32 protein-coding genes and 4 pseudogenes (1 of these 36 only partly in view) are annotated in these 57,671 nt (G+C 67.2%); 19 read left to right on the top strand and 17 right to left on the bottom strand.

Annotation, left to right across the window (positions count from 1 at the left end; translation table 11 throughout):
* Positions 1–778: 778 nt before the first annotated feature.
* From OHS70_RS00410 to OHS70_RS00375, 8 genes and pseudogenes are all read right to left on the bottom strand, one after another.
* Positions 779–1,162 carry a fic family toxin-antitoxin system, toxin component gene (locus tag OHS70_RS00410; protein WP_328392408.1) on the bottom strand — a complete coding sequence of 128 codons (384 nt, stop codon included), beginning with the start codon at positions 1,160–1,162 and terminating at the stop codon, positions 779–781.
* 517 nt (positions 1,163–1,679) lie between these two features.
* Positions 1,680–3,233 (bottom strand): FAD-binding oxidoreductase, encoded by a 1,554-nt coding sequence (locus tag OHS70_RS00405; RefSeq protein ID WP_328392406.1) that lies wholly within the window; start codon positions 3,231–3,233, stop codon positions 1,680–1,682.
* Positions 3,234–3,921: 688 nt separating this feature from the next.
* Positions 3,922–4,515, bottom strand: a complete 594-nt coding sequence (locus OHS70_RS00400; RefSeq protein WP_328392404.1) for an IS3 family transposase — start codon at positions 4,513–4,515, stop codon at positions 3,922–3,924.
* Entirely contained in the window at positions 4,512–4,817 is a 306-nt protein-coding gene (locus OHS70_RS00395; protein ID WP_328392402.1) for a transposase, read from the bottom strand. Before OHS70_RS00395 ends, OHS70_RS00400 begins: the two co-directional genes overlap by 4 nt.
* A 64-nt stretch (positions 4,818–4,881) precedes the next feature.
* Positions 4,882–5,193, bottom strand: coding sequence for a hypothetical protein (locus OHS70_RS00390; RefSeq protein ID WP_328392400.1), 312 nt, complete (start codon positions 5,191–5,193; stop codon positions 4,882–4,884).
* 186 nt (positions 5,194–5,379) lie between these two features.
* Positions 5,380–6,252, bottom strand: a complete 873-nt coding sequence (locus OHS70_RS00385; RefSeq protein ID WP_328392398.1) for a haloalkane dehalogenase — start codon at positions 6,250–6,252, stop codon at positions 5,380–5,382.
* A 51-nt stretch (positions 6,253–6,303) separates the two neighbouring features.
* Complete coding sequence (locus tag OHS70_RS00380) at positions 6,304–6,708, bottom strand: pyridoxamine 5'-phosphate oxidase family protein (RefSeq protein ID WP_328405335.1); 405 nt, start codon at positions 6,706–6,708, stop codon at positions 6,304–6,306.
* A gap of 426 nt (positions 6,709–7,134) precedes the next feature.
* Positions 7,135–7,194, bottom strand: a pseudogene (locus tag OHS70_RS00375) (hypothetical protein); the annotation flags it as partial.
* 283 nt (positions 7,195–7,477) lie between these two features.
* Here OHS70_RS00375 and OHS70_RS00370 point away from each other — a divergent pair.
* Entirely contained in the window at positions 7,478–8,122 is a 645-nt protein-coding gene (locus OHS70_RS00370; RefSeq protein ID WP_328392396.1) for a TetR/AcrR family transcriptional regulator, read from the top strand.
* A 38-nt stretch (positions 8,123–8,160) separates the two neighbouring features.
* On the opposite strand, the pseudogene OHS70_RS00365 reads toward OHS70_RS00370, so the two are convergent.
* Both OHS70_RS00365 and OHS70_RS00360 read right to left on the bottom strand, forming a co-directional pair.
* Positions 8,161–8,325, bottom strand: a pseudogene (locus tag OHS70_RS00365) (ATP-binding protein); the annotation flags it as partial.
* A 220-nt stretch (positions 8,326–8,545) separates the two neighbouring features.
* On the bottom strand, positions 8,546–9,760 hold the full coding sequence (locus OHS70_RS00360; RefSeq protein WP_328392394.1) for an IS110 family transposase: 1,215 nt from the start codon (positions 9,758–9,760) through the stop codon (positions 8,546–8,548).
* Between the two features lie 687 nt (positions 9,761–10,447).
* Here OHS70_RS00360 and OHS70_RS00355 point away from each other — a divergent pair.
* Together OHS70_RS00355 and OHS70_RS00350 are read left to right on the top strand one after the other, a co-directional pair.
* Positions 10,448–12,493 (top strand): LamG domain-containing protein, encoded by a 2,046-nt coding sequence (locus OHS70_RS00355; protein ID WP_328392392.1) that lies wholly within the window; start codon positions 10,448–10,450, stop codon positions 12,491–12,493.
* 754 nt (positions 12,494–13,247) lie between these two features.
* On the top strand, positions 13,248–19,727 hold the full coding sequence (locus tag OHS70_RS00350) for a polymorphic toxin-type HINT domain-containing protein (RefSeq protein ID WP_328392390.1): 6,480 nt from the start codon (positions 13,248–13,250) through the stop codon (positions 19,725–19,727).
* Positions 19,728–20,615: 888 nt separating this feature from the next.
* On the opposite strand, the gene OHS70_RS00345 is transcribed toward OHS70_RS00350, so the two are convergent.
* Entirely contained in the window at positions 20,616–22,199 is a 1,584-nt protein-coding gene (locus OHS70_RS00345; protein WP_328392388.1) for a serine/threonine-protein kinase, read from the bottom strand.
* Between the two features lie 269 nt (positions 22,200–22,468).
* On the opposite strand from OHS70_RS00345, the gene OHS70_RS00340 reads away from it, so the two are divergent.
* Positions 22,469–23,239, top strand: coding sequence for a hypothetical protein (locus tag OHS70_RS00340; RefSeq protein WP_328392386.1), 771 nt, complete (start codon positions 22,469–22,471; stop codon positions 23,237–23,239).
* Here the strand turns inward: OHS70_RS00340 and OHS70_RS00335 are convergent.
* Complete coding sequence (locus OHS70_RS00335) at positions 23,236–23,475, bottom strand: DUF6207 family protein (protein WP_328392384.1); 240 nt, start codon at positions 23,473–23,475, stop codon at positions 23,236–23,238. The two genes, OHS70_RS00340 and OHS70_RS00335, sit on opposite strands and share 4 nt — an antisense overlap.
* A gap of 556 nt (positions 23,476–24,031) precedes the next feature.
* Here OHS70_RS00335 and OHS70_RS00330 point away from each other — a divergent pair.
* Together OHS70_RS00330 and OHS70_RS00325 are read left to right on the top strand one after the other, a co-directional pair.
* A complete protein-coding gene (locus OHS70_RS00330; RefSeq protein ID WP_328392382.1) occupies positions 24,032–24,505 on the top strand; it encodes a lamin tail domain-containing protein in 474 nt (157 codons plus the stop codon).
* A gap of 266 nt (positions 24,506–24,771) precedes the next feature.
* Positions 24,772–25,263, top strand: coding sequence for a lamin tail domain-containing protein (locus tag OHS70_RS00325; RefSeq protein WP_328392380.1), 492 nt, complete (start codon positions 24,772–24,774; stop codon positions 25,261–25,263).
* Positions 25,264–25,746: 483 nt separating this feature from the next.
* On the opposite strand, the gene OHS70_RS00320 is transcribed toward OHS70_RS00325, so the two are convergent.
* Entirely contained in the window at positions 25,747–29,208 is a 3,462-nt protein-coding gene (locus OHS70_RS00320) for a DNRLRE domain-containing protein (protein WP_328392378.1), read from the bottom strand.
* A 574-nt stretch (positions 29,209–29,782) separates the two neighbouring features.
* On the opposite strand from OHS70_RS00320, the gene OHS70_RS00315 reads away from it, so the two are divergent.
* The 5 genes and pseudogenes from OHS70_RS00315 to OHS70_RS00295 all read left to right on the top strand — a co-directional run bounded on the left by OHS70_RS00315 (position 29,783) and on the right by OHS70_RS00295 (position 39,292).
* Entirely contained in the window at positions 29,783–36,952 is a 7,170-nt protein-coding gene (locus OHS70_RS00315) for a polymorphic toxin-type HINT domain-containing protein (protein ID WP_328392376.1), read from the top strand.
* Positions 36,949–37,302, top strand: a complete 354-nt coding sequence (locus tag OHS70_RS00310; protein WP_328392374.1) for a hypothetical protein — start codon at positions 36,949–36,951, stop codon at positions 37,300–37,302. The genes OHS70_RS00315 and OHS70_RS00310 overlap by 4 nt, the downstream gene beginning before the upstream one ends.
* 300 nt (positions 37,303–37,602) lie before the next feature.
* Positions 37,603–38,359: pseudogene (locus OHS70_RS00305) on the top strand (transposase family protein).
* 34 nt (positions 38,360–38,393) lie between these two features.
* The gene (locus OHS70_RS00300) at positions 38,394–38,717 is read left to right on the top strand and encodes an SUKH-4 family immunity protein (RefSeq protein WP_328405333.1); all 324 of its coding nucleotides are present in this window, start codon (positions 38,394–38,396) and stop codon (positions 38,715–38,717) included.
* Positions 38,718–38,776: 59 nt separating this feature from the next.
* Positions 38,777–39,292, top strand: a complete 516-nt coding sequence (locus tag OHS70_RS00295; RefSeq protein WP_328392369.1) for a DUF1877 family protein — start codon at positions 38,777–38,779, stop codon at positions 39,290–39,292.
* Between the two features lie 657 nt (positions 39,293–39,949).
* Here the strand turns inward: OHS70_RS00295 and OHS70_RS00290 are convergent.
* The gene (locus OHS70_RS00290) at positions 39,950–40,285 is read right to left on the bottom strand and encodes a hypothetical protein (RefSeq protein ID WP_328392367.1); all 336 of its coding nucleotides are present in this window, start codon (positions 40,283–40,285) and stop codon (positions 39,950–39,952) included.
* An 87-nt stretch (positions 40,286–40,372) separates the two neighbouring features.
* Positions 40,373–40,594: a DUF4304 domain-containing protein gene (locus tag OHS70_RS00285; protein WP_328392365.1), complete on the bottom strand. Its 222-nt coding sequence runs from the start codon at positions 40,592–40,594 to the stop codon at positions 40,373–40,375.
* A gap of 333 nt (positions 40,595–40,927) precedes the next feature.
* Here OHS70_RS00285 and OHS70_RS00280 point away from each other — a divergent pair, with 333 nt between their 5' ends.
* From OHS70_RS00280 to OHS70_RS00255, 6 genes and pseudogenes are all read left to right on the top strand, one after another.
* Positions 40,928–41,290: a hypothetical protein gene (locus tag OHS70_RS00280; protein ID WP_328392363.1), complete on the top strand. Its 363-nt coding sequence runs from the start codon at positions 40,928–40,930 to the stop codon at positions 41,288–41,290.
* A gap of 648 nt (positions 41,291–41,938) precedes the next feature.
* Positions 41,939–46,348 carry an NB-ARC domain-containing protein gene (locus OHS70_RS00275; protein WP_328392361.1) on the top strand — a complete coding sequence of 1,470 codons (4,410 nt, stop codon included), beginning with the start codon at positions 41,939–41,941 and terminating at the stop codon, positions 46,346–46,348.
* Positions 46,349–46,355: 7 nt separating this feature from the next.
* The gene (locus OHS70_RS00270) at positions 46,356–47,825 is read left to right on the top strand and encodes a lipase family alpha/beta hydrolase (RefSeq protein WP_328392359.1); all 1,470 of its coding nucleotides are present in this window, start codon (positions 46,356–46,358) and stop codon (positions 47,823–47,825) included.
* Positions 47,826–48,208: 383 nt separating this feature from the next.
* Complete coding sequence (locus tag OHS70_RS00265) at positions 48,209–50,308, top strand: sensor histidine kinase (protein ID WP_328392357.1); 2,100 nt, start codon at positions 48,209–48,211, stop codon at positions 50,306–50,308.
* Positions 50,305–51,015, top strand: a complete 711-nt coding sequence (locus OHS70_RS00260) for a response regulator transcription factor (protein ID WP_328392355.1) — start codon at positions 50,305–50,307, stop codon at positions 51,013–51,015. Before OHS70_RS00265 ends, OHS70_RS00260 begins: the two co-directional genes overlap by 4 nt.
* Positions 51,016–51,560: 545 nt before the next feature.
* Positions 51,561–52,294, top strand: a pseudogene (locus tag OHS70_RS00255) (IS5 family transposase); the annotation flags it as partial.
* A gap of 1,099 nt (positions 52,295–53,393) precedes the next feature.
* Here OHS70_RS00255 and OHS70_RS00250 read toward each other — a convergent pair.
* Both OHS70_RS00250 and OHS70_RS00245 read right to left on the bottom strand, forming a co-directional pair.
* Complete coding sequence (locus OHS70_RS00250) at positions 53,394–55,037, bottom strand: serine/threonine-protein kinase (protein ID WP_328392345.1); 1,644 nt, start codon at positions 55,035–55,037, stop codon at positions 53,394–53,396.
* A 253-nt stretch (positions 55,038–55,290) separates the two neighbouring features.
* Positions 55,291–55,467 carry a hypothetical protein gene (locus OHS70_RS00245; RefSeq protein ID WP_328392343.1) on the bottom strand — a complete coding sequence of 59 codons (177 nt, stop codon included), beginning with the start codon at positions 55,465–55,467 and terminating at the stop codon, positions 55,291–55,293.
* A 224-nt stretch (positions 55,468–55,691) separates the two neighbouring features.
* Here OHS70_RS00245 and OHS70_RS00240 point away from each other — a divergent pair, with 224 nt between their 5' ends.
* Together OHS70_RS00240 and OHS70_RS00235 are read left to right on the top strand one after the other, a co-directional pair.
* Positions 55,692–56,579, top strand: coding sequence for a hypothetical protein (locus OHS70_RS00240; RefSeq protein ID WP_328392341.1), 888 nt, complete (start codon positions 55,692–55,694; stop codon positions 56,577–56,579).
* Positions 56,576–57,671, top strand: the 5' portion of a protein-coding gene (locus OHS70_RS00235; protein WP_328392339.1) for an SsgA family sporulation/cell division regulator. It continues 728 nt past the right edge of the window; the window shows 1,096 of its 1,824 coding nt (coding positions 1–1,096); its start codon is at positions 56,576–56,578; the stop codon falls past the right edge of the window. The genes OHS70_RS00240 and OHS70_RS00235 overlap by 4 nt, the downstream gene beginning before the upstream one ends.

Raw genomic sequence — 57,671 nt, 5'->3', positions numbered from 1 at the left:
GGATGACGACCGGGAAGCGGATCTGCGTCTGCTGCGACAAGCCCATCAAGGCCCTCGCTGTCATCGTCCCGCAGGCGTTCTCTCTCGGGGGCCCGGCCGGACAGCTACCGCCACGACGACGAAGACCCCAACTGCACCGTCCAGCAATCGCGAACAGGGCGCGCGTCGGGAGGGCTCGAGGTACAGGACCGCCCATTAGGGGCTGCCGATGCGGGACGGTTCTGCCACTGGCACGGGGGCCGGTCCGGGACCGCGGTCCCGGTGAGGCTTGTTGAGCGGAGCAGTGGTCCGCCCGTGTTCTTGTATGCGTGCACGCCCTGTCGCGGGCAGCGTGGCCTGGTACCGCTGCTGCGGGTGTCGTGACTTGCCCGGTGCCGGCGGTCCGCCCGGCCGGCCTTGCCCTGTGTTGGCGGCCGAAGCCGGACGCCCCCGCGCGTTGCTGCACCCTGCCGTCCGGACACGCCGGCGACCATCACCACGAGTACTCGGGCGCCGCCTGGCCCCAGCAGCCGCCCGAAGTCCGCGCCTGAGCGGGTGCGGTGAGGCGCGGTGCCCGACGGCGAGCAGGGACAGGGCGCCCGCTGCGCAGGGGCCCCGAGACGACTGTCTTGGGGCCTCTGTGTGTGTCAACGCTGGTCAGGCGCTGAGAGGCGGCTCCGCGACCTTGGGGCCCCGGCAGTCGGTTTTCCCTGCTCGCCGGCGGGGTGGCAGGGGGACTCGCTCGCTGGGCTGCCCGCGTGCTGTCGACGAGCGGGACGTCCCTGCTGCTGGGGCCGGGTCAGGTGGTGGTCCAGTTGCGGAGCTGTCGGGCGATGCGGGGGACGCCGAGTGTCCCGGCGGCGGCGACACGGACGAGTGCGACGGCTGCTTTGGGCAGGTACTCGAGCCGGTGGCCGCCCAGGGCGAGGTAGGCCTCGGTGGCGTGCGAGGCGAAGGCCTCGTTGGAGTGCTCGAGGCAGGGGAGTTTGGCCAGGGTCTGCAGCAGGGCGGTGGCCTTGAGGTGGAGGGTGGCGTAGACGCCGCGTTCCATGGCGCTCGCGTTGACCCGGGCGACGGCCGCGTACGGCGGTCCGAGGCCGTCGACCTGCGGGTCGCCGGGAAGGAGCTCGGCGGCGTGCAGCAGAAAGGTGACGTCGAGCGGATGCGGTTCCGGCCGGGTCACGCGGCCCGGCCCCGCTCGTGCTGCTCCACCTCGGCCAGTGCCTGCTGTTCGGCGGCCCGCTGCGCCGCGGACCCGAGCGGCGCGCCGTCCGTCATGCGTCACACGGAAGGACAGCAGCCGGCATGTCGGGCCGAATAGTGGTGGTCGGCGGCGTCGACACCCGCACCGTTACCAGGCCGAAGCTGGTGGCGCCGCGCAAGATCGCCCCGCGCGGGGCGTGACAGTGACCGTTTCCCGCCGGGGGGTCTCCTGAGTGGTCCGGACATGCCTGGAACATCTGCCCGACCTGAAGTCGGGGCCGGACGGATCGATCCCCTCAGGAGTGCCCACCGATCGTGCCTGATGTGGGCCCGGGAGGTCCGGACGACGGGGTGGGTCAGCAGGCTTCATCAGGCCCTACGCCACCCGTGTCGTGGGAGTTACCACCCGGCCGTCCCGACTCCGCAAAAAGGAGCCGGAGTCGGAGCTGCGGCCGCATCCCAGGCAGAGCCGACAAGTGCCTTCGGGCTGAGGCAGGTCACGGGCGTTCGTGTCGGCGTGTCGCGGGCGGGATGCTCTGCTCGTACTGGAAGACGTTGTGGGGGTCGTACTCCGCCTTGATCTTGCGCAGCCGGTCGAAGTTGGATTTCCAGTAGGCGGTTTCCCAATCCTGCTGTCCGATGTTCGGCACGTTGACGTAGGCGCCGTTCACGTAGGGTCGCAGTGCCTGGCTGAACTCGGCGATCCAGGCCTGGGACTTCGGGGTGAGCGGGGCGTCGCAGTTCGATTGTCCACGAGTCCCCCAGCCGGCGCCGGGCTCTGAATAGAAAAGCGCGTTGCGATGCGGGAACGCTGCGCCGCCGCGGGGCTCGCTCTTCCTGACCGCCCCGCCGAAGGCCTGAACGAAGAAGTTGCTGTCATCCGTGGGGGCGTCCTTGATGAATGAGTCGACCAGGCTGATCGCTTCCTTCGGGAACGGCTCGGTGCTGAACTGCGAGAAGAACTTCCAGTTCGCGGGTTCGAGCTCGGTCGGAATCTGGAATCCCGCGTATACGTCGCCCCAGTTGCCTACCTGCACCGAGACATCGGGGCTGTCGATCGACAGGAGCGGCTCGAGCTGCTCCTTCACTTCTTCCTCCGACCCTTCCGCGAGAACCCCGAACAGCAGGATCACGTTTCTGTGGATCTCGAGCTGGGTTCCGAGGCGGGTGTCGGCGAACGGCGCCGTACGCTGATATGTCTCGAAGATCTCAGGCAGGTCATCGAGGCCTGTCCATGTCGCTTGCAGATAAGCGACATGGTTCAGTGGCGTCGCCTTGTAGGTGAGTGAGGTGACGATGCCGAAGTTGCCGTTTCCCGCCCCGCGGAGCGCCCAGAGCAGGTCCGAGTCGTTCTTCCGGTCCACCTTGATCGCCTTGGCGCAGTCGACACCCGACGGGACGACGATCTCAGCCCCCACCAGGCTGTCGCAGGCCATGCCGAGGTAGCGGGTGAGGAAGCCGAAGCCGCCGCCGAGCGTCGCACCGGACAGGCCTACGCTGCCCTCCGTTCCGGTGGTGACCGCGAGGTCCTGTTTCGCGAGCGTGGTCACCGCTTCCAACTGGTTGAGCCCGGCGCCGACTGTCGCGATACGGGAGTCGGTGTCGATGTGGACCGACTTCAGCTCGCTGACGTCGATCACGATGCCGTTGTCCACGTTCGACCAGCCCTCAAGGTGGTGGCCGCCGCTCCGGACCCGCAGCGCGACGTCGTTCTGCCGCGCCCACGTGAGGGCGTTGACGACGTCCTGGGTCTCCTGGGCGTAGACGATGACCAGTGGATAGTGAACGAAGAGCTCGTCCCAGCCCAGGCTCGCGTTTGCGTAACCGGGATCGTTGGGGCGCACGATGCGGCCGGTCAGCTTCGCCGGCTTACATTTCGGGCCCTTGGGCCCGTTGGTCGCGGCGCTCGCACCCGGGGCAGCTGCGGCCGCAATGCCCGGGATGACGACCGCGCCGGCGCCGGCGGCGGCCGTCGCCTTGAGCAGGCCTCGACGAGAAAAGTCTTGCATGGTCCGTATCCTCTCGACCGGGCTACGCCCGTATTCGACCAAGGCGAATCCTGTCCGCCGGTCGGCGCGTCAAATTCTTGTGGGTGATCCCTGGGAACCGCAGAGTAACCGGGGCGACCGTGGCGGTACTGCCCGACACGCTAATTGAGGACGGTGACGAGATGCTGAGGGACGATATGTGTGGGCGGGTTTGAATTGGCCCAGCCGGGTGGATCCGGCGGGGCGTGATAGTCGTATTGCCGACGGGCGGTCATTCTGTCGTGACTTCGGCGACCGCGGTGCGTGCGCCGGCACAGGCCGTTGGTGTTCTCGTGGCTGCCGCGCTGCGGGGCGAGCGCGGGACGCAAACGTACACGTCGATCGCGGTTCTGTCCGCGAAGTCCACGCGCGGCCATTCCCGTGCCCGACCCCAGGGGATTCTTCTGCACAAAGGGCTCAGGAAGTTTTCCATCTCCTTGGCTTGAATCCACCGACGTGACGCCCGTGGACGATATTTCCCGAAGCAAGAGAGTGCCTTTCATCCTGTGATGATGGGAGTTTTTCAGGCTTCCGGAACGAAAATTTGCAGAGACTTCCGAGATGCAGCCCGCGCGAACCCGCCCGCAATTCGGGCCTCCAAGCCCTCGAACGCCTCCTGCCGGCGGGCAAGTTCTACGCTGTGACCCGAAGCCACCGCTGATCTTGGATTGTCGACACAACCGGGGGTGATCGACGGTGGCTGTCTCCGTCTTTACGCCATCCAGCAGTACAGGCGGTGGTCCCGCCCGCCGATGCGGCGAGCCGGCCCGGCCAATTCGCTCAAGCACCCAAGCCGCGGCCAACACCCGTACAGCGTGGCACCCTCATGCGGACCGACCCGGCCCCGGTTACCCGGACCGACCGTCACCACCGGCTCAAGGGCGAGCCGGCCCACGGCGCCCACCAGTTTCCGGCCCGGGGCGTCGGCCGTGAAGTCGCGGCCGATCAGGTCCGCGGCGGGCACCGCCCTGTTCGCCGGACGGGTCAGCGACCGGCGCTTGCGCCGGGTGACCCCGGCGATGTCGCGCTCACGCATGATCCGCTCCACCCGCTTGCGGTTGACCCGCCGGTCCAGCCTGCGCAACTCGGCATGGATACGCGGCACCCCGTAGGTGCACCGGGAGGCGATGTGCAACACGGTGATCTCGTGGGCCAGGGCGTCGTCGGCGGCCCGGCGGGCGGCGCGGGCCTGCCCGCCGGCCAGCCAGGCGTAGAAGGAGGACCGGGCCACCTTCAGCAGCCGACACAGCAGAGCAACATTGTGGGTGGTCTTCTCCGCCTCGATGAACGCGTAAACCGCGCTCATCGATCGCTCTCCTTCGCGAAGAAGACCGCCGCTTTTCGCAGCACCTCGATCGTCTCGGCCTGCTCACGGTTCTGCCGACGCAGCCGACGCAGCTCTTCCCGCTCCGCGCTCGTCAGCTCGCCCGACGCCCCCTGCCCGCGGTCGATCGTGTCCTGCCTGACCCAGTTCCGCAGCCCCTCGGCACTGACCCCGATCTCCCGGGCCACCTCGGTGACGGTCTTCCCGGAGGACCGGACCAGCGCGACCGCGTCGCGCTTGAACTCCTCCGTATACCGCCTGCTGCGGTTGCTCTTGCTTCCCACCCGGCACTACTTCCTCTGGAACCTCACGTCCCGGTCTCCAGGTGTCCAACATCAAGGGGAAGCTTCAGTACTCGTCCCCCGATCCGTTGCGCATTGAGGCCAGCTCAACGCCGGCAGCCCAACCGGCGTTGAAGGAGTAGTACCGGCCTTCCCAGTCCGGGCTCAGGATCGCATCGAGCATCGCAAGTGAGCGGCTCAGGTTCCGCAGGTCGGCGATGGTGGGAAGCTGGCGGGCTACGTCATAGACAGTCACGGGCTCATCCAACCGGATGCCTCTGACACTGAGACTCTGCTGCACCAGCGTCAAGGTCACCATCACCAACAGCGGCGACAAGACGATCGACATCAACCCGGTGTACTTCACCATCACCGACACGGATGGCAGCAAGCCCACCGCCGAACTCGCCGAGATCCAGGGCCGGGTGAGGATCTGCCCTGAAGCTCCAGCCTCAGCAGTCTCGACACGGCGGACCCCCCTCCCGCCAGCCGGTATTCCCACCTACACCCGACTTACGCAGGACCGCTTGGTTGCTCTCATTGGCATCGCCGTGATCGAGGGCACCTACTGGCGCGCTAGCCCGTGGCGGTCGGCCCAGGCGTTGATCGCCACGGCCAACTCCTCAGGGCGGTCCTCCGGTGAATGGTGGCCGGCAACGCCGTGGTGGGACACCTCCAGGCCCGCCATGTTCTCCTCGCACCAGGCCGCAGCCCCATGATCGGTCATCGCGCCAGGGCCAGGCTCAAACGCGACAAGTAGCTTGGGGACTTCGGGGCTGGCTGCCAGCCAGGCGTCATAGCGCTCGACGCGGGTCACGACGTCGGCAGGCTCGCCGTCCAGCGGCATCATGCGCGTCCACGCCAGTACCGGGCGGCGACTGTGCGGGGTCGGGAAGGGGCGGCGGTAGATCTCCAGGTCAGCGGGGTTGAGCGGGGTGGCGAGCGTGTCCGGAAGACCTTCGATGAACAATGACTTCTCCAGGATCATCGCCTCACCGACCCCAGGGGTGCGCAGGAGCGAGAACAACTCCCGCCCCGCCGCTGGGAACTCGTCGCCGACCAGCGGCTTGACGATCGTCTCGGTGAAGGCGATGCCGCGCGCGGTGCCCGGGAGGCGGGCGGCGCGGTCGAAGGCGAGCGCGCCGCCCCAGTCGTGGCCCACGAGGACGGCATCGGTGAGGCCGAGGGCGTCGAACCAGGCGTCGAGGTAGCGGGCGTGATCGTCGAAGGAGTAGGCCAGTTCCGGCTTGCCGGAGTCGCCCATGCCGATGAGGTCGGGGGCCAGCAGGCGGCGGCCGGGCGCGGCCACACCCGGCAGGACGTTCCGCCACAGATGGGACGAGGTGGGGTTGCCGTGGAGAAAAACGAACGGCAGCCCGTCGGGGTCGCCGGACTCGCGGTAGTAGAACGTGGAATCGAGGACCGGGAGGGTGGGCATGCTGGAGTCCCTTTGCGTTCAGTACGAGGATCACGGGGAATTACGGGGGAATCAGAGATTGAGGCTCAGGACGCGGTCGACGGCTATCTCGACGACGACCAGGTCCGGCGGAGCGGGCGGGGGCGCCCGGTAGCGGACCGTGTACCGGTGGACCGCCTCGGCCAGATGCGCGGGGTCGTCGGTGGCGACGGCCCGGCCTTCGAGGGTGACCCAGCGGAAGCCGTCGGCCTGACAGAGCGCGACACGGGCCGCCGCGCCGCCTGACGCCACGTTACGGGCCTTGCGGGCCCTCGCCCTGGTGGTCACCCGAGCCAAGCCGGTGACCGCGTCGAAGGTGAAGCGGACGGGGGTGACGTGCGGAGTGCCATCGGGTCGGAGAGTGGTCAAGATGCCTGTGTGAGGGTGGGCGAGGAACGCCCTTGTGGTGGCAGGGAGTTCGAGAGGTTCCCGGCTCACTCCCTCTTCACGCCCTCGTGCCAGACCAGCTTGGCGATGTTCGGCTTCACGGGCCGTGGTGATGACGCCCATGGACGTACGGACGTGGCGCCGCTCGTCCAGTTCACGCAGCATGCTCGCGGCGAGGTCGGCACGAGCGGTGAAGACGCCATCAGCACTGGTCTCGGCGGTGTGGTAATTCGTGACGGCGGCGTGCTCGAAGTGGCCCAAGGGGGCCGCACGAGGGTCCAGTCGAGGTCCGTCTCCCGGATCACGGCCTCCATGCGGCGCATGTCCTCGTGAAGGGTGCGGCCGAGACGCCGGTTCACCAGCGGGTCGAGTACGTGGTTGAAGAAGTGCGCACCCAGTAGGGCGCCAGCTGGGAGCGGCGATGCTGGAACTGACAGCGAGCAGCCGCTTGACGCCATGGCAGGCCATGGCCGTGGTGATGGCCGTTGCGCTCGCCGAGTACGTAGTGATGGTTTCCTTGCTGAAGCGCGCGCCCAGTGCGGACAGAACGGCGTCCGTGCCGCCGATCGCGGTGTCGACGGCCGCCGGTCGGTGCCGTCAGCGACTGCCACAGCGAGGCCGGGCCGCGCGGCCAGGGAGCCGGGGCGGCGGGTCACGGCGACGATCTCATGGCCGGCGGAGAGAGCCTGGTTGGTGAGGTGGCTGCCGGTCGGTCCGTTGGCGCCGAAGACTGCGATACGCATGGTGCCGGGGCGTCCCTTCGTTGTGGTTGCTGGAACGCCCTTGACTGTGCTGATCACGAAGCACAGGCTCAACGCTGATGAATAACGCCGCCCCTGCTCCTGCCCGCACCCGAGGACGCCCCCGCGGCAACCCGCTGACCCGCCAGTCGATCGTCGCGGCGGCCCGTGCTCTGTTCCTGGAACACGGCTACCGACGTACCACCCTGCGTGCCGTGGCCGGAGCCGCCGGAGTCGACCCGGCGCTGATCACGTACTACTTCGGCTCGAAGAAAGGCCTGTTCGCGGATGTGATGCAGTTCCAGTGCGCCAACGCATTGACAGTGGACGCCGTCCTCGGTGGCGACCTGGCCACCCTCCCCGACCGCCTGATCGACGCGGTGACCGGCCTGTGGGAGGACACCGACTTCCTCCAGCTCACCACCCAGGGCGACGAGGCCGCCGACGTGATCCGCGAATACCTGGAACGCGAACTGCTGGCCCGGCTTGTTGAATTTCTCGGCGGCCGGGACGCGACCGCCCGCGCCACGGCCGTGGTAACAATTCTCGGCGGCCTCATCTACACCCGCTACCTCAACCCCCTCCCCACCCCATCCGCCCTCACCCCGTCCCAGGCCCGCCGCGTCCTCACCCCGGCGCTGCACGCGGCACTGGCCTCGAGTCCGCGCACCGCGGCAACCATCAGAACAGGCCGTCTGGGCTCGCCCCCGCGTGGGGCTGCGTAACCACCGGCTCCACCAGCTTCCTGATCTTCGTTGCCTGCTTCGAGGTCCCCGGTTCCCCGGCGGGCAGGGAGCGCCTTGGCCTCGCCCGGGAGCGCGATCTTCACGCGGGGAGCCTGCGGGCGCTCGCCTGCGGCCAGGGCGATGACGTCGACCTCGTGCTTCGTCCGGGCAGCCTGATCAGCGACCTCGGTGGTGCCGATCGGGAAGCGGATTTGCGTCCGTTGCGACAATCCCCGTCAAGGCCGTCGCTGTCGTCCTCCCGCAGGCGTGCTCCCTCTCGGGGGCCCGGCCGGACAGCTACCGCCACGACGACGAAGACCCCAACTGCACCGTCCAACACTCGCGAACAGGGCGCCCGTCGGGGGGGTGCCTCTATGTCCTTCGTCAAGGCCACACCGTCGCTTTTGAGGGCATTGATCGCGTTCATGCTGCGAGGGTGACGGCGGGGGTTCGGGGTTCGTAGAAGGTGCCGTCGCGGAGCATGGCGAACAGGACGCTGATGCGTTGGCGGGCGAGGCGGAGGAGGGCTTGGGTGTGGGTCTTGCCGCGGGCGCGTTGCTTGTCGTAGTAGGCGCGGGAGGCGGGATCGGCGTTCATGCAGGCGAAGGCGGAGAGGAACATCGCCCGTTTGAGCTGCCGGTTTCCTCCTCGCGGCGCGTGTTCGCCGTGGATCGAGGTTCCCGACGACTTCGTGGTGGGGGCGAGGCCAGCGTAGGAGGCGAGGTGGGCGGCGGTGGGGAAGCTGGTGCCGTCGCCGACGGTGACCAGCAGGACAGCGGCGGTCCTGACGCCGATACCGGGTATCGAGGTCAGGACCGGGGAAAGAGGGTGAGCCTCCAGCAGGGCGTTGATCTGGACTTCCAGGGCCCGGCGTTGTTCGTGGACGGCCGCGAGCGAGCGGGCCAGGGACGGGATCACGACGTCGAGGGTGCCGGTCCCGGGCACGACGACGGTCTGCTCGTCCAGGGCGTCGAAGACGTCGTCGATCAGCCGCTGGGCCATGCGGGGGGCCTTGGGGCGGATGACTTCGACGAGTCTGCGGCGTCCGGCTTTCCGCAGCGCGGCCGGGGAGCCGTAGCGTTCCAGCAGCCAGGTGACGGCCTGGTGGTCGAGGCGGGGGCCGAGGACGCGTTCCAGCGACGGGTGGAACTGGGTGAGCAGGCCGCGTATCCGGTTGCTGGTGCGGGTGGCTTCGGCCGCGAGGTCCTGGTCGAAGCCGGTCAGCACGGTCAGCTCGGCGGTGATCTCGTCGGTGAGTTCCAGCGAGCGCAGGGTGTGCGGCATGGTGCGGGCGGCGTCCGCGATCACCGCGGCGTCCTTCGCGTCGGTCTTGGCCTCGCCCGGATACAGGTCGGCGATCCGGCGCATGGCGAGTCCGGGCAGGTAGGCGACCTTGCAGCCTGCATCGCGGGCGACGGTGAGCGGGAGGGCGCCGATGGAGGCGGGCTGGTCCACGATCACCAAGACGGTGCCGAACTTCGCGGCCAGCTTGTCGAACACGGCCCGCAGCTTCGGCTCGCTGTTGGGCAGCTGCTTGTCGAAGACCTTCTTCCCGGCCGGGGTCAGCCCGTGCCCGTGATGAGCACTTTTGCCGACGTCCAGGCCGAGGAACACGCCCACGTCTTCGGTGTCGAACATCGCGCCCTTCCAGGAGAGTCGAACGTGCCGGCCTCGGCGGTGGTGTCGTACGCGCGCATCCACGTTATGCAGACCTGCCGCCCGCGAGCTGTCCGGCGTTGCGCCGGACCGGGTGGTGGCCGGACCTCTCATCAGCGTCTCCGACGGCACCTCCCGGGCCCGGTGACACCACCCCCCAGGTCATCCGTTCGACAGGGGGACACAGTCATGCCGGGCCCGGAGGCCAGCGGCCCTCTTGCAGGACCGCGGAAAACATAACGGGGGCTCGAGGTAAGCCCCTCGGGGGCCGGCGATGAGGGACGGTTCTGCCACTGGCACGGGGGCCCTTCTGCAACGGCGGTCCGTGTGAGGTTTGTTGAGCGGAGCGCTGGTCCGCCGGTGTTCTTGTACGCGTGCACGTCCTGCCGCGGGCAGGGTGGCCTGGTACCGCTGGGGCGGGCGGTGTCGTCACCGGCGCGGTGCCGGGGGTCCGACCGGCCGGTCTTGCCCTGTGTTGGCGGCCGGGGCCGGACGCCCCGGCCCGTTGCTGCACCCTGCTGCCCGGACACGTCGGCGACGTCCAGGCGGTGGAGTTCGGGGCACGGAGCGGCCGGTGGCGGCGACGACCGCGGCCATTGCGGCGGTACGCAGGGAGGTTGCGGCGTTGGCGCCCACGGTGCGCTTCACCGCGAGGGTGCGCAGCAGCTTGTGGGCCTCCTCGGGCTCGGGCTGGTCGCCGTGTCCGGCGGGCGGGAGCGCCAGGCGCAGGGGAAGACCGGCTCTTGGGCGCAGCCCGTTGTATCGGCGCGGCCCTGGAGCAGCGCCTTCACCGATCTCGAGCGTCCCACCACCGGCTACGTCGGAGACAATGTCAGGGTCACAGCGTCCACACCGACTCTGAGCGACAATGCGCTGTACCGCTACCGAGCCTGGACCCGCTCCTTCTACGGCTCCGACTGGCTGGCCGGGCCGTCGAACGCATCAACGACCGGCTGGTGCTACTTCAAGGTCGATTCCAAGGCGCCGAAGCCTCCGACCATAACGTTCAACGGCCCCTACACCCCCTGCACGACCAACGACTGTGCTCCGCACGGCAAGCCCGGTGTGGCCGGAGAGTTCACTTTCGGCCCGGGCGTACGCACTGATGTGAACACCGCCTACAGGTACAAGCTGTCCACCGACAGCGCATGGTCGGACTGGAAGCCGGGCGCGACGGTGAAGATCTCCGTCGTGCCGCCGACCTCGGGAACGCTGAAACTGCACGCCGAGGCCAAGGACACCTACGGCCCCGGCGGGGAGAGCGTGGTTGAGTTCAACGTCAAGGAGGGCGACGGCCCGGTCGGTCACTGGAACTTCGCCGAGACAACCGGCGATGCCGTGGACTCCTCGACCACCGACGACGCACTGCGTGACAACGCCGTCCTCACCGGCGGCGCCACCCGCACCGACGCCGGGCGCCGGGGCGAGACCGCATCGGGGACCGACCGCGGTCTGCAGCTGAACGGTGCCTCGGCCTACGCGGCGACGTCCGGCCAGGTGATCGACACCCGGGCCTCCTACACGGTGGCTGCCTGGGTCCGCCTGGATGAGGCCACGCGCAACCACACGGTGATCGCGCAGAGCGGCACGAACCGCAGCCCGTTCATGCTGGGTTACGAGCACTCCCTGAAGAAGTGGACGTTCCGCGCCGTCGACACAGACGCGCCCGCTGGCGGCACGTGGTCCTACCAGCGCGCCACGTCCAAGAACGATGCTGTGACCGATGTGTGGACCCATCTGACCGGCGTCTTCGACTCGAGCGCCAAGACACTCAGCCTGTACGTCAACGGTGTCCTGCAGGGCACCACCGCGTACACCACGCCATGGGCAGCGACCGGGCCGCTGCAGATCGGTCGCGTGCAGTGGTCGGGCACGTACACCGACTACTTCCCCGGTGTCATCGACGAGGTCACCGTCTGGCAGGAGGGACGGATCGGCGAGCAGATCGCCGAGCACGCCGCCTTGCGTGACACGGAAGGCAAGGCGTATGCGGAACTCGTTGCTGCCTTCCAGCCCGGCGGCGCGCAGGGCGCCTCGCTCAGCGACACCGTCTCCGGCTACGGAAGGACGCTCGCGCTTTCCTCCGGCGCATCGCTGAACGGGGAGGAACTCGTGCTGGATGGAACGAGCGGTGCAGGTACCACGGCGGGCCCTGTGGTTGACGACTCCGGTTCCTTCACCGTCACCACCGAGGCGCTGGTCGACTCGGCGAAGCTGGCCTCCAAGCCGGTCGGTCACAAGGCCCAGATTCTGGGGCAGCGGACCGCATCCGGCTCCTCGTGGAGTCTGTGGTTCGAGAAGACTGGCGCCGTCGATGAGCCGGTCTTCGACGAGAACGGCGATCCGGTGCTGGACGAGAACGGCAACATGCAGACCAAGTCGGTTGCCGTCGGAAGGTGGCACTTCGGCCGGCTGACCGCAGACGGCAGCGGTGCGTCCGTGGAAAGCGAAGAAAACGCCCTGCCCGACTCGGAGACGCGTCTCACCGGCGTCTACGACGCCCAGAAGCAGAGCATCAGCCTGTACCTGTCCGCCACGCAGCAGCACGACGATCTCGCCTACACCGCAGCCGTCGGCAGCAGCGACTTCGCCGTCGGCAAGGGCTGGCTGGACGGCGCCTGGGGCAGCTACCTGCCCGGCCGGATCAGCGACATCCGCCTGTGGTCGGGCGCGCTGAGCGACAGCGACCAGGTCGCTTCCGTCGTCGGAACCTGACCTTCCCGCATCACCACGCGCGGTCGTGGGTCGCTCCCCTGGAGAGCGATCCCGGCCGCCCGTCCCCGTACCAGCATGCCGCCAGTCCTGGACGGCCGTAGCCGAGAGAAGACGTGTCCGTGCCCCTCCCCTTCCGTGTTCTGTGGAAGCGTCCGTCGGCCGATGGCGGGCGACCGTCGCCACGCGCAGTCGTACGAGGCCGCATCCCCCTCATCGGTGCGCTCGTAGTTGCCCTGTCCGTGCCCGCAGGCGGGCTGACACCGGTAGCGACCGCGGCCGAGGCGCTCGGCCGTCCTGATGTGCCCAAGCCCCTGGTCTGCAAGGTCAGGGCCATCACCGAACCGGGTGCCAAGGCAGCCCGCGAGCGTGTCGCAATGGGCAAGGCGAAAAACGCCCAGCAGGCAAAGAAGGCACGCGAGGAGCGCTCCGTCGCCTGGCCCAAGCCCTCCAAGCGCACCCACGACCTGGCAGCCAAGCCCGCCGGCGCGGGCCCGGTCCGCATTGCTGCCGCCAAGGCGGGCCTGGGCAAGAAGCAGACCGGGACCAGCAAGAGCACAGCACCTCTCGCCGATGGCACGGCTGCGGTGCACCTCCTGGACCAGAAGGCCACCCGCAAGGCGGGGATCACCGGCCTGCTGTTCACCGCCACGGCCGACACGCCCGGCAGGGCGCAGGTCACCGTCGACTACCGCTCCTTCGCTTCTGCGATAGGCGGCAACTGGTCCGGCCGTCTGGGCCTGGTGAGCCTGCCTGCGTGCGCGCTGACCACGCCGCAGCACGCCAAGTGCCGCAAGCGCCGCTGCGCTCCCACAACGACATCTCTGCACAGACCGTCACCGCCCAGGCCGTCCTGCCTGCCGCGGACCAGGCGGAAGCGAAGTCCACGTCTGCGGCCGCGAAGCGCATCGCTGCCCGGGCTGCCGCGCCCACCGTGCTGGCACTGACCGCCACCGCGACCGCCTCGGCGACCGGCGACCACCAAGCCACCCCGCTGGCAGCCTCCTCCACATGGGAGGCCGGAGGCTCCTCCGGTGCGTTCACCTGGTCGTATCCGATCACCCTGCCGCCGGCGGCGGCCGGCCCGGGACCCTCACTGGCCCTGTCTTACGACTCCGGCAGCGTCGACGGACGGACCGCGAACACCAACAACCAAGGCTCCCAAGTCGGTACGGGCTTCGACCTCACCTCGTCCTACATCGAGCGCAAGTACGGCGGTTGTGACGACGACGGTCAGGCCGACAAGTTCGATCAGTGCTGGAAGTACGAAAACGCCTCACTCGTCCTCAACGGCAACGCCAGCGAGCTCGTCAAGGACGACACCAGCGGCATCTGGAGACTCAAGAACGACGACGCCTCCAAAGTGACCCACCACACCGGCGCCGCCAACGGCGACGACGGGGACGACATCGTCAACGGGAAGGGCGATGGCAAGGGCGAGTACTGGAAGGTCGTCACCGGCGACGGCACCACGTACACCTTCGGCCTGAACAAGCTGCCCGGCGCCGCGACCGAGCGCACCAACTCCGTCTGGTCGGTACCGGTCTTCGGTGACGACTCCGGCGAACCCGGCCACTCGGCCGGCACAGCCTTCTCCGACCGTGCCAAGACCCAAGCCTGGCGCTGGAACCTGGACCTCGTCGAAGACGTGCACGGCAATGCCGCCACCTACTGGTACAAGAGCGAGACCAACCACTACGCCAAGAACGGCGACAAGACCGCACTGGCCTCCTATACGCGCGGCGGTTATCTGGACCAGATCAAGTACGGGCAGCGCTCCGACACCCTGTTCACCGGTACTCCCTCGAACAAGGTCGATTTCTCCTACGCCGAGCGCTGCACCGCCGCGGACTGCTCCTCGCTGACCGAAGACACCGCTGACAACTGGCCCGACGTCCCCTTCGACTCCCTGTGCTCGGCGAGTGAGACCGACTGTAAGCCCACCGGGCCCACCTTCTTCACCCGCAAGCGACTGACCGGGATCGATACCAGCACCTGGTCGACCGCAGCCGAGCCCGATGCCTACAAGGCAGTGGACAGCTTCACCCTGACGCAGGATTTCCAGGACGGCGGTGACATCGGCAACAGCTCCGACCAGCACCTGGTCCTGAAGTCTCTGAAGCGCACGGGCAAGAACGGCACCGCCATCGCCCTGCCGCCAATCGAGTTCACCTACGACATGCGGCCAAACCGCGTGGACGCGACGGACGACATCGCGCCGCTGTCCCAGCCGCGCATCAGCGAGATCGTCTCCGAAGCCGGCGCGATCACCTCGGTTACGCTGTCCGACCCCGAATGCGTGCGCGGAAGCAAAATGCCGGCCGCGGAGGACGACAACACGCTCTCGTGCTATCCCGTCTACTGGCCCATCAACGGCGGCGACCCTGCGCTGGACTGGTTCCACAAGTACAACGTCACGGCCGTCTCCATCTCCGACCCAGCCGGCCAGAACGAGGCCGTGGAAACCTCCTACACCTACGAGGGCCCGGCCTGGCGCTACAACGACGACCCGCTCACCCCTGAGGACCAGCGCACGTGGTCAAGCTGGCGCGGCTACCGCAAGGTGACCACCCGCGGCGGCGACACCGATCACACCCAGTCCAAGACGGTGAAGCTGTTCATGCAGGGCATGAACGGCGACAAGCGCCTGAACGGCTCCACCCGCACCGCCGTCGTCGAGGGCATCGACGTGGCCGGCCTGGATGTCAGCGACGCCACCGACCACGACCAGTACGCCGGCCAACTGCGCGAGGAAATCACCTACAACGGCGCCCAGCCAATCGCGGTCACGGTCAACAACCTCTGGAGCAAGGAAACCGCGAGCCAGCAGAAGTCCTACGCCCACATCAAGGCGCACTACGTCCGCACGGCCCGCACCTACGGCAACACCTACCTGACCGCCTCTGCCACATGGCGGCGCACCTCCACCAGCTACACCTACGACGACGTCTACGGCATGACCACGCGGGTCGACGCCGCAGGCGACATGGCCAAGTCCGGCGACGAGACCTGCACACGCACCTGGTACGCACGCAACACCGCCAAGGGCCTCACCGCCCTCGTGTCCCGCACCCGGGTCGTGGCCGGCTCCTGCCTCGACGCCGCAGGCGAGGTCAAGACCGACGACAAGCTCAGCCTGCCCGCGAACTCCGACAAACGCGGCGACGTCCTGTCCGACACCGCCGTGGTCTACGACGATCCTCAGGCAGCCGGCTGGTCGGCCACTCAAACACCCGACCGGGGACTCGTCACCTGGACCGGGCGGGCTGCCGCCTACCCGGCTGCGATCGGCACCAGCGACCGTACCCCGGCCCTCAGCGGCGGCTGGCAGATGCTCACCCGCACCACCTATGACACGGCCACCAGCAAAATGGGCCGGCCGCTCACCGTCACCAACGCCGACGGCAAGACCGCCAGCACCGCCTACTTCCCGGCCGCCTCCGGACCCCTGACCTCGGTCGTCGTCACGGCACCCAAGCTCACCTCCAACAGCCAGCAGCACAAGACCTACACCTACATGGACCCGGCCCGAGGCTCGGTCACCAGCAGCCTCGATCCGAATCTGAAGAAGACCGAGAACACCTACGACTCCCTTGGCCGCATCACCGCCACCTGGCTGCCCGACCGCAGCAAGGGCGCAGGCGACACCGCGTCCGTCACCTACGGCTACCACTTCGCCCGCGGCAGCCAGCCCTGGACATCCGTAGCCACCCTCAAGGCCGACGGCACCACCTACCAGACCAGCTACGTCATCGCCGACGCCCTCCTGCGCCCCCTGCAGACCCAGACCCCCTCTCCGCTGGGCGGCCGTGTCCTGACCGACACCCGCTACAACTCGCGCGGCCTCGCCTACGAGACGTACGCCGATATCTACGACAACACCAGCAGCCCCAACGGCACCTACACCCGCGCCTCCTACGCGCACACCCCAGCGCTGGCCCAGACCGCCTACGACGGCGCCGGACGTCCCACCACCAGCAGCCTGACCGTTCTCGGCGAGCCGAAGTGGGAGACCACCACCAGCTACACCGGCGACTCCGTCGCCACCACCGCTGGCCAGGGCGGCACCGCCAGCCGCACGATCACCGACGCCCTCGGCCGCACCACCGAAACCCGCACCTACGCGGGCACCTCCCCGGCAGACACCGAGTACGGCGCAGCTGCCGGCACGGGCACCGCCTACACCAGCGTCAACCACACTCACACGCGCGACGGCCTGCCGACCCAGATCACCGGGCCCGACAACAGCAAGTGGACCTACTCCTACGACCTGTTCGGGCGCCAGACCAGCACCACAGACCCGGACGCGGGCACCACCGACACCACCTACACCGTCCTGGATCAGATCGCGAGCACCGACGACGCGCGTACCACCACCGGCGCGCTGCTGTACGGATACGACGAGCTTGGCCGCAAGACCGGCCTGTGGCAGACATCGAAAACGGACGCCAACAAGCTGGCCGCCTGGACCTACGACTCCCTTCTCAAGGGCCTGCCCGACGCCTCCACCCGCTACGAAGGCGGCACAAACGGCAAGGCCTACACGAAAAAGGTCATGGCGTACGACACACTCGGCCGCCCCACCAGCACCCAGCTCACCCTGCCCAGCGACGACCCCCTCGTCACCTCCGGCGCAGTGGCCGCCACCAGCGCATTCGAAACGGCCTACCGAGTCGACGGCACGGTGAAAAGCACCAAGGAGCCCGCCGTCGCCGGTCTCCCCGGGGAGATCATCACCCCCGACTACAACCCCTCCGGCCTGCCCACCGGGCTTTCCGGCACCTCTGGCTACCTTCTCGGCGTCAGCTACTCCGCCCTCGGCCAGGTCCAGCAGATGACCTTGGGCACCTCCACCGCCGAAGGGGTCAAGAAGGCATACCTCAGCAACACCTTCGAAACGGGCACCGGGCGCCTCCTGCGCTCCTACACCACCGATCAGACCCACCCCTGGATGCCGCAGGACCTCAACTACACCTACGACGAGGCCGGAAACGTCACCTCGATCTTCGACCCCGCCACACTCGGCGGCACGTCCAAGGCAGACCACCAGTGCTTCACCTACGACGGCCTACGCCGCCTGGCCGAAGCCTGGACCCCCAGGACCGCCGACTGCGCCACCACGGCACGCACGACCGCCAACCTCGACGGCCCTGCCCCCTACTGGACCAGCTACACCTACAACACCGCTGGCCAGCGGACCAGCGAAACCCAGCACACCAGCACCGGCAACACCACAACCACCTCCTGCTACAGCAGCGCCCGCCCGCACGCCCTGACCGCCACCACGACGGCCGCCAGCTGCACCGGAGTAGCGCCGCAGTACGAGTACGACGCCGTCGGCAGTATGGAACGGCGCCTGGAGAAGCCCGGCAGCACCACGAGCCAGAGCCTCGACTGGAACAGCGAAGGCAAGCTCAGCAAGCTCACCGAGAACACCACCAACACCGACTACCTCTACGACGCCGACGGCGAACTCCTCATCCGCCGCACCGCCGGCGGCGAGACAGTGCTCCACCTCGGCACCACCGAGGTCCACACCCAGGGCAGCAAGACGTGGGCCAACCGCTATTACACGGTCGCCGGCACCACCATCGCCCTGCGCAGCAACGAAACAGGCACCACAAAGGTCACCTGGCTGGCAGCTGACCACCACGGCACATCCAGCCTGGCCATCGACGCCAGCACCCAGACCATCTCCAAGCGCTACAGCACCCCCTTCGGCGTAGCTCGCGGCACACCCAACGGCACCTGGCCCGACGACAAAGCCTTCCTCGGCAAGACCGAAGACAAGGCAACAGGCCTCACTCATGTCGGCGCACGCCAATACGACCCGGGCATCGGCCAGTTCATCAGCGTCGACCCCATCCTCAACACCGCAGAAGCCCAATCCCTCAACGGATACAGCTACGCCGGAAACAACCCCACAACGCTCTCCGACCCCACAGGACTGGACTTCGGCTGCGGGGGCGGCGGATCTTGCGAATACACAGATACCGGGAGCAACAAAAAGCCCCACGACGAAAGCAAGCCGGATGCGCCTCTCGGCTCCAACGGCGGTCTCGGTAAACCCGGTTCCCAGCCGAAGCCGGTCGCACCGAGCACGAAACTGGGCGAAGACATCATCTTCGGTGACCGCCCCGATATGGGCTCGCTTCCCGAGGACATCGTCATCGACTGGTCCGAGCAGCTCTACGAGGGGGACAGCTACGGGAACTACCTGACCAGTTTGGGGACCGGGCAGTGGCAGCTCTGCCTCGGCGGCGGCAACGGCTGCTACGACTGGGACGGGCCACTGCCCGGAAGGGACCCACTCGAGCCCTGGCAGGCAATCTCCCTCATGATCCTCCAATCCCTCCTCGAGCCCGGCAGCGGCGGCAAAAATGCTCCCAGAGTCATCAACGTTGCATTGAAGGGAAGGGCCGGATCGGTAGTTGCAAGGGCAACTGCCAACTGTATGCGATGCTTCCTCGCCGGCACGGATGTCCTCATGGCCGACGGCAGCACCAAGAACATCGAAGACGTGGAACTCGGCGACGAGGTACTAGCCACCGATCCTGTGACAGGAGAGACCGGAGCCAGGCGAGTAACTGACCTCATCGTCACCGAGCACGACAAGCACTTCAACGAACTCACAGTCTCAACCCACAAGGGACAAAAGAAGCTCACGGCAACACATGAGCATCCCTTCTGGTCGCCTTCCGAAAAACGCTGGGTCGAAGCACGTGACCTTCGCCCCGGCATGACACTGCTCTCGGTCGACGGCAGCCCTGTCGGCATCCTGGACAACCGCCCCTACACCCAGTACGCCCGCACCTACAACCTAACTGTCGACGACCTGCACACGTACTATGTGCTCGCAGGCGAGACGCCGGTTCTCGTTCACAACACCTGCTTCAACATGATTTCGCTCGGCCGCGGATCAATGTTGTCCCCCGCAGGTCTCGTCTACAACGCTGGTTCCAAGCACGGCCACCGCCTCAGGCACGTGCTGAACCATGGAACGCGGGGAACTACCGACCCCTCCAAGCCGCTCCATACCCAGTTCAACAGCTACGGTCGTGAACTGCTGCGGACCGTGGATGAGGCTTGGATGCTCAGGGGAAAGCCGCATAATGTCAGTGGCACTGACGAGTACATCATTCCCATGGGGCGACCGATCGGCACACAAGGACAGGAGAGTGTAAAGATTATCGTCGAAGAGGGTTCAAGCAGGATCCTCACTGCCCATCCGGTATAGCTGGGTGGTTCTACCAGAGGCGCTCGATTCCTGTACTGGCCGACGGCAAGTGTGACTCACCTAAAGGAGGTTAATTGGTGGATGTATGCACTCGATGCAATGTGGGTAGCGTCGCAGCATTCCGGCTGATCAAAGACGGGCGTCGTCTGTGGGTCTGCGACGAATGTGATGCCGTATGGTTCGGCGACGCCCCACCGGAAGGCCCCCCGGACGGCGCGCTCTATCAGTATGTCGAGCGTTACGGAGGTCCGGGAACTCCCACAGATTGGGAGCAGATAGAGTCAGTCGCGGAGTGATTTCGAGCGACGCTGATTGTCGGCCACGGGAGCGGACGGTGATTCCGTTCCCGTGGGTGCGATCTCCGTGGAAGCGGTCTACTGCGCACAGCAGGTGACCGCGCGAGGGCGAGCCGCACGGCCCGGACCCTGCCTGGGACACGGATGAACGTGTCATCAGGGTCAGCTCCGCGCGCGCCGTGGTGCTCCCGCCCCGGTCTCCACGACGTGCGTACTCTGTTCGAGCACCGCGAACACGGTCTCATCGTCATCGGGGGCCATCTGCCGTATCGGGCTGGTCGGCGTGAAAAGGCCGCGTAGTACTTGAGCGTGGTCGCGCCTCCGCCACCATGGCTGGCCCAAGGCTGCCCGCAGGCGGGGCTTTCACGATCCTGTACCACGATGACACCGACCGCCGATACCCGGGTCGGCGACCTTCAAGCAACGCCGGGTTCGAGGCGGTGACCTTCCAGCCGTCCGCCGATGGCCATCATGTCGTGCTCACGCTCGACGGAGTGCAGCTAACTCGCGGCCTGGCAGCAGTCCAAGGCCACCGAGTCGGGGTTGCCCGCCCGGAAGGAGCCGGCTCTTCTGCGGTGCACGCTGGGGCGCATCACTGCCTTTGGACGTCGGCTGCGACGATGACGCCATTGCGGACGGTGTACGTCCCGGCGAAGAACTGATGCGTTCCGTCCGTCTGCAGCGCGTCGAGCCGCATGGTCACGGTGTCGCCGGAGACGGACTCGATGGTGACCGTATCGGAGACGGTCTCGGCGAGGCCCTCGACGAAGGAATCGTAGGTCCCGCCCAGGTTTTTCCCCCCGAGGTCCCATGCGCGCGCGTAGTCCTTGGCGTTGATGGCGGCGAAGTAGTCCTCGACGACCTGCTGGGCAGGGGCGGTGGCGGGGGTGGTCGGTGGGTTTGATGTCGGTTCGGGGCTGGTTTGCACCGGTGCCGGAGTCTCGGTCGTCCTCGTCGTCTCGCTGGGACTGTGTTGTGTAGCTGTCCGGGTGACGGTGCTGTGCGAGGTGACGACGCTCTGCGCGGTGACGGGCGCGCGCTGCGGAGATTCCTGGGAGTCGTTGGTCATCACTACGGCGGCACTGCCGCCACCCACCAGTGCCACCGCGAGTGCGGCCCCGACGATCAGCAGTGACTTGTGTCGCCTCCGCCTACCGTCGCCCCCGCCGCCCGGACGCTCGTCGTATGCCGCTGGGCCGGGCTCGGCTCGGTCGTCCGACCCGTGTGACGGCACCGGCGTGGGCGGTGTCGTCCGGGTCGGTTCCCGGGCGGAACGCTCCTTGTCGGTGCGTTCCGTCGCCGGCACCACCTGCGTGGGCGGATGTTCCGCTGCCCCGGACGCCGGTGCGCTCACCGGCACCCCGGCCGCCACATCGCTCAGCATCCGCTGGGCATGCTCAGCACTGGGCCGCTCGTTTGGATCCTTGCGAAGCAGCGCTTCGATGACAGGAGCGAGCGGGCCCGCGTGTCGAGGTTCCGGAAGCTCCTCGGCGACTACGGCCTGCAAGGTACTCATCGTCGTGGTGCGGCGGAACGGGGACTGCCCCTCCACCGCGGCGTACAGCGTCACGCCGAGCGACCACAGATCGGATTCCGGGCCCGGCCGACGGCCCATGGCACGCTCCGGGGCAAGATAGTCCGGCGACCCGACGACGTCGCCGGTGCGGGTCAGGCCGCTGGAGCCCCCCATGACGGCGATGCCGAAATCGGTGAGCACCACCCGGCCGCCGCGTTCAAGCAGCACGTTGGCGGGCTTGACGTCCCGGTGTAGAACCCCCAGCTGATGCGCACGGTCCAGCGCCGACAGCAACTGCCCTCCGAGTCGGGCCGCGTCTCGCGGCAGTAGTGTCCCCTCTGTGGCAATGACGTCGGCGAGCGACTGTCCGTCGATCAGCTCCATCACGATCCACGGTCGACCGTCCTCTTCCAGCACATCGAATACGGTGACGACCCCTGGGTGCTTGACCCTCGCCGCGGCCCGTGCCTCCTGCTCCATGCGGGTATGCAGCACCGCCAGCTCTTCGTGCGGCAGGCCGCTGACCGTCAGCTCTTTCACCGCCACCTCACGGCTGAGCACCTGATCCTGCGCCCGCCACACGGTGCCCATCCCGCCGCGGCCGAGCTGCTCGACGAGGAGATACCGGCCAGCCAGCAGCCGCTCTTCATCGCCACTCATGGTGCTCCCGAGCCATGATCAGGCACGCACGGGCTCCGTGCAGAAGGTGTGCGCATCTTTGTGGTTCCTCACTCCCGCCGTCACGCGGCCGAAGATCCCACCTCTTCCATACTGTGCCGATTGCTCGGCGCTGTCGCGCCGAGCTGGCCCGCGAAGTCGTCATATACGGCGCGAGCCGGGCCGCTGCCTGCGGCCCGGCTCGCACTCTGTGGTCGGCCGTGATGGTGCTGACTCGGCCCGAGGCGGCTTGTTTGAAGGTGGCGGTGTGCTTGCCTGCGGAGGCGGCGGAGGATGTGGAGGCGGCGCTGGCTTCTGCCCTTGCTCCGTTCGACATGGACTCCGACAATCCCGTGGACCGGGGCATGTGGGACACGTGGACGATCCGGGGCGGCAGTGACGGCAAGGGGTTCGCTGTCGCTGCGGGCCACTGGGACGATCCTCGGCTCGTGCATGACGTGACCCGCCGGGACTGCACGCCCATGCCGAGTGTGCCGGGGGTCTGCGCGGGCGGTCCGCGGGGGCTGCTCGACTTCAGCCGGCCCGTGGCGGCGGCCGAGCGGGCACTTGGGGCGTCGTGGGACCTGTGGCAGCAGTTGTCGGCCGTGCATCCCCCGGCGGTGTCCCTGGCGGACTTCGTGCACCGCTGGCGCACAGATCCGCAGGCGTTCCCCGACGACCAGTGGGGGGATGCGATGTTCGCCGCCTACCGTGAACAGCCCGTGATCAAGGCGTACTTGGATCATCCGTTCAGCCTCGGACAGGGCTTGCTGCTGCTCCCGGACCCGCGCGAACACCCGGTGATCGCGTTCGAGGGGAACCGGGCGGACTATGTCCGCCATGCAGTCGATGGGGGGTGGTGGCACCGGGATGTGCTCACTCTGGACGGCTGGTGGATCGAGCCCGGAGGGTGGGCGGTCCACGGTGCCTGTGACCCGGATGACTGCCCTCACACCGCCCCGGCCATCGGGCCGGATACAGAGCTGTACCTGGCCTCGCTCCAGGAGGACACCCTGCTGATACGCCTCCACTGCCACTGTTAGCCAAACCACGGCTCATCCGGAACGTCGGGCAGGCTGCCGGGACGCCGTACGTCCGCGTACACGCGCACGCTCACGCCCGGCTTGCCGGGGCGGCGGCGGACGGGGCTGGTGCCGGAGGTGGCCCAGCACTGCTCGAGGTCGTGCATGACGGTTTGCGCGGTCGCTTCGTCGGCTGCGGTGATGTCGAGGACGACGAGGCCGGGCTCGGCGACATGCGCCGGGTCAGCAGATTCCATGCCCGGCATGACGCCGTGGCCCGGGCACGGGTTCGGCGCGAGGCCCGCGGTTCGCCCGGACGGGCGACACCTGAAGCCTCTTCGGAGGGCGGGGCGTTGACGGTGGCGGCCGGGGCCAGACGGACCGGTGAGGGCTCCTGCCGCGTTCCCCCGTCGCGGCGGAGCCCCCTGTTGTGCCCGCCCTCGTGTGCGAACTCGGCTTGGGTGTGCGAAGAAACGTGCAGAACAGCCGTTACCAAGATCGTGTCCGCTGTCCGGATGACGCGCCGCGTCGCGTGACCGGTCGTGCGCCGGAGCATGTAAGCGGTTGCTGTTGATCATTCAACGGGTGGGTGTAGCGGGCAGTGAATGTCAGGGCCACGCTGGCCGCACATGCGTGCCTCATGCAGGTGATGGTTACGGAAATGTCCATATACGGTAACCGACTCCGGTCAGCCTGCCGCAGGCTCCACCGAAGCTCCACAGTTTGGGTCCTCGGCCTGCACCGGGCCGGAAACCCGCATCGCCACCTCCAGCTGTATCGGCTGGTGAGGCACTGTTCTTGAGGGGACATCACATGTCTGCTTCTTCGACCGCCCGCCGTTTCGCGGCGACCGTCCTCGCTGCCGGCGCCGTCGTCTCCGCCGTCGCCCTGCCGGCCTCCGCCCACGACGGCGACCGCCACCGCCAGCACCCGCGGGTCGAGATTAGCCGCGTACAGGCCGACAGCCCCGGACGCGACAACGGCTCCAACCACTCCCTGAACGCCGAGTGGGTCGAGATCACCAACAAGAGCCGCCGCCCGGTCGACCTGGACGGCTGGACCCTGCGCAACCGCGACGGCAACCGCTACCGCTTCGACGACTACCGTCTCGCCGGACGCGCAACCGTCCGCATCCACACCGGCTTCGGACGCGACACCCGCACCGACCGCTACCAGGACCTCCGCCACTACGTCTGGGACAACCGCTCCGACAAGGCGACCCTGCGCGACGACCACCGCCGCACCGTCGACACCGAGGCGTGGGGCCGCCAGTACCACCGCCGCTAGCCGAACCGGCCGGTGACCGGGCCGTCTGCACCTGGACCGCAGGCACCCCCGTTCTCGCCGACGGGCCCTGAACTGTGTGCCGGGCAGCCTGACCTGCCCGGCACAACACCAGTGCCGGCGCCCCGGCCCCCGGCAACCGGTCCCGATCCGGCTCCACTACACCGTGACGGCAGTCGCCTGGGCCAAAAGGTTGAAACCACAACAGCGGCTCGTCTGGTCTGTAGGCTTCTGCCGTTCATCAGCACTATTGAGGGGGGACCTCACCCTTGCGTACCCATGCCGTCATCACCGCCGCCGTCGTGGCCGGAACGTTCGCCGCACTGACCGCCAGCCCCGCCCAGGCCGCCGAATACTCCTCCGCGCTCAAAATCCGCGGCATCCAGTACGACGCACCCGGCAGGGACTCCAACAGCTGCTCCACCGGCAACACCCGCGACGAGTACCTGACCATCAAGAACTACTCGTCCTCGGCGACCGTCAACCTCCGCGGATACGTCGTCAAGGACGCCGCCGGCAACCGCTTCACCTTCACCGCCAACCACTACCTGCAGCCCGGCGACTACGTGAAGCTCCGCGGCGGCAACGGCACCGACTCCGACAGCGGCAACGTCGTCTACCGCGACAACTGCAACTTCATGTGGAACAACGACCGCGACACCATCTACCTCTACAAGCCCACCGGCAGCCGCGCGGACGTCCACTCCTACACCAAGAGCGCAAACGACCGCGACGGCAACGGCTACATCACCTTCCACTGAACGGAACAACCAGCTCTGGCCTCGTCACCCAGCGGACGGCGAGGCCAGAGGACTGATTCTCCTGGTGGCGTTTCCGCTTCCACACCCGCGGACGGGACACGGCCTACCGCCGAGGACCGGACCGCCCAATTGGATAGGTCGCGGCTGGGCGGCACCTCATCGAGATCTGGCCGTGCCCAAAGCCCCTGAGGTCCACCACAAACTCACCGACCAGACTGGCATCCGGTTCCGGGCAAGCGAGCAATGATCCGGCCTCGCCTGTTTTAGCCGTGAGCCGTACCCGCAACCATCGTGGCGATGGAGGTTGTCCTGGATCGGCGACCGCCCCACCTCATCTGTGACCGCCCGCTGGAACCCCGTGGGCCGGGCCGAGCGTCATCAGGCGTTGGGCGCTCCGTTCGTCTGCACGGCTCGGGGGAGGACACGGCTGAGGGGTCAAGGCAGTTGGCTGCCTTGACCCCTCAGCCGTGTCCGCACTGGGCGTCAGCCGATGGCGATGCGGGTTTTCCAGTAGCTGGCGGGGGCGATGATTTCTGTGCCGGATCCTGTGAGTGTGGTCTTGCTGCCAGCGTAGAAGCGTACGGAGCCGTCGGACTTCACGGCCCAGATGTCCGGGATGGCGTCTCCGTTGACGTCCGGGGTGCCGATCAGGTGCGGGACGCTCGAACTGAGCCAGCCGGACGCGCCGTATTCGGTGTCCACTCCGCCCGCGGAGTTGGCCGCGGTTGCGAGCGAGTTGAGGTCGACTCCGCCGCCGGTTGCGGCGCTGCCCTTGCGGAGTAGCAGTCTGCCGGAGGCGTCGGTCCGGTAGATGAGGTCGGTGACGCCGTCGCCGGAGACGTCCTGGACGGTGACGATGTCGCGTGAGGCCCAGGGTGAGGCGGACAGCAGGATCGCCTGGTCGACGGTTGCGCCGTTGTATCCGATGAACGCCCACAGGGCGTCGCCGACGGTGGCGAAGAAGTCGGTTCTTCCGTCGCCGGTGATGTCGCCGGCGGCGACGATCTGGGTCAGGTCGGCGGGCTTGGGTGCGCCGTCGGGCAGGAGGATCTCGCGGCGTTTGTCGATGTTGACCGCGCCGTAGCCGTCGCCCGGGTAGACCCAGAGTTTGCCGCCGACACGCACGACGAGGTCTTGGAGCCCGTCACCGCCGTAGATGTCGCCGTTATGGGTGATGAGCGCGCCGTTGAAGTGCCCGGAGGGTGCCGCGACGAACGGCGGCAGGTCGTCTCCCTGAGGGTCCTTGTCGGGGTTGCTGCGGTAGGCGCCTGACATCGAGTAGTCGAGGTCGCCGCTTCCCTTGGCGAGGTCGTTGGTGGCCTGCGAGGGGTAGAGGGCGAGGTTGCCGCCCTCGGTGACCGCCATCAGGTCGGCGAGTTTGTCGCCGGTGAAGTCACCCGGGGTATCTGCCTGTTCCTTGGGGGAGACGTAGAAGAAGTACTTCGCCGGCTGGGAGGCGTTGCCTGCACCGTCGACGGTGCGGACGTACAACACGTTGGGTCCGGCGGTCGGGGGTTTGGCATTGGTGATGGCCGCGCTGACGCTGGTGGCGGTTCCGGCGGTCCGGGACAGGGAGAACGGGTAGCTGGCGGAGTTGAAGCCGTACTCGTAGCGCACCACGTCGCTGTTGAGTGCGCGCACGGTGAACGAGCCGGGCGTGCCGAACTTGATGGTGCTCCAGGTGGCGTCCTCGGCGAGGCTGCCGAAGCCGTTCTCCTCGCCGTCGGCGTTGGGGAAGTCTGTGGAGCTGACCTTGGGGGGCTTGGGCGCGGTGGTGTCGAGGATGAAGCGGCAGGGTGTCTTGGCCGGGGTATAGGAGGAGGTGGCGCCGGCGTCGTCGACGGCTCTCACCCGCCACGAGTAGGTCGTGCCGTTGGTGAGGTTGCTGGTCGAGAAGTCGTCGGTGGTGCGCAAGGCGGTGTCGGTGTCGCCGCCGACCGAGACCTTGCCGGTGGAGCCGAGCAGGTCACCGGAGGTGGGCAGCTTCTTCATCGGCCAGAGGTCGAAGTCGAGATAGTCGAGGTTCTTGTCCTTGTCGGATGCCTTGGCGGTGAACGTCAGATTGCCGGAGCCCATGCGGACATACGGTTCGGTGGTGGTGCACTTGGCGTCCGGGCCGAGGTCGAGCGAGTTGGGGGCGCTTGGCCTGCGGTTGTAGACCAGCTCCAGGACAGGCGGGTCGTCGCCGGTGGCCTGGAACTTCTTCCAGGCGTACTGGGAGTCTTCGTCCCGGGCGCGCAGTCCGAGCGTGATGCTGTCCTTGCCCAGGTCGGCCCGCTTCTGCGCGGCCTTCTTCACATCGAAAGCCTCGTACGCATCGGGGCATGAAGACTTATAGCCGTGCGCGAAGCTCTTGGTCGAGAGCTTGTTGCCGTCGTGCAGCTTAGGCGCGTTCTTCCAGTTGGTGTGGGAGTCGATCGCCCCGGTGAGGTGCACGCTCATCGACCGGGCACTGCAGGACCAGGCGTACCGCTCCAGCAGGCTCAGCTTCGCGCTCTTGATCTGCGCGCCTTTGAGGTCCTTGTCGAAGGCGATGTTGAAGTACGAGCGGGACGTGCCCCAGGTGTCCGATTCGAAGCCGACCCGGGCCTCGTGGGTGCCGCCCTTGTTGAACCCCTTGCCGTTGTAGAAGGTGGCGTTGGGGTGACGGCTGTAGGCAGTGGTCCAGTCCTGGACATGCTTTTTGACCGAGGGATCGATGAACACAGGATACGTGGTCGCCGGATCGTTGAGGAAGTCCTCGTCGGGAGTGAGCGTCCACTTCGCCGTGGACAGGTCGGCGTCGACGAGGTCGCCCCGGGAGTCGGGCGAGGGCCCGTCGAGCAGGGGCAAGGTGAGTGTGGCGGCCGAACCGGACTGCGAGGGGGCGGGCGTCGGCTCCGGGGGAGCGGACGGCAGCGGGGACTCCGACAGCGCAGGCGCCGGACCGTCAGAGGCTGACGGCAGGACCTCGGCGTACGGGTCCTCCTGCTCATCCGCTTCCACCGGCACGTCCTCGGTCGGGCTGGGACTCGCCTCAGGGGTGGAGCTGGCAGAGTCCGAGGGGCCGGGAGTCTCGGACGCGGTCGGCTGAGCAGTTGCGCCGACCTGGCCGTCGGTGACCGCCGGGGCGCCGCTGCTGTCCCACATCAACGGGGTCGGCGACATGGCGACTTCGTCGCCATACGCGTTTTCGGCGGTGACGATGCCGGAGAGCGGATCGAGCCGGAAGGTGAGAGTCGCGGAGGTGAGGCCGTACGAGAGCTGCTTGGCCCGCGGATCGGCCGCTGCCTGACGGTTCTTCAGCACGAGCAGCTGGGCGAACCCGTCGTCATCGGCGGTCAGGACCAGGTCGGCACCCGGAAAAATCTCCGGATACAGGGCGCGGGAGCCGTCGATGACCGGCGCCGGTACCGGACCGGGCCAGGTGAGCTGAATGTCGTGATCATCCACGTGCAGGGTGACCAGCGGAGTCGGCGTCTCGTCCGCCATGACCGCCCCGCGCACCAAAGAGACGCGGCGGGCCTGGCTGCGTGAGGCACGCTCGCCGCCGACCCCCTTCGAGCCGGCCGAAAACACCATCCGAGTGTTGGTGGCCTTGGGCTCCCAGCCCTTCTCGGTCCGGTGCAGGCTCGGGTCGATGGCCTTCCACTCACCGCCCACCTTGGCCCGTATCGGCGAGGCATACAGCTGCTTGGCCATCAGCCCGTCGGGCCTGGCCCACGTCGTGGAACGGAGGGTGCGCAGCGTGGTGACCTCGACGGGCTTTCCCGACTTCGCAGCCCGTGCGATCGCCTCGCCCTCATCGACCTGCCTCGTGTGCCGGCCGCGGCCCGCGGCGTCGTCGCCGGCGGTGGAGCCGTCATCCATGTGAAGGCCGACGTAGCCGAGGCCGGTCGCGGCGACAGCCGCCGCGATGACCGCCGCGGCAACACGACGGCTGGGCCGGCGCCAGTTGCGCGTCATTGGGCGAGTTCCTCCCCCTGGGACCGGCGCGCTGCGATGTGCGGCCGTTGGATGCGAAGCCGGCCATGGCGCATCAGATCTCCCCGATCCGAAAAGGGCATGGCAAGGCGAGCTGATGATGACCTATGACCGGTCCTTCGTCACCCTGCGCCTGGCCAGGGCGTGCCCCGGTGGGCGAACAGTGTGAGCGAGAGGCCCTGCTGAGTGCTGCGCTTGTCGATCCCGGGCCCCAGGCAGCCGACCTGGGATTAAATCAGAACATATGCTGCTGAACGGCACCCCACAGACCGGCAATTTGAATGCAGTCACCTGACTTATGGCCAATGTGACCCGATGTCGAAAAAATGATCTTGAGTGGTGAAAACCCGATCCATGACATCCGAGGTGTAACGCGCTGTTACGGGGCGTGTCGGTGATCACATACACCCTGCGGCTCTGGTGCAACTTCACAGATCGCCCACAGAATCTCCGACATCTGATACGTCGCAACGCGTGGTCCGTTCCTGGTCCCGCCTCAAGTGGTCCGGGGGACCTCGCCTTGTTCGACCGACTTTCTCGCGCCCACCTTTTCCGCATGCGGCTCACGCTTGTGCCCGTGGTGGGGGCTGCTCTGCTGGTGGGGCTGTTGCCTACGCAGGCCCTGGCCCTGCCGCCTGACCCCGCGACAGCAGAGAAAGGCCGCGAGACGCTGACTCTGGAGCCCCTCGACAAGGAGCTTCCGGTCGAGGGTGAGGTCTTCGACAAGAACCTGGAGAGTCTGAGGCTCGACATTCCGGAGGACCAGGAACAGGCGCCGCCAGGCACGACAACCGCGCCGCCGGCCGACTCCGACGTCGTCAGCTTCGGCTCCGGCGTGACACCCGCCTCCCTCAGCAGCGCGGCCACCGAGCCTGTGGCTCTGACCCCCGTAGGGGACTTGCCGGTCAGCCTCGGTCAGGCTCCTGACGAGCCTGCTCCCACCGGTACGTGGCAGGTCAGCATCACCGCACCCACGATCTCCGCCGCCCGGGGCGTGGATGGTGCTCTGATGACCGTCCAGGCTCCGGAGACCGGCTCGGTCCCCGTGTCGGTCAAGCTGGACTACGCCAAGTTCAAGAACCTCTACGGCGCCGACTGGGCCTCCCGACTGCGCTTCGTACAGTTCCCCGCCTGCTACGCCGAGACGCCGGACGTCGAGGCCTGCCAGGTGTACGAGGAACTGGAGACGACGAACGACACCGCGAGCGAGTCGATCACCGCCACCGTCGACACGGCCGCCGACGGAACCGTCACCCCGGCCTCCAACACCGGCCGGTCCACCGAGACGTCCGGGCCGTCCATCGTGCAGGCTGGCTACCGCAGCTCGGCGACCACCGCCGCAGCAGGCGGGGACAGCACCGTCCTCGGTGCGATCGACTCCGGCAGCGGCGCCGGCGGTTCGTTCAAGGCCACCCCCCTCGCCTCCAGCGGCAAGTGGGAAGCAGGCGGCTCCTCCGGTGCTTTCACCTGGTCGTACCCCTTGGTGATCCCACCCACCCCCGCAGGTCCGTCCCCCAACGTCACCTTCAACTACAACTCGCAGAGCGTGGACGGCCGCACCGCCGTCTCATCGCCCCAGGCCTCATGGATCGGCGAGGGCTGGAACTACGACCCCGGCCACATCGAACGCCGCTACCGCTCCTGCGAGGACGACACCAAGACACTCAATTCCGGGACCCCTAACAACACCGCCGAGAAGGACAAGACATCCGACCTGTGCTGGGTGTCGTACAACGCGGTGATGTCTCTGGCCGGCAAGACCACCGATCTCGTGCGCGTCCCTGCCTCGGGCAGTGACCCCGAGACCGACACCGAGATCTACCGGCCGGAGAGCGACGACGGCACCCGCGTCGAACGGCGGACCGGCGGCGACAACGGCGACAACAACGGCGAGTACTGGGTCGTCACCACCACCGACGGCACCACCTTCTACTACGGCCTCAACAAGGTCGGCGGCGGCCACGCCGACACCACCTCCGTCTCCACCGTTCCGGTCTTCGGCAACCACCCCGGCGAGCCATGCCACGCATCCGCGTTCGCCGACTCCCGATGCGGCACCGGCAAGCAGCAGGCCTGGCGCTGGGGCCTGGACAAGGTCGTCGACGTCCACGGCAACGCGATGGTCATCAACTGGCACCAGTCCGTCAACCACTACGCCGTGCGCAAGAAGTTCACGGACCCGGAAGCGTACGAGCGCGCCGCCTACCCGCAATCCATCGAGTACGGCATGCGCTCTGACCTCACCAAGCCGTCCGCAAGGGTCGACTTCGTGGCTGCGCAGCGCTGTCTGGCCTCCGCCTCCGTCTGCGACGAAGACAACTTCGACAAGACCGACGATCCTGGCGCATACCGGCCGTGGTGGGACAGCCCCGGCAACCTCAACTGCAAGTCCACGTCCGAACTCTGCCCTCCCTTCCCCTCCTTCTGGACCAGACTGCGACTGGACCACATCACTACCTACGGCCAGCGCCCCGGATCCACGACACTGCAGAAGGTCGACTCCTACACCCTTCATCAGTCCTTCCCCGAAGACTGGTACGACACTTCCCCCGGACTGTGGCTGAACTCGATCACCCGCACCGGCTACGCGCCCGGTGACTCCACCGGCACCCTCCAGTCCAAGGACGGCATCAGCTTCGCCCCCTACACCGTCGGCTCTACCGACCCGCTGGCCAAACGCTTGAAGGACCGCCAGCTGCCGAACCTGGTCACGACGGGTGCCAGCGACCAGCGGCCCGGCTTCACCAGGCCGCGCATCGGCACGGTTGCCACCGAGACCGGTGGCGACGTCGAGGTCAAATACACGGGCGGCTGCGCCAGCGAACCAGCCGAGGACAAGGGCAAGGACAACAACACCTGCTACCCCGTGCGCTGGTCCCCGGACGGCGAGGTCGACAAGCCGGCCAAGGCATGGTTCAACAAATACGTCGTCGACTCCGTCACCGAGACCGACAAGGTCACCTCCCGCGGCGAGCCTGTACACACGAAGTACGAGTACACCGGCCCGGCCTGGTCCAAGAGCGACGACGAGTTCTCGCGGCCGGCCCTGCGCACCTACAGCGACTGGCGCGGCTACCGGCAGGTCTCGGTCACCAAGGGCAGCAAGTCCTCCTCGCAGCAAGGAGATCCGCAGTCCCAGTCGAACTCCGTCACCCGCTACTTCCAAGGCGCAGGTGGCGCGGTGAAAGACTCCACAGGCACCTACACCCTCCTCGCGGACGACGCACCCCAGTACGCCGGGCAGACAGCCGAAACCATTGCCTACGCCAACTCCGACGGCCGCGTCGTCAGGCGCACCCTGAACTACCCCTGGTCGAAGCAGACAGCTTCCCGCGCTCGCGAGGGGGAGGACGGCAGCGACCTGGACCCACTGCTGGCCCACCGCACCGGCATCAAGCGTTCCGACGCCATCCAGACGGTCGACAGCAGCTGGCAGGCAGTGCGCACCCTGACCGAGGTTGATGACACCTACGGCTTCCCGGTCGAGGTCGAGACCATGGTTGTCAGGCCGAGCGGCACCGGCGAGAGCCTCTCCCAGCAGACCTGCTCAAAGACGTCGCGCGTGCACAACACCACCAAGTGGCTGATCGGTCTTCCCAAGGACGTGCGCATTACGGCGACCACCTGCGCGGGTGCCGACGCCGCCGATCCGGCGACCGAGCTGAAAGTCTCAACGCGCTTCACCTATGACGACGGCGCCTACGGCGAGGCCCCGTCAAGGGGCCTGCCCACCTCGGTGGCCGAGATCAACGGCACGGGAGCCTCCCACTCGACCATCACCAAGACCACCTACGACCCGCTGGGACGCGTGCTGACCGTCAGCAAGCCTGGCGCCGGCACCACCGAAACCCAGTACACCCCCGACGACGGGGGACCCGTCACCTCCACCAAGGTGATCAATGCCAAGAACCACACCACCACCATGACCTTCGACCCGGGCCGTGGTCTCCCGCTCACGGTCAAGGACGCCAACGGCCGCGTCGCCCGAACCGAGTACGACAGCCTCGGCCGCCTGATCAAGGGCTGGTCGCCGGCGCGCTCGGCTGCCCCCACGCCGGATGTCGAGATCGACTACCAGGCCGCCATCGCCACCAAGGACGAGAACCGGCCCGCCGCCGTCACCGTCAAGACCCTGAAGGACGATGGCTCCTCCTACAGCCGACAGGTCACCGTCTACGACGGCCTGATGCGCCAGGTCCAGACCCAGAACGAGGCACACGGGCCCGGCCGCATCATCACCGACACCCGCTACAACGACCACGGCCTGGTATACGAGACGACCGGCGGCTACCTCGCCAAGGGAGAACCGGCAGCCACACTGTTCGAGCCCAAGTCGACGTCACTGATCCCCAACCGAACCAAGACCCGCTACGACGGCCTCGAACGCCCGGTCCGCCTCTCCACCTACCACGGCGCCGACTTCAAGTACGCCGCGTACACCTCCTACACCGACACCAGCACCTTCATCAACCCACCCGGCACCACCGCTCCGTCCACCAAGACCTTCACCGACGCGCTGGGCCGCACCACCTCGATCCGGCACTACACCAGCCCCGACAACAGCACCTATCGCACCACCGCGTACACGTACGACAAGCGCGGCAACCTTGAGAAGGTCACCGACCCCGCCGGCAACGCATGGTCATACACCTACGACGTGCGAGGCCGGAAGACCTCTGCGACCGACCCGGACACGGGCACCACGCTGACCGACTACGACGACGCCGACCGCCCGACCAAGGTGACCAACGCGCGGCAACAGTCGACATACACCGCCTACGACCTCCTGGGACGTCTAACAGCGGTCCGTGAGGGCTCGGAAACCGCAGCCCCCGCCAAAGAGTTCACCTTCGACATGGCCGGCGCACTGGGTTACCCGGTCGCCTCCATCCGCCACGACCCCTCCGGCGACTACATCACCCGAGTCACCGGCTACGACAGCGCCTACCGGCCCACCGGCCTCGAAACGGTGATCCCCGCCAACTCGATGACCACCGGCCTCTCCGGCACCTACACCGATACCTACACGTACACGCTCACCGGGCGGCCGCTGACCACCACGCTCCCCGCGAAGGGAGGCCTGGCACGCGAGAAGGTCGTCACCCGCTACAACGACGACGGCCTCCCCGAATCCACCGCCGGCCACAGCTGGTACACCGCGGACGTCACCTACTCGCCCTACGGCGAGCCCCTGCGCACCGTCTCTGGCGCCCAGCCCTACCGCGTCTGGACAACCAACTTCGTCGACCCCCACACCGGCCAGCTCCAGCGCACAGTCGCCGACCGGGAGACCGCGGGCCCACACGGCATCTCGGACAACTACTACTCCTACGACACGTCCGGCAGCATCACCTCCACCGCCCGCAAGCTCTTCGAGACGGCCGGAGCGACGTGGGACAACCAGTGCTTCACCTATGACGTGATGGGCGAGCTCGTCAACGCCTGGACCTCCAGCATCACCCCGAACGGGCAGGGCACCGGCTGCAGCTCGGCCAACGGCGCGAACTGGGGACACCGCACCGACGCGGCGCCCTCCTCCGGCCCAGTTGCCCAGGCCCCCAACGAACAGTCCGACACGGCCACCCCGGACGCCTCGCTGACAGACAGCCTCGCTGCCACCGCACCGCAGAACGGGACGGTTGCCACAGGCGCCACCGCCTACCGCCAGTCCTACACCTTCGACTGGCTCGGCAACCGCGCCGCCATGACCGAACACGACCCCGCCGACGCCACCAAGAACACCAACTACACCTACGGCTACGGCAAGACAGTCACCGGCAACGGCGCAAACCCACCGATCACCACACAGCCGCACACGCTCACCCGGATCAGCTCCACCCCCACAGGCAAGGGCAGCCTCTACACCTACGACGCCACCGGCAACACCGATACCCGTGACCTGCCGGCAACCACGCAGGACCTGAACTGGAGCGCGGACAGCAAGCTCGAGTCGATAACCGACGACGGCACCAAGACCACATACGTCTACGACGCCGCAGGCAACCGCATCCTGGAGCACTCCCCGGCCGGCTCCACCCTCTACCTCGGCGAGACCGAGCTCACCACCGACGCAACCGGAAAGATCACCCGCGCTTCCCGCTCCTACGGCCACGCCGGCGCCCCGACCGTGGTCCGCACCGCGAGCAACGGAGCCACCACAGCTCACAAGCTCAACGTCCTGATCGCCGACCACCTCGGCACAGCCAGCACCACCGTCGAACTCTCCGGCACACAGCCTGTCACCCGCCGTGCCTACAAGCCCTACGGCGAACTCCGCGGACCGAAGCCCTCCAGCTGGCCCAACAAGCGAAGCTACCTCGGTGTAGGTATCGACGACGAGGCGACCGGCCTCACCCACATCGGTGCGCGCGAGTACGACCAGAACGCAGGACGTTTCCTTTCAGCAGACCCGATCATTCATATTGATGATCCGCTGCAGATGAACGGCTACGCGTACAGCAACAACAGCCCCGTAACCCTCTCGGATCCCACGGGGCTGGACTTCGGCTGCGGGGGAAGCGGGTCGTGCGAACCCACAGCTGATGGGAGCAACAAGAAACCCCACGACGAAAGCAAGCCGGATGCGCCTCGCGGCTCCAACGGCGGTCTCGGCGCCCCCGGCGCATCGACCGCAGCCCACCGGGCAGCCGTTGACTACCTGGTCGGCCAGCAGCCGCGGGAAACCAGGGAATGGGTCATGGTCCAGCGGTGGATGGCCTATTACCGGGTAGACGGCGGAAGTTACTGGGACACGCCCATCGGCGACGGTGACAGAACCGCGATGGCGTGCTTTGGACGCACCGGTTGCCAAGAGGCGCTCATACACCTCCATGAGACGGGTGACCTAAAGGGCGCGAAGAAGATCGCCGCGACCTACTGCCTCTACAGAATGCAGGAGTGCAACAGTGATGCGAAGGACTACGGCAAGGTACAGAAGGTCTTCGAACTCCTTCCCGAGGCCATTGCCGCAGCGTATGGCGTCCGAACGCTTCGCGGTCGACCGGGCGGCTGCCCTAAGTGCTTCCTTGCCGGCACCGATGTCCTCATGGCAGATGGGAGTACAAAGAACATCGAGGACATCGAAATCGGCGACAAGGTGCTCGCAACGGACCCCGTAACTGGGCAAACCGGCCCGCGGAAAGTCACCCACCTCATCATCACGAAGGATGACAAGCACTTCAACGAGCTCACACTCTCAACCGACAAGGGACAGAAGAAGCTCACAGCAACACACGAGCACCCCTTCTGGTCCCCCTCCGAGAGGCGCTGGGTCGAAGCGCGAGAGCTTCGCCAGGGCATGACCCTTCTTTCCGCCGATGGTAGCCCCGTTAGCGTCCAGGCCAACCGTGCGTACACGAGGCATGCCCGTACCTACAACCTGACTGTCGACGACCTGCACACGTACTATGTGCTGGCGGGCGAGACTCCGGTCCTCGTTCATAATTCCAAGCCGTGTGTTCCTCTGAAGGACCTGCACCCTCGCAGTTCGCTCGACAAGAGTTCGCTGGATTTCTGGAGCAAGCAAGATACGGAAGACATCATCTTCTCGTTGAGGCCAGGCGCGAAGGAAGCGCTGAGAGTGAAGCCGGACGGTACAATCGCGAATGGAAACACTCGGGTCAGAGTCCTGAGGGATCGCGGATACGATGTCGACTCCTTGCCTCGCGAGCCCTATGGTAGTCGGCGCCCAATGACGGACGAGGATTTCTGGGATATGGATCAATGAACATTCGAGATCGAGTGCTGACGGTCCTGGAGTCCGACTCCAAGGAAGCGTTCCTGCTGGCCTTGGGGCATCGACTAGGGATATCGGCTCGCTTCATTTTCTCGGAGGGAAGCTCGGATGCGCTGCAACAAGCCCGAGCTTGCAATGAGATGATGATCGCCATTTGGCTGCAAGTGTGGGCTATGAAGGATACTGAGGGGGACGGGTATCCGGATTCGGAATTCCTTCCGATTCTGCTGGGAAAGGCTGACGCAGGAAACGCGCGTTCGTATCTTCGGGATGCGATTGAAAGCGCCCTGCTCTCGGTGGGCGACAATGGGATATCAGGTCAGGGATCGATAAGCCCGTAGAGCGCCCGGATAATAGATCTGGGAGAACCGAGGAGCCCACCGGGAGGAAATTCCGGCGGGGCTCCTCGGGTGTATGACGGCAACGTCAGCGGGCGACTGATGCGGCGGGTGGGTCCTCATGGTCGTCGGCTTCGTGAGAGGCCGCACCCTCAAAGGGAGTACACAAAACAACTCAACAGTGAGCCCTTTCCAACCTGGCTGTGGCATCGGGGTGTTGGTGGGCATGGGTTGTACGGAACGACGAAGCTCCTGGTAGACGGGTTCTCGACCAAGATCACCCGTGTCCGCCAGGAGCTTCGCGTGCTTGTCTACCCGTCGTCGATCGATCTGTCCAGCCGCACGCTGCGGCACCTGACGAGGCAACTGGCCGCTCACCGGCGGGAGATCGGCACGCGATGGCGGCGTCTGCCCGTCGGCCGTCAGGCCCTGCTCGCCCTGGCCCACCTGCGATGCGGCGACACGTACGCCCAACTCGCCGCAGGGTTCGAGATCGGCATCGCGACCGTCTACCGCTACATACGAGAGGCCGTCGAAGTGCTGGCCGCCCAGGCGCAGACCCTGGCCGAGGCAATGACGAGCGTCCGGACGAAGGCGTACGTGATCCTGGACGGCACCCTCCTGCCCATCGACCGGATCGCCGCCGACACCCCGTACTACTCCGGAAAACACAAGCGCCACGGCATGAACGTCCAGGTCATAACGGATCCGTTCGGCCGACTGCTGTGGGCTTCCGCGGCCCTGCCCGGCTCCACCCACGACCTGACCGCCGCGCGCGAACACGGCATCATCGACGCGCTCGCAACGGCAGGGCTGAAGTGCTGGGCGGACAAGGCGTACCAAGGGGCCGGCCGCCATGTCCGCGTACCTTTCCGGGGGCCGCCGGCTCAAGCGCTGGAAGCGACGGCACAACAGCACCCACGCCAAAATCCGGTGCCTCGGCGAGCAGGCCATGGCTGTCCTGAAGGGCTGGCGCCTGCTACGCAAGCTCCGCTGCAGCACCAACCGGATCACCAACATCGTGAAGGCCGTCGTCGTCCTTCACCACGCCTCAACCTGAGGTTGGAAAGGGCTCAGAGTCCGCCACCGACTGGATCCTCCTCGGCAACTTCGAGATCAGCACGATCGTCCTGGACACACGCACCGGGAAAGTTCACCAACTCGCCGAGGGCATCATGCGCCCGATCCCACTGCACGGCGACATCTCCTCCCTCGTGAAGACGATCGCGGCGCTGACCGAGCTCACCAATGCGCTTCCTGAGGACTACGAGGACGACGAGGAGACACTGGAGAATCTCCAAGAGGAGCTCGACAACCTGAAGCGCACCATCTCATCGCGAGATGCCCTTCCCTTCGCAGATGAGCACAGCGAATGGGTTGAAGTCGTCACCTCGATCGGCGCCGGCATGTGGGGATAAGTCGCCGGTGAGGCAAGGGCAGTCGCTTTTGCCTGGCGACACTCCGCGATACTCGTCGTATGGCGCTGACGCAGCAACTCGCGCGGGTGAGCCCGCAGTACTTGGTTCAGTGCCGCGCAGCGGCGGCGAGGTCTTCGGACGGCAACCCGGATTGGGACCCGCCTGCTGAGGACACTCTGGATCTCGACTGGGCGATCTGGGGCTTGATCTGGTTCTGCCAGCGCATGCAGGTTGAGGGGCAGCGCATCCGGGTTCTTCGGCGCAGTATCACGGGGGACCAGGGTGGCGATGTCGGATTTCTTGATCACCCCGAGGTGTACGACGGTTTCGACTCCCCTCCCGCAGTCCTCGCTCCTGCAGCCGTGGCCGAAGTGGCCCGCGACCTTGCGGCCATGGACGTGGACGAGCTGCTGCGGAGCCTGCCGGAGGACCGGTTTGCGGCGGCCGAGGCGTGCGGATTCCGAGGTTTTGACGGGCACCCACGAGAGTATCTCGTCGAGCACTTTGCTTTGCTGCAGGGCTTCTACGGCATTGCCAGTCGGCGTGGGCTGGCGGTTCTGACGTGGAAGGACTGAGTACCGCTCCGCTGATGGTGGTCGAGCGGGCTTGAGCCAGTCCCGGTAGGTGTTGGCGAGGTCGTGGCGACGTGTGCCGAGTTCGATGCAAGGGATCACCGTCGGCCAGACATTGAAGGCACACCGGGCGCGTATGCCTCACCTCGCCAGCCCGCGCGAATCCGTCTGGGGCCGTGAGCTTCCTCCACGGCCGAGCCCTGCCAGGGGACACGGTTCTTCATCGGAAGCGTGGGAGGAAGAGGTCTTCCTGGCGCCCAGTGCTGGTGACCGGCTCCGTGGTCGCCTATTGGGCTCGTTGCCATGCCTGGATGCTGTGGGCTGGGATGCGTCCGTGGTCGGGTACGTCGTAGCCGTGGGCGGGGGCTCACTCTCTGACGGCTAGGCTGCTGGTGCTTGCTCCAGCGGTCGGTGGTTCGGGCTGACGACCTTTGGCGGCTGGCGGTGAGGGTGTGAAGGCGACGCGGTTGTGTGGGACGGAGGGGGCACGGGCGTGGCGTACACACCGTGGCCGTCTCGGTGCATGCGGTGCGGCGCCGCCTGCACCGCCACGCTCGACTCGAGCCCCCAGGGCCAGCGTGGATGCTGGCCCTGGGGCAGAAAAAGGGCGGCAAGTGCTTCGACCGGTCTGGCGCGGCTACCTGCAGCTCGGCTGCCTCGTCAACTGGCTGCTGTCTCGTGGTGTTTGCCGTTTCGTGCTACGAGTCGTTGGCGCGTCCGGGCGATGAAGTTGTCGCCGGGGCCTGCCAGCTGCACGCCTGCCAGCAGGGACTCGATCTCCTCGCTCGGAGCGTCGTCGATCCGAAGGAGGATCTCTACTCTTGTGAGCGGCACGCGCCGCACGACCGGCAGGGCCGGGCGGCGGCACTCCTGCAGGAGATTCGCCCGGTCAAGAAGGCGGACCATCTGCGGGACGGCCTCCTCGTGCAGGACCCTCGCCAGCGCCGCGCCGCAGATGAGTCTCTTGTCCTCGCGCAGGGCTGCGCGGAACGGCATCCCCTCGTCGGGAGCGTGTGCTGTGTGGGGTGGTGGAAGCACCCTGCCGGTCAGCACCGCCGCGCCGAAGCGACGGGAGGTCGCACGTCACTGGTGCCGGTCGAGCCACTCCCAGTACGGCGCCGGCACGATGCCGTAGCCGACCTCGAAGACGACGGCATCGGGGGCTACGTAGTGACGGGCGAACCCGAGAATCGCTTGATCGCCATTGCCTGCGATCAGGCGGAAGGTACGGCCGGCCTTCTTGAACCCAGCTGCTTTCAGTACTGGCGCCGCGTGCTGCTTCACCAGCAGGTCCAAGGCGCTCATCGGTGCCTTCCTTCAGAGGCTGTCCAGCACACGGACGATGGACGACAGTCGCCAGTAGTTCCAACGGTGGTGACGGCTGCAGAAACGCCGTGGCCGCGACCAGCTTCGCTGTGTGATCGGTCGATCGCACCACCGGCACGGCCGGGTTCTCCCCGCATTCGCATCCCCACCCATGCCGCGACTCTAGGCCCAGGCTCAAGATGCTGCAGTACCGACCAAGAGTGATCGACGACTCCCTGACAGGCACTTGCCTTGGCCCTGGACGGATGGTCGCTCGACCGCGGACCGTGATCCGGTCATGGTCCGATGCCGCAGGTCAGATACCGTGGCGCCGTGAGGGAAAGCTTGCCCAGCGACGTAGCCGAGGTGCTCGAGGCCATCCTGGGCACGGACGATCCGGTTCATGTCGTGCTCCGAAGGCAGGTTCCGCACCTCAGCGTGCGAGCACGCTGCACATGCGGGTGCGGCACCGCCTACTTCGACCTCGACACCAGCAAGGTGGGACCTGCGCGCACCGGCCCCAGCACTGTCGTGGCGGCCGAAGCGCAGCTCGTCACCGAGGCTGGCGAGTGCCCCGGTGAGGTCCTGGTCTTCACGCAGGGCGGCTACCTGTCGTGGCTGGAAGTCTGTTCATGGAGCGACGACATCGAGGTGACACTGGCCGCCGCGCGTCACTGGCTGCTGACACGCTCCTGATCCCGAACGGTCAGCGTCCAGCGGTCTCCGAGCCGCACGACACCACGATCCGACCGGCATCACGAGTTCAAGTTCAGTAGCGTCCTGCTGTCTGCCCCTTCGTTGGCTCGCTGTGCCGTCCGGTTGGCATTTCGCCACTGTGTGTCGCGGTTCGGTAACACAGGGCAGGGCGGGTGGGTGATCGTCGATAGCCTGGCGTTGCTCGACCGGGCGGCCTTTCCATCGCAGTTCGAACAGGAATCCTTGTGTCTTCACTTCGTACTCCACCGCACAGGTCAGCGCTGTGGGGTGCGGTGATGGCGCGCATGGCCCGGCCCGGCCCCGCGAGCGGGCTGCCGGTAGGGGGCAAGAGCCCGCGGCGTGCGGTCCGCCCGCCGAGAGAGGCGGATTGCGCGGAAGATCCGGCCCCCTGGTGCCTGAATTGAGCCGGGTGCCTTGAGGGCGGCTCGATTCCTTGTGCAGTGACCGATGAACGAAATCCCAGTACCCCTGTGCCGTGCTCCTGGACGCGCAAGGGGTGAGCCGAAAGCGAACGTGTCCCGCGTCATGCGTGTAGATGACCTGTCGAAATCAGCCCCGCCGGCCACTGCCGCTCGTACAGTAGGGGAGGGCGAACGAGGGGGCGGGGGCGTGATGGATCCAGCTGTCTTGGCGGCAACATCAGCATCGATCGTGGAAGCGCTGACCACCGACGCCTGGCAGCATGTGCGGGACCGGATGGTGCAGTTGTTCCGCAACACGCATCCCGAACAGGCTGACGGTGTCTCTGCTCAGCTCGAAGAGGCACGCGAGCTGATGCTGGCCGCTCAGGGCGACAGTGATGCCCGGGTCGAGTACGAGTTGACCGTCACCTTGCAGCGGCGCCTGCAGGATCTCATGGGTGATGACTCCTTGGCGGACCACCACCTGCAACACCTCCTCGGTGAACTGCTGGCGTTATCCCCGGGCGGTGAGTCCCCGCATTCGCCACTGCTGCACCAGCCGTGGATCTTTCACAGTGTTCCCGCCGTGCAGCAAGTCCAGCAGATTGCAGTCAATCCCGCGTACGGCCGCACCCTTCCGGTCGTCCCGTCCTCCAGCGCTTTGGTGCCGGCCCATTCCGTACTCGACCGGTTAGGTGGCGCCGCGCGGATGCTGCCTCGTGCCGTGCCGACGTTCACCGGCCGGGATGCGGAGATGCGCGAGTTACTCCACGTGGCGGAAGCCGCCGAGACCTCGCCTGTGTACCTGCTGCACGGCATGCCGGGCGCCGGGAAAACCGCTCTGGCCGTCCGCGCGGCCCACCAACTGGCCGAAAAGTTTCCCGACGGCCAGGTGTTCATCAACCTGCGCGGCCACGATCCCGGCGACAGCCCGGCCGTTCCCTTCCAGCTCCTGGGCTCCTTGCTGACGGCTGCAGGCATTCCTTCGGAGGTGCAGCCGGAGAGTGTGCACGGCCGCGCCGGACTGTGGCGCAGCTGGCTGTCGTCCAAACGCGTGCTGATCATCCTCGATGACGCCGCCGACTTCGGCCAGGTCGAGCCGCTGCTTCCCGGCTACACAGGGTGCCTGACCGTGGTGACGAGCCGCCTTCGGCTCGACGCCGCAGAGGTGACCAAAGCGGTACCCGTCGATGTCCTGCCTCCCGAGACATCGGCACAGCTCTTCGACCGCCTGCTCAGACACCGCGGGTTCGAGGGAGAAGCGGACGGCACGCGCGAGATTGCCCGCCTGTGCGGCAACCTGCCGCTCGCCCTGGTACTCGCGGCCGGCGTCCTGCTCGCGCACCCCACCTGGCAGGTCCCCCACCTCGTGGACGAACTGTCCCACACCACACGCCGCATCACCCGGCTGGCCAGCGGTCAGGCATCTCTCACCAGTGCGCTCAGCACCTCCGTGCACAGCCTCGAGGCCACCGAGCAGAGATTCCTGCGTCACCTGTGCATGCATCCAGGGCCGGAGCTGGAAAAACGAGCAGCCGCCGTACTGACCGGAACGACCGTGGAGTACGCCGGCACGTGCCTCGACTCCCTCTACAGACACAGCCTTCTCACGGAGGTCTCCCCGGGACGCTTCCGCATGCATGTGCTCCTCACCTCCTACCTCAGCGCCGCATCAGCAGACGAACTGCACGACGCGGAAACGGAAGAGGAGCCACGGCGGCGACTGGTCGACTACTACCGGCGCACGGCCGTAGCCGCCTACCTGCTCGAGACCCACCAGGACTTGGCAGAACTGCAGATCCAGCTTCCCGAGTCCGCACCGGCCATGAACGGACCGTCTCAGGCCGCAGCCTGGCTCGCATCCGAGCTGGACAACCTCGCCGCCTGCACCCAATACAGCGCAGACCACCCTGAAGCCGTGGCCGACCTCGCCACCATCGTGACCGCCTACCTGCTCCGCGAAGGCGACGATGGCCTGCGCACGGCGCACGCCCTCATCCAGGCGAGCCACCACAGAGTCACCAGCCGCGGGGACACGCGCGCCGAGGCCCTGTTCACCCACCTGTCCGGACTGCTGGCCATCGGAGGCAGCGACCTCGAACGCGCTGTGACGGAGCTCGATCATGCCGCCCGGACCAGCCGTGACGACAGATGGGATCTCGGCACGGCACGAGCTCTCTACACATTGCACCTTGCCCTCAGGCTGGACGGCCGTTTCGACGAAGCCCGGACCACTCTCGAAGAGGCCATGCAACGCTTCGACCAGGCCGGCGACCGCCAAGGACTGCGCAAGGCACAGCAGCAGGCCGCCCTCCTGCCAGGCGTCCTACGCGAACCGTCACCGGCAGCGCCCACAGATCTGGCCGTTGTCGCTGGCGCGGACGACTTTTTGACACAGCTGGAGAACCTCACCCTGGCCATGCACGCCCAGCGCGGCCCTAGTAACGCTCTCACGCCGGGGAACGAGACACCCGAACCCGGATCCGGAGCCCCCGCCGTGCCGCACAGCGGCGGCAGCGGTGACGAACCCCCCGGGAAGCCCCCGGGACCTGCGGGCTCCTTCGAGGACGACGACTGGCCCGAACAGGCCGTATCCGACCCCGGCGAACACGCCTACCAGGGCGACGCCGGCCCGCAGCCAGAGCTCTCCCTCGACGACCTCGACGCGGTCGACGCCCAGCACATCAACTTCTGGTTCACCGACACCCCACCGGACGACGAACCGCTGCGCACGGGGCGGAGTTACACCGGCTGCTTCCAGGTCGGCCCCGACCACCCGGACAACCTGAGCGCGGGCGAGCCCGGCCAGCGCATCATCCCGCCCGACGACATCCCCGACTCCGGACTCCTCACGCACTGGCTTGTATGGTCCACCACCAGCGAACTCACTCTTCCCGACACCGCCGATGCGCGAGCAAGCACCGGCATCACGGCCGCAGGCGACGCCCAGCAGTGGATGGTCGAGTTCGACCTCCTGATCCCACCGCACGGCGAATCCGAGGAACGCCTGGTCAACATCACACCGCGAACTCCCGGCACCGCACGCATCGATGTGCAAGTCCTGGTAGACAGCGACCCCTACCGCGACCTGACCATCGAGTTCCCAGTCGAGGAGGCCCCTGCGGGATCGAACCCTCCCGACGGGGACCTCCCCACCGAGCCCGACATCCAAAACGCCCAGGACCAGGCAGCCGACCTCCCGGCTCCCCGCCCCTCCACGCCGCCGGCCGTCCTTCAGGACGCCGCATTTTCCACCGGCCAAGTCCACAAAGCGTTACGGCCGCACCAGCGTCACCGGGGCCTGGTCCACGTACAGACACGCCACGGCAGACCTGCCCGCGAAACCGCCCTTCATATCCCACACCAGTGGCAGCGAGCGGGCAGCACTCTCTCACTGTTCGTCACCCCACCACGAGCGTGGTGGAAGATGGAGGTCGACGGCGCACCCCACGAATGGCGTTCCGGGACGACCGACTGGACACCTCAGCCCGTAGCCGAACAGCGGGTCCGCGAAGTCCAAGAGGCTCTCGAGAGGTACCGGCAGGAACGGGCCGATCGCTGCAACACCATCTCCGCCTCGGACATCGCCGCCCGGCTCAAGGCCTTCCAGCCACGCACCAACTGGGCCGAGTTTCCTCGCGCATCCGATGAGGACGAACATGCCTGGGCCGAGGACGCATGCAGCGTCGAAATGCAGGACCTAGCCCACGCCGGCCGCCAGCTCTTCCACTCCATGTTCCCCCGGAAGAGCGACCTGGAGTCGCTGGTCAGCGAACTCGCCCCCGGCGACCGGCTGCGCATCCACTGGAAAGACTGCACACCCCAGCACGTTCCCTGGTCACTGCTCTACCGCGGCATTCCGCCCAGCGCAGGACAGCCGGTCGAGCCACACGACTTCCTCGGCCTACGCCTGAGGATCACCCACGTGCCGCACCCGATGAGCGGCCCCCGAGCTATCGATGAGGACGCAGCCCGAGCTCACCTCATGTACTGGGGCGGACTGCCCAACGACGCAACCCAGCAAACAGCACAGGAGCACGCCCTCGAGCTCGCGAACTGGCGACCGCGGATCCTTCCCACCCAGATGGAACGCCGCAAGGAGGAGCTGTCACGGTTCCTCATCGATCCCGCACCCGTTGAGCTCATCTATGTCTTCTGCCAGGCCGCAACCGGAGCCGGCAACAGGCCCTCCCTGCGATTCGGCAGTACCAACGACCCCTGCGACGTCCTCAATCTGGCAGACATGGGCGACGCGGACCTCGACGACCGTCCACTCGTCTTCCTGAACGCGTGCGAGACGTCCGCAGCGCACCACACCTACAGCAACGAACTGCAGAACAAGTTCCTCGAACGCGGCTGCCGCGCCTACATCGGCACCGAAAGCAAAGTGCCCACCGCATTCGCCGCCCGCTTCGCCTGCGTCTTCTTCCACTTCCTCTACACCCGGCCCCGCAACGGCGCACCGACCGCGGCCGGAGAGGCACTTGCCCAAGCCCGCAAGTTCTTCTGGGACGAATACCGCAGCATCGGTGGCCTCTTCTACAACTACATCAACGACGACCAGATCTTCGTCGCCCACCCCGACGAAGTAGCGGCCCTGCGTCGGCCCAGCCGATCGGCCCTCCAAACCAGTTGAGGCAAGCGTGACACCACAGCACCACCCCGACGACATCACCAGCCGCTACCTCACCGGCGACACACACACCAGAATGACCCTGGTACGCGACCCCCAGGCCGCCACCGCCCTGCGCAGCCTGCTCGGCGCCCGCGCCTACACCGAACTCGTAGAACTGGCCGGCCCCTCACCACAGCACCACCTGGGAGACACAGAGGCCACCAACCTCATCTTCGTCCCCGGCGTCATGGGCAGCATCCTCGCCAGCACCGGCCTGGGCGGAATCTGGTGGCTCGACATCAAGTCCCGCAACCGCATCGACAGCCTGGCCCTGTCCGCCGACGGCCTCAGCGACGCCCACCCCTCCTTCAAAGTCAGCCCCGTCACCGTCGACTCCCTCTACGAAGGCTTCCTCTTCCCCGCAGCACGACGACCGGACACCCAGCCACTCGCCTTCCCCTACGACTGGCGCAAACCCCTCCACACCAGCGCCGACCACTTCCGTCAGACCGTGCTGGACTGCCGCGCCACAGCCCACCCGCGAAGCCCCATCAACGTCGTCGCCCACAGCATGGGCGGCCTCGTCGTCCGCACGGCCCTCATGCGCCACCCCGACCTGTGGCAGCACATCGGCAAGATCGTGTTCCTCGGCACACCGCACTACGGATCACCCGCCATCGGCGGCTACCTGAAGAACCACCTGTGGGGCTTCGAACTACTGGCCCTCCTTGGCCGCTATCTCTCACGCGAGACGTTCCGCACCCTGCACGGCGTCATCAGCCTGCTGCCGGCCCCGGCTGGCATCTACCCCGCAAGCTCCAACGAACCCAGCACACAAACCCCCTACGACCACCCCTGCGGCAACTTCGACTTCTACGACGCCGGCGCCTGGCGGCTCAACCTCGCCCCCGCACAGGAACTGCACCTGCATTCCGTACTGGACGCAGCCGCTCGCCAGCACCGCGACCTCCACACCTGGCACCAGTCACTCGACCAAGCACTGCGCGACCGTATGGCGGTCATCGCCGGCACCGGCTTCAAGACTCTCTTCCGACTCGCCTACAACAAGCGCATGGGGTTCCTGTGGCAGCACATGGACCGCATCACCACCCGCATCCCCCACCACGCCGACCGCGACGGAGACGGCCGCGTCCCGCTCGCCTCAGCACGCCTGCCCTGGACCGCAGAAACGCGCTACATCAACGGCGAGCACGGCAGCCTCCCCAACCTCCCCGACGTCCAGCAAGACGTCTGGCGCTTCCTGAAAGACCAGCCCATGCAGCTGCCCACCAGCTCCAAGGCAGCCATGGGCGAGCACCTCGCCCTCACATCCCACAGCATCTCCGCGCTCGCCCTCCCGCAGCTGCCGGCCCAGCGCGCGTCCGACGACCCCGGCTACCTCAACATCACCGGCCCCACAGCAGCAAACATCGCCGAACTCGAGAAACGACTGGACACCGGCGACTTGCAGGACTTCATCCGCACTCGCCTGCTGTGACGGAGTCACTCGCGCAATGTCACACATCTGCAATCAGCAGATGTCGCGAGGCTGGCGGCCGGCGACAGCCGGGGGAACCGACCAGTGTGCTCACGGCGATTGCTGCTTCCAGCGCGAGGGTCGTTGACGAGTTCGGCCGGTGCGCGGCGCGGACCCGCGAACGCTCCGCGGCCTGGACCGTTGCCAGCCAAAGCGCACCCGTACTCGTGCATGTCTGCATCAATCCTGACGCCTTGTGGAAGTCCCCTAAAAGCCCAGGCCTGAGTCGGCATCCGGGTGCCTGGGACCGACATACCGGGCACCCGGGATGCGTCTCCCTTCCAGCCGGTATCGGGATTCTCCCAAGGTGACTGAGCAAGACACCGTAGATGCAGGGGGAACCCATGACTGAGCAGCCCGACGTCAAAGTCACAGTGGCTGGCCCACAGAACGGCGCGGCACGCTTGTCCCGACTCGCCTCCGGCGTTTCGGTGATCCTCGCCGTGAGCGCTGCCCTGACACTCGTTCTCGTGCTGTTGACCCGGTCGGCCCAGCGGCCGGAGTGGCACCCGTGGGTCTTGGCCATCAGCGACCCGGTGGTGATTGCCGCCTTCGCGACACCAGGCGCAGTCGTAGCCGTCCGCCGGTCCCACAATCCTGTCGGGTGGCTTCTTCTGGCGACCGGTTGCGGCATGGCCGTGGACAATTTGGCGCGCGCATACGGCGTCTATGCTCTCCAACACGGCCTGCCCGGCAGTCTCTTGGTGGTATGGATGTCGACCTGGACATTTGTCCTGGTCAGCTTTCCGATCTTCTTCCTCCTCCTTCTCTTTCCCAACGGCCGTCTGCCTTCGGCGAAGTGGCGGGCTGCGGCGTGGTACGTCGGCGTCTGCGCGGCCGTCACCTTTCTGATGGCAGCCTTCATGCCCGGTCCCCCAAGCGACGGGTACTTCCCCTCGATCGACAACCCGATCGGCGTGCCGGCGCTGTCGTTCATGCGCAATCTCACGGGGCCGGCGACAATTCCGCTTACCCTGGTCCCCTTCCTGCTGTCGGCAGCTTCACTGATCTACCGATTCCGGACCAGCCAACGGCCGGTGCGTGAGCAGCTGAAGTGGGTCGCCCTGTCCCTGTGGGCGGCCGTGGCCTTGATCGGCGCAACCCTCACCTGGCACGGCCCGGTAGCAAGCATCGCCACGGGACTGGCGACAGTGATCTTCAGCATCGGCGTGATGATCGCGATCGTGAGGCACCGCCTCTTCGACATCGACCGGCTGCTGAGCCGGTCGCTGCTCTACACCGCGCTCACCGCAAGCGCGATCGGCCTGTACGCCGGAACAGTCAGCATCCTCGGCCTCTTCATCCAAGGCTCCATGCGCGGGACAGCATCGCTGCTGGCGACGGGCCTGGTGGCCGTAGCTCTTCAGCCGCTGCACCGCAGCCTGCAACGCCTCATCACCCGCCTCATCTACGGACTGAGGGACGACCCCTACGCGGCACTTGCCGCCCTGGGCAGGCAAATGGAGGAAACCACCGCACCCGAGCAGATCCTGCCGAAGGCCGCGGAAACACTGGCCGCAGCACTACGCCTTCCCTACGTGGCAATCCACCTGCACAGCGACACGGACAGACCGACTCTGCCCACAGCCCTACAGGGTGAAGACGTACCTGATCCGCTGCGACTGCCACTTATTCACCAGGGCGTGGAAGTCGGTTCCCTGCTTGTGGGCGCCCGCTCTGCTGAAGAGCAGTTCTCGGCAGCCGATCTGCGGCTGCTGAAGGATGCCGCCCGGCATATCGCACAGGCAGCCGCCGGGGTCCAGCTGACACTGGCACTTCTGCGCTCGAGGCAGCAACTCATCGCCACCCGCGCTCAGGAACGTCGCCGCCTGGGCCGGGAACTGCACGACGGAGTCAACTCGGCGCTCAGCGAGGTCGTATGGGGCCTGCAGGCTGCACGCAAATGGCTGCGCACCGACCCGGAGAAAGCAGACGAGTTGCTGGATGCCGGGATCACCCGCGCCCACCAAGGCGTCGAGACCGTCCGCGGCATTTCGCGGGGACTGCGCTCATCCCTGGATGGAATCGGTCTGCTGGAAGCCATCCACACCCAGATCGAGCGGTTCCCCCTGCCCGTAACAGCCGACCTCCCCGAAGAACTGCCCGAACTCCCCGCTGCGGTGGAAGAAGCCGCCTACTGGATCGTGGTCGAGGCCATGACCAACGTACTGCGACATGCCCAGGCATCACGCTGCGAACTCCGACTGCACATTGAAGAAGACGCACTAACGGCCGAAGTCACCGACGACGGCCGCGGCCTCCCCACGCCCCTACGTCTCGGAGTCGGCACCGGCTCCATGCGCGAGCGCGCCGCAGAAATCGGCGGCACCTTCCAGATCCGCAACCGCCCCGAAAACGGGACCGAAGTCGTCGCCCACCTGCCACGCACTCTTCCGGGCATCGACACCACCGAGGGCCGCCGAACTCCAAGGAGCCAGCCGTGAATCAACGAACCCACGCAGTCGCGGACCCACGCGTACGCGTCCTGGTCGCAGACGACGAGCCATTCGCGCGCTTTGCCCTGCGCATGCTCTTGGACGCCGACCCCCGCATCTGTGTGGTCGCAGATGCCTCCACCAGCCGAGAGGCAGTACAACGCACAGCGGAATACCACCCCGACGTCGTCATCATGGACCTGCGGATGCCCGAGAAGGACGGCGGACCCATCGTTGACCGGGCAGGCATCACTGCGACGAAAGAAATCGTCCGCATGCGCCCCCAGACCCGAGTACTCGTGCACTCCAGCTATGACACAGACCCGCTCGTCGCGGCCGCGATGCGCGTCGGCGCGACCGGATATCTACGGAAAGCAGACAAGCGGGAGGACCAGCTGGCCATGCTGGTCCTCGTCGTCGCCAGCGGCGCATCAGTCTTCAACTGGGGCAACGAACGCATGCGTCACCTGTTCGACACCGCCTACACCGCACAACGCCGATCGGCCCTCCCACAGCTCACACCCCGCGAGCGTGACGTCCTCAACCTCGCCGCAACCGCAGAAGAACCACCCAACCGCGTCATCGCCCGCAAGCTGGGCATCGGCGAAGGCAGAGTCGCCACCTACCTATCCGAAGCCAAAGTGAAACTCGAGGCAGTCGATCGCAAGGACCTCGTCGCCAAGGCACGTGCCGCCGGCCTGGGCATAGAACTCTGACTCTCAGCCACCCGGAACTCCCATGTCATGACGACGGAAGTACGGCAGGCGCACTGTTTCCCGGAAGAGACCATCCGGCCGCACCGTCAAAGGCTGCCGGATGGCGGGTGATCCGCCCGGGGAACACGCCCCCGGGCGCATGCATGGGGAGGAAGCGTAATGGGTGAGGAACGGCGTCAGCCCACAACCCGGAACAAGCGGCCACCGCACCGCCGCCGCTGGAGCAGGGCAGTACGCCTGTGGACGCCAACGCTGACAACGTGGATCGCGATGGTGGCAGCGGCTTACCACAGCTGGCGTGGCTGAACCCCGATTGGACCGGCTAGCCAGAGCCCCGCAGGTCTTGCTCGGCGCTGTCGCGCCGAGCTGGCCCGCGAAGTCGTCTCCCTCTCCTTCATAGCTCCAGGTCACGGAGGTCCGCAGCCGTTGCTGGCTGCGCTGGCGCCCGCGGTTCACCCAGCGCCGCACCCTCGGACCAGGCCCACCGAGCCGTCAGCTGTTAGAGGTCCTAACAGAAGCCGATTTCGGTGTGACTGTCGGCTTGGATGCTCGTTGGTCCGGTCGTGGGGAAGAGGAAGTCACGTCCGTGGATCGTCTCGGATGAACTATGGGCGCTGATAGAGCCGTTGCTTCCAGAGCCGGGGCCGAAGCTGGTCGCCGGGCGGCCGAGGGTGCCTGACCGGCAGGCGCTGTGCGGGATCCTGTTTGTGCTGCACACCGGCATCCAGTGGGAGTACCTGCCACAGGAGCTGGGCTTCGGGTCGGGGATGACGTGCTGGCGGCGCCTTGCGGCGTGGAACGACGCCGGCGTGTGGGACCGGCTCCATGCCGTGCTGCTGACGAAGTTGCGGGCGGCCAGGCAACTGGACTGGTCCCGGGCGGTGATCGACTCCAGCCACGTCCGGGCCGCTCGACGGGGCCCAAAAGCGGGCCCAGCCCGGTCGACCGCGCCCGGCCGGGCAGCAAGCACCACGTCCTCGTCGACGGGCAGGGCATCCCGCTCGCGGTGTTGCTGACCGGCGGAAACCGCAACGACATCACCCAGCTGATGCCTCTGCTCGAGAAGATTCCGTCCGTCCCGGGCCTGGTCGGACGACCGCGACGGCGCCCCGACATCCTCTTCGGGGATCGAGGCTACGACCAAGACAAGTACCGACGACTGGTCCGGGCGCAGGGCATCAAACCGGTGATCGCCCGCCGTGGTGTCCCGCATAGATCCGGCCTCGGCATTCGCCGATGGGTCGTCGAGCGAACCATCGCCTGGCTGCACGGCTTCCGCCGCCTCCGCATCCGTTGGGACATCCACGAAGCCTTCCTCGGCCTTGCCACCTGCCTCATCACCCACCGACACGTCCAACGCCTTTGTTAGGACCTCTAACTCGCGGCCAGGCAGCAGCCTAAGACCACCGAGTCGGGGTTGACCGCCCGGGAAGGATCCGGCTCTTCTGCGGTGCACGCAGGGGCGCATCACTGCCTCTGGACGTCGGCTGCGACGATGACGCCTCGACCAAGCTGGCTGCACCGTGCCGACTTTGATCGATCGGTTTACCCCGGAGCACTTCGGCAACGCTGACCCGCCGCGACGCACAGCAACCTATGCGCGCCTTGCGGGCAACGGCCTGACGTGGGAATTCATCGAGGCCGTTGTGGATGTCACCACGGACAACGCCGCACTGCAGAAACGGCGCCTGGCCGAAGTACGCGTCCCCTGGGAGGCGGCACGCCAGGGGGCGGTCTCTCGCCGCGAGCTGGTGGACAGCGCTCTGGCGCACCGGGCACTCGATCTCGCCGAGCAGCTGCGCCAGGCAGAGCAGCGTGAGGCCGTACACACACCCGCGCGCTTACCCACGTGCGGCGCCGATGAGTGCCCCGCTCACGGCCGCCGAACTCGGCGCCCTCCCCAAGCTGCGCGTCTACGTCGACGAGACCGGCGACCGCGGCGCGCTCGAGTCCCCCTTCTTCGCGATGACCGCGCTCGTGGGTCCCCGAGGAGGAGGACTGGAAAGGGACGCTCGAAGAAGACCGTCCACGGCTTCTTCGACCTCTTGGGTGAGGCCAGGTGCCGGGCCGACTCGGCGGTCAACACCACATCACGGCACAGCAGGTTGGCCACAGCGGCCCTCACCACGCGGACCCACCCGGAACGGCTCATCGCCGACACCAGCCGGATACGCCGTGCGCACCAACCCAGGCCTGCCACCTCATGACAAGGCAAAACGGCCAGACGACAGGCGGGGACCGGGTCCCTGACGGGGCCCAGCCCGGAGGCGCGCTCAGAGGCCTGTCGGCCCCCCGGGGTGGCGGGTGACCCCTACGAAACCCGCGAAGGTCGCATAGTCGTCTCCTCCACAAATCCAGTCTCACCTGGGATCGGTGGTTCAGTTGCCCGTAGGGGCACCACCAGGAACCACGTCTTTGCAATCGGGGATGTCGGTGCCATCTTCCGCCTCGGCTCGGTCATTCCCTTTGATGTAGTAAGCGGACACCCAGCCTCTCTTGCCACCTTCATTCAATTCTGTCCACAGCCACCATGAGTTGTAGACACCATTCTCGGTGACCGTCGCCCCCTGAGTTCGGCAAAAGACGTAGTGACGGCCGGCATTGAGGGTTCCGATTCGCTCGGAGTTCCGGGAGGGACTTCTACGGATGGGACCGTCTTTGAAAGTGGTTATCCACACCTTGGTCATCTCGGCATCGGGCGATGCCTCGGGCGAGGCCGTTTCCATTAGGGAGGTGGTCGGTGGGTTTGATGTCGGTTCGGGGCTGGTTTGCACCGGTGCCGGAGTCTCGGTCGTCCTCGTCGTCTCGCTGGGACTGTGTTGTGTAGCTGTCCGGGTGACGGTGCTGTGCGAGGTGACGACGCTCTGCGCGGTGACGGGCGCGCGCTGCGGAGATTCCTGGGAGTCGTTGGTCATCACTACGGCGGCACTGCCGCCACCCACCAGTGCCACCGCGAGTGCGGCCCCGGCGATCAGCAGTGACGTGTGTCGCCTCCGCCTACCGTCGCCCCCGCCGCCCGGACGCTCGTCGTATGCCGCTGGGCCGGGCTCGGCTCGGTCGTCCGACCCGTGTGACGGCACCGGCGTGGGCGGTGTCGTCCGGGTCGGTTCCCGGGCGGAACGCTCCTTGTCGGTGCGTTCCGTCGCCGGCACCACCTGCGTGGGCGGATGTTCCGCTGCCCCGGACGCCGGTGCGCTCACCGGCACCCCGGCCGCCACATCGCTCAGCATCCGCTGGGCATGCTCAGCACTGGGCCGCTCGTTTGGATCCTTGCGAAGCAGCGCTTCGATGACAGGAGCGAGCGGGCCCGCGTGTCGGGGTTCCGGAAGCTCCTCGGCGACTACGGCCTGCAAGGTACTCATCGTCGTGGTGCGGCGGAACGGGGACTGCCCCTCCACCGCGGCGTACAGCGTCACGCCGAGCGACCACAGGTCGGATTCCGGGCCCGGCCGGTGGCCCATGGCGCGCTCCGGGGCGAGGTAGTCCGGCGACCCGACGACGTCGCCGGTGCGGGTCAGGCCTTTGGAGCCCTCCATGACGGCGATGCCGAAATCGGTGAGTACCACCCGGCCGCCGCGCTCAAGCAGCACGTTGGCGGGCTTGACGTCCCGGTGTAGAACCCCCAGCTGATGCGCACGGTCCAGCGCCGACAGCAACTGCCCTCCGAGTCGGGCCGCGTCTCGCGGCAGTAGTGTCCCCTCTGTGGCAATGACGTCGGCGAGCGACTGTCCGTCGATCAGCTCCATCACGATCCACGGTCGACCGTCCTCTTCCAGCACATCGAATACGGTGACGACCCCTGGGTGCTTGACCCTCGCCGCGGCCCGTGCCTCCTGCTCCATGCGGGTATGCAGCACCGCCAGCTCTTCGTGCGGCAGGCCGCTGACCGTCAGCTCTTTCACCGCCACCTCACGGCTGAGCACCTGATCCTGCGCCCGCCACACGGTGCCCATCCCGCCGCGGCCGAGCTGCTCGACGAGGAGATACCGGCCAGCCAGCAGCCGCTCTTCATCGCCACTCATGGTGCTCCCGAGCCATGATCAGGCACGCACGGGCTCCGTGCAGAAGGTGTGCGCATCTTTGTGGTTCCTCACTCCCGCCGTCACGCGGCCGAAGATCCCACCTCTTCCATACTGTGCCGATTGCTCGGCGCTGTCGCGCCGAGCCGGCCCCCGAAGTCGTCATATACGGCGCGAGCCGGGCCGCTGCCTGCGGCCCGGCTCGCACTCTGTGGTCGGCCGTGATGGTGCTGACTCGGCCCGAGGCGTGGGCGGGTCATTCGATGATGGTGTGGAAGAAGGTGACGGCAGCGGCGAAGGCGGCGCCGCCGATGAGGGTGGCGTCGGCGAGGGTGCCGCCTTTGGCGGCGGTGAGACCGCCGGCGGCGAGGGCGGCGAGGATGCCGAGGAGGAAGATGACGGCGGCACGCTGGCCCAGGAGGGGACCATTCACGGCAACTCCCGTTGCTGGCAGGGCGACACGGCTCGGGGCCGCGTCCGGATGTTGTTGCTGTAGCCGCATCCGGCGCCGCTGCCCCCGCGTGAGGACTCTCACGCCGGGCTGGTGAAGATTCTTGGCAAAAGGCCGGGGGGAGATCCGCGCACCGGACCTATCAGAAGGTCGTGAGCCAACGCCACGCACCCGACGAGGGTCCGCTACTGCGCGAAGGAGCCGGTGTGTCGAGTGAGATCACAGCTGGCGCCCCAGGGCGCCCCGCTCCGGAGCGCTCGGGGCCGTCCTCGGACACCGGCGCCGACTGCGGTGACGGACTGCTGCTGCCGCCACAGGGGCAGGAACTGGCCCGCATCGAGGACCTGTTGGCCGGGGGCGTGGGGCCGGAGGCAGCCGAGGCCCGCGCAGCACGGCTGGCCGGTGACGCCCGCGTCGTGGAGGTCCTGCGCGCCGACGGATTCACCGGCCCCCGCTACCGCAAGTTCGCCGGGCAGCTGATGGAGTACGGCTGGCCGATCATGATCGGCTGGAACAGCACCGGGGAGATCTTCCGGCAGACCAGCATGATCCACCGGCCGGTGCCGGCCAGTGCGATCGTCCACGACTGGGACCGGGACGACCGCAGCGAGGTCGCCACCGAAACCGTCCTGGCGGGCCTTGAACTGTTCCGCACCCACGCCCTCGAGAACGGCAGATGGGCCCCACAGGGCGGCGCGACACTCACGACCTACTACGTCGGCGCCTGCGTACGCGCCTTCCGCCCGGTATATATCCGCTGGAGCCGGGAGCGCATGACACGCCAAGCTATGAGGGTAGTACCCCTCGGACCCGACGAAGCCGATCCGCTGGCCAGCATCCCCGACCAGCGGGCCGCCGACCCCTACCATGCAGCCGCCGTCCACGACGAACTCAACCGCATCCTGCCGCTGCTGACCGACCCGAAGCTTCGCATCGGTGTCGCCTGGCGCGCTGTGGGATGCAGCCAGAGCGAGGCCGCCACCTTGGCGGGACTGACCGAAAAGGCCCTGGAACGTCGCTTGAGCCGGGTACGCGTCAAGCTCCGCACCACTGCAGAGCGGTGGCAGGAACCCGGCAAGGGGGCAACGCGATGACTGAGCCGACAGGTGGAGCCATGGACTTCAACCCCGTGCCCAGCGACAGTGACGACTTCGACGCCCTGCTGGCCGCCTCCAGTCTCGGAGCGCCCAGGGTCCGCGCCGTCCGCGCCCACACGCCCAGAGGCATCCGTGACCTCCTCGACGCCCGTCTCGACCCCACCCCTGAGGCGGAGACCGAGCCGCACCTCGCCGCCAGGACTGCACGCTGCCAGGTGACCGAACCCGCCACGGCAGATCCCGCTGACCCTGTGGTGCTCATCGGGATGGTGGGGGCGATGAGCGCAGGGAAAACGACACTCATCAACCGCCTCTTCTCCGGCGGACGCGCACCCGACGACAGCGCCCACGACCGTATCCACGAAAACCTCGGGCTCCGGCCTCCAGAGGCATGGCTCGAGCGCCTCATGCCCTCCGACTACCTGATCGGGGGGACTGCGGTCCTGTCCGAGGCTGTGGCATCGGCCGTGACAGGGTTGCTCTTTCCGCGGGCGCGCCGCCGGCCGACAGCCGCCGGAACCGGCGGGAGAGCGCTGACCAAGACGTGGCCACAGGCCGCCGCAAGCGCAGCCCTTCAGCACCCGCCCGGCTATCAACCGGCGGTCCTGTGGTGGGACCTGCCCGGCCTGGGGGAGTGCCTGTCGGGGACGGACACCTGGACACCCCTCACCCTCGCCTACCCCGTCGGCCCCGGTGCCCGGCGTCCGACGCCGGCACGGTTCGAGCAGACCGCCAGGCAGATCTTTGCCCACTGGCGCCCGCTGGACCTCCCCATGCTCTGCGGCCCTCTCGACTCCTGGCAGCAGCCACTGCACAGCCGCCGACAGCGGTGCCACCGGTGCGCCCGCAGACAGGCCCTGAGGCTGATTCTCGACGGCCTGCAGCCCGGGGCGGCTAGATGGGAGAACCGGCTGCAGCCGTACACGCCACTGCACGGACTCCTGCCCTGGCCCGATCTCCTCCTCGGATGGACGACGCCGGAGTCCGCGTGGGCCCGCAGACTCCACGACGAGCTCATCCAAGCCGCCCACCCCGATCTCGCCGGGCCGACCCCGGCCGGGCCCGCCCTGTGCCTCCCCCCGTCGTGCC

Origin of the sequence: Streptomyces sp. NBC_00390 (assembly GCF_036057275.1) — a bacterium.
Taxonomy (GTDB): domain Bacteria; phylum Actinomycetota; class Actinomycetes; order Streptomycetales; family Streptomycetaceae; genus Streptomyces.
Note: the sequence above shows the minus strand (reverse complement) of the source record. Positions and strands in the feature narration are given on the sequence as shown.

Excerpts from the sequence above, each read along its gene's own strand:
- OHS70_RS00400 (WP_328392404.1), bottom strand. The coding sequence starts at position 4,515 with ATGAGCGCGGTTTACGCGTTCATCGAGGCGGAGAAGACCACCCACAAT.
- OHS70_RS00385 (WP_328392398.1), bottom strand. The coding sequence starts at position 6,252 with ATGCCCACCCTCCCGGTCCTCGATTCCACGTTCTACTACCGCGAGTCC.
- OHS70_RS00370 (WP_328392396.1), top strand. The coding sequence starts at position 7,478 with ATGAATAACGCCGCCCCTGCTCCTGCCCGCACCCGAGGACGCCCCCGC.
- OHS70_RS00360 (WP_328392394.1), bottom strand. The coding sequence starts at position 9,760 with ATGTTCGACACCGAAGACGTGGGCGTGTTCCTCGGCCTGGACGTCGGC.
- OHS70_RS00345 (WP_328392388.1), bottom strand. The coding sequence starts at position 22,199 with ATGAGTGGCGATGAAGAGCGGCTGCTGGCTGGCCGGTATCTCCTCGTC.
- OHS70_RS00335 (WP_328392384.1), bottom strand. The coding sequence starts at position 23,475 with ATGGAATCTGCTGACCCGGCGCATGTCGCCGAGCCCGGCCTCGTCGTC.
- OHS70_RS00330 (WP_328392382.1), top strand. The coding sequence starts at position 24,032 with ATGTCTGCTTCTTCGACCGCCCGCCGTTTCGCGGCGACCGTCCTCGCT.
- OHS70_RS00320 (WP_328392378.1), bottom strand. The coding sequence starts at position 29,208 with ATGACGCGCAACTGGCGCCGGCCCAGCCGTCGTGTTGCCGCGGCGGTC.
- OHS70_RS00315 (WP_328392376.1), top strand. The coding sequence starts at position 29,783 with ATGCGGCTCACGCTTGTGCCCGTGGTGGGGGCTGCTCTGCTGGTGGGG.
- OHS70_RS00310 (WP_328392374.1), top strand. The coding sequence starts at position 36,949 with ATGAACATTCGAGATCGAGTGCTGACGGTCCTGGAGTCCGACTCCAAG.
- OHS70_RS00295 (WP_328392369.1), top strand. The coding sequence starts at position 38,777 with ATGGCGCTGACGCAGCAACTCGCGCGGGTGAGCCCGCAGTACTTGGTT.
- OHS70_RS00290 (WP_328392367.1), bottom strand. The coding sequence starts at position 40,285 with ATGCCGTTCCGCGCAGCCCTGCGCGAGGACAAGAGACTCATCTGCGGC.
- OHS70_RS00285 (WP_328392365.1), bottom strand. The coding sequence starts at position 40,594 with ATGAGCGCCTTGGACCTGCTGGTGAAGCAGCACGCGGCGCCAGTACTG.
- OHS70_RS00265 (WP_328392357.1), top strand. The coding sequence starts at position 48,209 with ATGACTGAGCAGCCCGACGTCAAAGTCACAGTGGCTGGCCCACAGAAC.
- OHS70_RS00250 (WP_328392345.1), bottom strand. The coding sequence starts at position 55,037 with ATGAGTGGCGATGAAGAGCGGCTGCTGGCTGGCCGGTATCTCCTCGTC.